53 protein-coding genes and 2 tRNA genes (1 of these 55 cut by a window edge) are annotated in these 55,864 nt (G+C 65.5%); 25 read left to right on the top strand and 30 right to left on the bottom strand.

What is annotated here, in order from left to right:
- On the bottom strand, positions 1 to 1,936 hold the 5' portion of the coding sequence (locus tag BLU29_RS16425) for an NADP-dependent isocitrate dehydrogenase (protein ID WP_091060219.1). It extends 308 nt beyond the left edge of the window; 1,936 of the gene's 2,244 nt are visible here — the first part of the coding sequence; the start codon lies at positions 1,934 to 1,936; the stop codon falls past the left edge of the window.
- Between the two features lie 392 nt (positions 1,937 to 2,328).
- Positions 2,329 to 2,841, bottom strand: a complete 513-nt coding sequence (locus BLU29_RS16420; protein ID WP_091060218.1) for a hypothetical protein — start codon at positions 2,839 to 2,841, stop codon at positions 2,329 to 2,331.
- A gap of 563 nt (positions 2,842 to 3,404) precedes the next feature.
- Between BLU29_RS16420 and BLU29_RS16415 the strand changes: the two genes are divergently transcribed.
- Positions 3,405 to 3,587, top strand: coding sequence for a CPXCG motif-containing cysteine-rich protein (locus tag BLU29_RS16415; protein ID WP_091060215.1), 183 nt, complete (start codon positions 3,405 to 3,407; stop codon positions 3,585 to 3,587).
- A 73-nt stretch (positions 3,588 to 3,660) separates the two neighbouring features.
- Here the strand turns inward: BLU29_RS16415 and BLU29_RS16410 are convergent, their stop codons facing one another.
- The 10 genes from BLU29_RS16410 to trpC form a co-directional block, all read right to left on the bottom strand.
- Positions 3,661 to 4,458, bottom strand: coding sequence for a phthiotriol/phenolphthiotriol dimycocerosates methyltransferase (locus BLU29_RS16410; protein WP_091060212.1), 798 nt, complete (start codon positions 4,456 to 4,458; stop codon positions 3,661 to 3,663).
- A gap of 189 nt (positions 4,459 to 4,647) precedes the next feature.
- A complete protein-coding gene (locus BLU29_RS16405) occupies positions 4,648 to 5,097 on the bottom strand; it encodes a GatB/YqeY domain-containing protein (protein WP_091060209.1) in 450 nt (149 codons plus the stop codon).
- A gap of 85 nt (positions 5,098 to 5,182) precedes the next feature.
- Entirely contained in the window at positions 5,183 to 5,659 is a 477-nt protein-coding gene (locus BLU29_RS16400; RefSeq protein ID WP_091060207.1) for a GreA/GreB family elongation factor, read from the bottom strand.
- Positions 5,660 to 5,697: 38 nt separating this feature from the next.
- Complete coding sequence (locus BLU29_RS16395; protein WP_091060204.1) at positions 5,698 to 6,765, bottom strand: isoaspartyl peptidase/L-asparaginase; 1,068 nt, start codon at positions 6,763 to 6,765, stop codon at positions 5,698 to 5,700.
- 77 nt (positions 6,766 to 6,842) lie between these two features.
- Positions 6,843 to 8,936 carry a S9 family peptidase gene (locus BLU29_RS16390; RefSeq protein ID WP_091060201.1) on the bottom strand — a complete coding sequence of 698 codons (2,094 nt, stop codon included), beginning with the start codon at positions 8,934 to 8,936 and terminating at the stop codon, positions 6,843 to 6,845.
- Between the two features lie 17 nt (positions 8,937 to 8,953).
- The gene (locus BLU29_RS16385; RefSeq protein ID WP_091060198.1) at positions 8,954 to 9,442 is read right to left on the bottom strand and encodes a Uma2 family endonuclease; all 489 of its coding nucleotides are present in this window, start codon (positions 9,440 to 9,442) and stop codon (positions 8,954 to 8,956) included.
- 10 nt (positions 9,443 to 9,452) lie between these two features.
- Entirely contained in the window at positions 9,453 to 10,118 is a 666-nt protein-coding gene (locus tag BLU29_RS16380; protein ID WP_091060196.1) for a hypothetical protein, read from the bottom strand.
- A 45-nt stretch (positions 10,119 to 10,163) separates the two neighbouring features.
- Positions 10,164 to 11,039, bottom strand: coding sequence for a 16S rRNA (adenine(1518)-N(6)/adenine(1519)-N(6))-dimethyltransferase RsmA (gene rsmA / locus BLU29_RS16375; protein WP_091060193.1), 876 nt, complete (start codon positions 11,037 to 11,039; stop codon positions 10,164 to 10,166).
- A gap of 4 nt (positions 11,040 to 11,043) precedes the next feature.
- Entirely contained in the window at positions 11,044 to 11,394 is a 351-nt protein-coding gene (locus BLU29_RS16370) for a hypothetical protein (protein ID WP_091060190.1), read from the bottom strand.
- Complete coding sequence (gene trpC / locus BLU29_RS16365; protein ID WP_091060176.1) at positions 11,387 to 12,187, bottom strand: indole-3-glycerol phosphate synthase TrpC; 801 nt, start codon at positions 12,185 to 12,187, stop codon at positions 11,387 to 11,389. Before trpC ends, BLU29_RS16370 begins: the two co-directional genes overlap by 8 nt.
- Positions 12,188 to 12,287: 100 nt before the next feature.
- Between trpC and BLU29_RS16360 the strand changes: the two genes are divergently transcribed.
- The 3 genes from BLU29_RS16360 (at position 12,288) to BLU29_RS16350 (ending at position 14,591) form a co-directional block, all read left to right on the top strand.
- Complete coding sequence (locus BLU29_RS16360) at positions 12,288 to 12,968, top strand: MazG family protein (protein WP_091060173.1); 681 nt, start codon at positions 12,288 to 12,290, stop codon at positions 12,966 to 12,968.
- 28 nt (positions 12,969 to 12,996) lie between these two features.
- Positions 12,997 to 13,947, top strand: coding sequence for a tyrosine recombinase XerC (locus BLU29_RS16355; protein WP_091061229.1), 951 nt, complete (start codon positions 12,997 to 12,999; stop codon positions 13,945 to 13,947).
- Between the two features lie 89 nt (positions 13,948 to 14,036).
- On the top strand, positions 14,037 to 14,591 hold the full coding sequence (locus BLU29_RS16350; RefSeq protein ID WP_091060171.1) for a GxxExxY protein: 555 nt from the start codon (positions 14,037 to 14,039) through the stop codon (positions 14,589 to 14,591).
- 30 nt (positions 14,592 to 14,621) lie between these two features.
- On the opposite strand, the gene BLU29_RS16345 is transcribed toward BLU29_RS16350, so the two are convergent.
- The 5 genes from BLU29_RS16345 to BLU29_RS16325 all read right to left on the bottom strand — a co-directional run bounded on the left by BLU29_RS16345 (position 14,622) and on the right by BLU29_RS16325 (position 22,246).
- Positions 14,622 to 16,826: a hypothetical protein gene (locus tag BLU29_RS16345; protein ID WP_157693943.1), complete on the bottom strand. Its 2,205-nt coding sequence runs from the start codon at positions 16,824 to 16,826 to the stop codon at positions 14,622 to 14,624.
- A 158-nt stretch (positions 16,827 to 16,984) separates the two neighbouring features.
- Entirely contained in the window at positions 16,985 to 18,712 is a 1,728-nt protein-coding gene (locus BLU29_RS16340) for a SpoIVB peptidase S55 domain-containing protein (protein ID WP_157693942.1), read from the bottom strand.
- A 103-nt stretch (positions 18,713 to 18,815) separates the two neighbouring features.
- Positions 18,816 to 20,093, bottom strand: a complete 1,278-nt coding sequence (gene hemL, locus BLU29_RS16335) for a glutamate-1-semialdehyde 2,1-aminomutase (RefSeq protein ID WP_091060164.1) — start codon at positions 20,091 to 20,093, stop codon at positions 18,816 to 18,818.
- A gap of 35 nt (positions 20,094 to 20,128) precedes the next feature.
- The gene (locus tag BLU29_RS16330) at positions 20,129 to 20,512 is read right to left on the bottom strand and encodes a GxxExxY protein (protein WP_091060163.1); all 384 of its coding nucleotides are present in this window, start codon (positions 20,510 to 20,512) and stop codon (positions 20,129 to 20,131) included.
- Between the two features lie 48 nt (positions 20,513 to 20,560).
- Positions 20,561 to 22,246, bottom strand: a complete 1,686-nt coding sequence (locus BLU29_RS16325; protein WP_091060160.1) for an NAD+ synthase — start codon at positions 22,244 to 22,246, stop codon at positions 20,561 to 20,563.
- A 179-nt stretch (positions 22,247 to 22,425) separates the two neighbouring features.
- On the opposite strand from BLU29_RS16325, the gene BLU29_RS16320 reads away from it, so the two are divergent.
- Genes BLU29_RS16320 through BLU29_RS16310 form a run of 3 tightly spaced genes read left to right on the top strand, consistent with a single transcriptional unit; the run spans position 22,426 to position 24,894 of the window.
- Positions 22,426 to 23,013: a nucleoside triphosphate pyrophosphatase gene (locus tag BLU29_RS16320; protein ID WP_091061226.1), complete on the top strand. Its 588-nt coding sequence runs from the start codon at positions 22,426 to 22,428 to the stop codon at positions 23,011 to 23,013.
- Positions 23,014 to 23,023: 10 nt separating this feature from the next.
- A complete protein-coding gene (locus BLU29_RS16315; RefSeq protein WP_091060159.1) occupies positions 23,024 to 24,139 on the top strand; it encodes a hypothetical protein in 1,116 nt (371 codons plus the stop codon).
- Positions 24,136 to 24,894, top strand: coding sequence for a pseudouridine synthase (locus BLU29_RS16310; protein WP_231962257.1), 759 nt, complete (start codon positions 24,136 to 24,138; stop codon positions 24,892 to 24,894). The genes BLU29_RS16315 and BLU29_RS16310 overlap by 4 nt, the downstream gene beginning before the upstream one ends.
- Positions 24,895 to 25,019: 125 nt before the next feature.
- On the opposite strand, the gene BLU29_RS16305 is transcribed toward BLU29_RS16310, so the two are convergent.
- Positions 25,020 to 25,946 (bottom strand): hypothetical protein, encoded by a 927-nt coding sequence (locus BLU29_RS16305; RefSeq protein ID WP_091060156.1) that lies wholly within the window; start codon positions 25,944 to 25,946, stop codon positions 25,020 to 25,022.
- A 33-nt stretch (positions 25,947 to 25,979) separates the two neighbouring features.
- On the bottom strand, positions 25,980 to 28,553 hold the full coding sequence (mutS, locus tag BLU29_RS16300; protein ID WP_091060152.1) for a DNA mismatch repair protein MutS: 2,574 nt from the start codon (positions 28,551 to 28,553) through the stop codon (positions 25,980 to 25,982).
- Between the two features lie 169 nt (positions 28,554 to 28,722).
- On the opposite strand from mutS, the gene BLU29_RS16295 reads away from it, so the two are divergent.
- A complete protein-coding gene (locus BLU29_RS16295) occupies positions 28,723 to 29,442 on the top strand; it encodes an alpha/beta fold hydrolase (protein ID WP_091060151.1) in 720 nt (239 codons plus the stop codon).
- A gap of 101 nt (positions 29,443 to 29,543) precedes the next feature.
- On the opposite strand, the gene BLU29_RS16290 is transcribed toward BLU29_RS16295, so the two are convergent.
- The 3 genes from BLU29_RS16290 to tmk all read right to left on the bottom strand — a co-directional run bounded on the left by BLU29_RS16290 (position 29,544) and on the right by tmk (position 32,837).
- A complete protein-coding gene (locus tag BLU29_RS16290; RefSeq protein WP_091060148.1) occupies positions 29,544 to 30,932 on the bottom strand; it encodes an MATE family efflux transporter in 1,389 nt (462 codons plus the stop codon).
- A gap of 141 nt (positions 30,933 to 31,073) precedes the next feature.
- Positions 31,074 to 32,057 carry a DNA polymerase III subunit delta' gene (locus tag BLU29_RS16285; RefSeq protein ID WP_091060145.1) on the bottom strand — a complete coding sequence of 328 codons (984 nt, stop codon included), beginning with the start codon at positions 32,055 to 32,057 and terminating at the stop codon, positions 31,074 to 31,076.
- Positions 32,058 to 32,189: 132 nt separating this feature from the next.
- Positions 32,190 to 32,837: a dTMP kinase gene (gene tmk / locus BLU29_RS16280; protein WP_091061222.1), complete on the bottom strand. Its 648-nt coding sequence runs from the start codon at positions 32,835 to 32,837 to the stop codon at positions 32,190 to 32,192.
- A 139-nt stretch (positions 32,838 to 32,976) separates the two neighbouring features.
- Here tmk and BLU29_RS16275 point away from each other — a divergent pair, with 139 nt between their 5' ends.
- From BLU29_RS16275 to BLU29_RS16260, 4 genes are all read left to right on the top strand, one after another.
- Positions 32,977 to 33,678, top strand: coding sequence for a MotA/TolQ/ExbB proton channel family protein (locus BLU29_RS16275; RefSeq protein ID WP_091060142.1), 702 nt, complete (start codon positions 32,977 to 32,979; stop codon positions 33,676 to 33,678).
- A gap of 8 nt (positions 33,679 to 33,686) precedes the next feature.
- Complete coding sequence (locus tag BLU29_RS16270; RefSeq protein ID WP_091060139.1) at positions 33,687 to 34,106, top strand: biopolymer transporter ExbD; 420 nt, start codon at positions 33,687 to 33,689, stop codon at positions 34,104 to 34,106.
- A 4-nt stretch (positions 34,107 to 34,110) separates the two neighbouring features.
- Positions 34,111 to 34,935 carry a TonB family protein gene (locus BLU29_RS16265; protein WP_091060137.1) on the top strand — a complete coding sequence of 275 codons (825 nt, stop codon included), beginning with the start codon at positions 34,111 to 34,113 and terminating at the stop codon, positions 34,933 to 34,935.
- Between the two features lie 58 nt (positions 34,936 to 34,993).
- Positions 34,994 to 35,069: transfer RNA gene (locus tag BLU29_RS16260), tRNA-Ala, on the top strand.
- A 36-nt stretch (positions 35,070 to 35,105) separates the two neighbouring features.
- On the opposite strand, the gene BLU29_RS16255 is transcribed toward BLU29_RS16260, so the two are convergent.
- Positions 35,106 to 35,840, bottom strand: coding sequence for a site-2 protease family protein (locus tag BLU29_RS16255; RefSeq protein ID WP_172830287.1), 735 nt, complete (start codon positions 35,838 to 35,840; stop codon positions 35,106 to 35,108).
- Positions 35,841 to 35,954: 114 nt separating this feature from the next.
- On the opposite strand from BLU29_RS16255, the gene BLU29_RS16250 reads away from it, so the two are divergent.
- Positions 35,955 to 37,349, top strand: a complete 1,395-nt coding sequence (locus tag BLU29_RS16250) for a sigma-54 dependent transcriptional regulator (protein ID WP_091060131.1) — start codon at positions 35,955 to 35,957, stop codon at positions 37,347 to 37,349.
- A gap of 113 nt (positions 37,350 to 37,462) precedes the next feature.
- On the opposite strand, the gene galE is transcribed toward BLU29_RS16250, so the two are convergent.
- Entirely contained in the window at positions 37,463 to 38,455 is a 993-nt protein-coding gene (gene galE / locus BLU29_RS16245) for a UDP-glucose 4-epimerase GalE (RefSeq protein ID WP_091060129.1), read from the bottom strand.
- A 67-nt stretch (positions 38,456 to 38,522) separates the two neighbouring features.
- On the opposite strand from galE, the gene BLU29_RS16240 reads away from it, so the two are divergent.
- The 8 genes from BLU29_RS16240 (at position 38,523) to BLU29_RS16205 (ending at position 46,544) form a co-directional block, all read left to right on the top strand.
- Complete coding sequence (locus tag BLU29_RS16240; protein ID WP_091060127.1) at positions 38,523 to 39,761, top strand: beta-ketoacyl-[acyl-carrier-protein] synthase family protein; 1,239 nt, start codon at positions 38,523 to 38,525, stop codon at positions 39,759 to 39,761.
- Positions 39,762 to 39,776: 15 nt separating this feature from the next.
- Complete coding sequence (locus BLU29_RS16235; protein ID WP_091060124.1) at positions 39,777 to 40,031, top strand: phosphopantetheine-binding protein; 255 nt, start codon at positions 39,777 to 39,779, stop codon at positions 40,029 to 40,031.
- Between the two features lie 184 nt (positions 40,032 to 40,215).
- Entirely contained in the window at positions 40,216 to 41,661 is a 1,446-nt protein-coding gene (locus BLU29_RS16230; protein WP_091060122.1) for an NAD(P)/FAD-dependent oxidoreductase, read from the top strand.
- Between the two features lie 134 nt (positions 41,662 to 41,795).
- Positions 41,796 to 43,247 carry an FAD-dependent oxidoreductase gene (locus BLU29_RS16225; RefSeq protein ID WP_091060119.1) on the top strand — a complete coding sequence of 484 codons (1,452 nt, stop codon included), beginning with the start codon at positions 41,796 to 41,798 and terminating at the stop codon, positions 43,245 to 43,247.
- 53 nt (positions 43,248 to 43,300) lie between these two features.
- A complete protein-coding gene (locus BLU29_RS16220) occupies positions 43,301 to 43,747 on the top strand; it encodes a 3-hydroxyacyl-ACP dehydratase FabZ family protein (protein ID WP_091060117.1) in 447 nt (148 codons plus the stop codon).
- Complete coding sequence (locus tag BLU29_RS16215) at positions 43,744 to 44,583, top strand: SDR family oxidoreductase (protein WP_091060115.1); 840 nt, start codon at positions 43,744 to 43,746, stop codon at positions 44,581 to 44,583. The genes BLU29_RS16220 and BLU29_RS16215 overlap by 4 nt, the downstream gene beginning before the upstream one ends.
- 52 nt (positions 44,584 to 44,635) lie before the next feature.
- Entirely contained in the window at positions 44,636 to 45,670 is a 1,035-nt protein-coding gene (locus BLU29_RS16210; RefSeq protein ID WP_091060112.1) for a 3-oxoacyl-ACP synthase III, read from the top strand.
- A 1-nt stretch (position 45,671) separates the two neighbouring features.
- On the top strand, positions 45,672 to 46,544 hold the full coding sequence (locus BLU29_RS16205; RefSeq protein WP_091060111.1) for an alpha/beta fold hydrolase: 873 nt from the start codon (positions 45,672 to 45,674) through the stop codon (positions 46,542 to 46,544).
- 88 nt (positions 46,545 to 46,632) lie between these two features.
- Here the strand turns inward: BLU29_RS16205 and lepB are convergent, their stop codons facing one another.
- From lepB to BLU29_RS16185, 4 genes are all read right to left on the bottom strand, one after another.
- Complete coding sequence (lepB, locus tag BLU29_RS16200; RefSeq protein WP_091060108.1) at positions 46,633 to 47,994, bottom strand: signal peptidase I; 1,362 nt, start codon at positions 47,992 to 47,994, stop codon at positions 46,633 to 46,635.
- Positions 47,995 to 48,009: 15 nt separating this feature from the next.
- The gene (gene lepA / locus BLU29_RS16195; RefSeq protein WP_091060105.1) at positions 48,010 to 49,809 is read right to left on the bottom strand and encodes a translation elongation factor 4; all 1,800 of its coding nucleotides are present in this window, start codon (positions 49,807 to 49,809) and stop codon (positions 48,010 to 48,012) included.
- Position 49,810: 1 nt separating this feature from the next.
- The gene (gene fabD, locus BLU29_RS16190) at positions 49,811 to 50,716 is read right to left on the bottom strand and encodes an ACP S-malonyltransferase (RefSeq protein ID WP_091060103.1); all 906 of its coding nucleotides are present in this window, start codon (positions 50,714 to 50,716) and stop codon (positions 49,811 to 49,813) included.
- Between the two features lie 105 nt (positions 50,717 to 50,821).
- Complete coding sequence (locus tag BLU29_RS16185; RefSeq protein ID WP_091060100.1) at positions 50,822 to 51,919, bottom strand: PilT/PilU family type 4a pilus ATPase; 1,098 nt, start codon at positions 51,917 to 51,919, stop codon at positions 50,822 to 50,824.
- Between the two features lie 78 nt (positions 51,920 to 51,997).
- On the opposite strand from BLU29_RS16185, the gene dapA reads away from it, so the two are divergent.
- From dapA to ruvA, 3 genes are read left to right on the top strand one after another with little or no spacing between them, the layout of a single operon-like run.
- Positions 51,998 to 52,891, top strand: coding sequence for a 4-hydroxy-tetrahydrodipicolinate synthase (gene dapA, locus BLU29_RS16180; RefSeq protein WP_091060097.1), 894 nt, complete (start codon positions 51,998 to 52,000; stop codon positions 52,889 to 52,891).
- 4 nt (positions 52,892 to 52,895) lie between these two features.
- Positions 52,896 to 53,627 carry a 4-hydroxy-tetrahydrodipicolinate reductase gene (dapB, locus tag BLU29_RS16175; RefSeq protein ID WP_091060094.1) on the top strand — a complete coding sequence of 244 codons (732 nt, stop codon included), beginning with the start codon at positions 52,896 to 52,898 and terminating at the stop codon, positions 53,625 to 53,627.
- The gene (gene ruvA, locus BLU29_RS16170) at positions 53,624 to 54,226 is read left to right on the top strand and encodes a Holliday junction branch migration protein RuvA (protein ID WP_091060092.1); all 603 of its coding nucleotides are present in this window, start codon (positions 53,624 to 53,626) and stop codon (positions 54,224 to 54,226) included. The genes dapB and ruvA overlap by 4 nt, the downstream gene beginning before the upstream one ends.
- Positions 54,227 to 54,292: 66 nt before the next feature.
- Here ruvA and BLU29_RS16165 read toward each other — a convergent pair whose 3' ends face one another.
- On the bottom strand, positions 54,293 to 54,994 hold the full coding sequence (locus BLU29_RS16165; protein WP_091060090.1) for a hypothetical protein: 702 nt from the start codon (positions 54,992 to 54,994) through the stop codon (positions 54,293 to 54,295).
- Positions 54,991 to 55,596 (bottom strand): sigma-70 family RNA polymerase sigma factor, encoded by a 606-nt coding sequence (locus BLU29_RS16160; RefSeq protein WP_091060087.1) that lies wholly within the window; start codon positions 55,594 to 55,596, stop codon positions 54,991 to 54,993. The genes BLU29_RS16165 and BLU29_RS16160 overlap by 4 nt, the downstream gene beginning before the upstream one ends.
- A 192-nt stretch (positions 55,597 to 55,788) precedes the next feature.
- Between BLU29_RS16160 and BLU29_RS16155 the strand changes: the two genes are divergently transcribed.
- Positions 55,789 to 55,863: transfer RNA gene (locus BLU29_RS16155), tRNA-Lys, on the top strand.
- Position 55,864: the final 1 nt, after the last annotated feature.

Raw genomic sequence — 55,864 nt, 5'->3', positions numbered from 1 at the left:
TGCCGTTGGCTTGGTCGAGGGTGTCGGCGAGCACTTTGGCCTGGGCGTGCTTCTGCGTGATGGCGAGGTGCTCGAAGCTGGCGGCCAGGGCGAAGAACTCGCCGAGGCTGTCCCAGCGGAGGTAGTTTTCCTGCAGGAACTGCTCGACGTGCTTCGGGGCCGAGCCGCCGGCGCCGGTCTCGAACAGGCCGCCGCCGTTCATCAGCGGGACGATCGAGAGCATCTTGGCGCTGGTGCCGACCTCGAGGATCGGGAAGAGGTCGGTGAGGTAGTCGCGGAGGACGTTGCCCGTGACCGAAATCGTGTCCTGGCCGGCCTTAAGGCGCTCGAGGGTCGCGAGGCACGCCGCGGCGGGGGCGAGGATCTTAATGTCGAGGCCCTTCGTATCGTGTTGCGCGAGGTAGGTCTTCACCTTGGCGATGATCTGGGCGTCGTGGGCGCGCTTCTCGTCGAGCCAGAAGATGGCCGGCGTGTTGCTGAGGCGGGCGCGGTTGACGGCGAGTTTCACCCAGTCCTGCACCGGGGCGTCCTTCGTCTGACAGGCGCGCCAGATGTCGCCCTCGTCCACGAGGTGCTCAAAGAGGACCTTGCCGGTGTCGTCGGTAACGCGAACGATGCCCTTGCCGGGGATCTTGAAGGTCTTGTTGTGCGAGCCGTATTCCTCGGCGGCCTGGGCCATGAGACCGACGTTGGGGACGGAGCCCATGGTCTTCGGATCGAAGGCGCCGTGCTTTTTGCAGAAGTCGATCGTGGTGGCGTAAACGCCGGCGTAACTGCTGTCGGGGATGACGCAGAGGGTGTCCTGGCCCTTGCCCTGGGCGTTCCACATCTGACCGGAGGTTCGGATCATCGCGGGCATCGAGGCGTCGACGATGACGTCGCTCGGGACGTGGAGGTTGGTGATGCCCTTGTCGGAGTTGACCATGGCGACGCCCGGGCGGGCGGCGAACACGGCGGCGATGTCGGCCTCGATCGCGGCCTTCTCGGCGGCGGGCAGGGTCTGGATCTTCTCGACGAGATCGCCGAAACCGTTGTTCAGGTCGACGCCGAGCCGGGCGAGGGTGGCGGTGTGCTTCGTGAAGAGATCCTTGAAGAACACGCGGACGCAGAGGCCGAACATGATCGGGTCGGAGACCTTCATCATGGTGGCCTTGAGGTGGAGCGAGAAGAGGACGCCGTCCTTCTTGGCCTTGGCGATCTGCTGGGCGAAGAAGGCCCCGAGGGCGTTCCGGTTCATGAACGTGGCGTCGAGGATCTCGCCGGCCTTCAACGGGGTCTTTTCCTTCAGGACGACCACGGGACTGATAGTCCCGTCTCCAGCGGGGGCCGGGACGAACTCGATTTTGACGGTGGTCGCGGCCGCTACGGTGACGGACTTCTCGTTCGAGAAGAAATCGTCGTGACCCATGGTGCCGACGGAGGTCTTGGAGTCGGGGGACCACTTGCCCATGGAGTGCGGGTGGGCGCGGGCGTAGTCCTTGACGGCCTTCGGGGCGCGGCGGTCGGAGTTGCCCTCGCGGAGGACCGGGTTGACGGCGGAACCCATGACTTTCGCGTAGCGGGCCTTGGCGTCCTTCTCGGCCTCGGTCTTCGGGACCTCGGGGAAGTCGGGGAGCTTGTAGCCGTGGGCCTGGAGCTCGGCGATGGCCTCCTTCAGCTGCGGGACGGAGGCGGAGATGTTGGGCAGCTTGATGATGTTGGCCTCGGGCTTGAGGGTCAGGGCGCCCAGCTCGGCGAGGGCGTCGGGCACGCGTTGTTCCGCCGGCAGGAGGTCGGAGAAGGCGGCCAGGATGCGGGCGGCGACGGAGATGTCGCGCGTCTCAATGTTGATGCCCGCGTGCTTGGTGAAGGCCTGCACGATCGGCAGGAGGGAGTAGGTGGCGAGCGCGGGGGCCTCGTCGGTCTTCGTGTAGATGATGGTCGGGTTCGTGGACATGAGCGGAGAGCAGGGAGCGCGGAGCTGGGAGTTAAAGAGCCAAAGACCTAACGACAGACGCTGGTGCCGGTCAAAGGCAATGTGGACCGGGCCGGACGTTTCAGCCGGCCTAATCAGCCGCTAAAGCCAGATGGGGATCTGAGAGAAGCAGGCAGTCACCACTACGGAGTATTTTCAAACCCAACAAATACCCGTTTCCTGTCATTCTGAACGAAGTGAAGAATCCATGCGTTCGCTCGCGATATGGCCTTCGTTGCCGTGGATCCTTCGCTTTGCTCAGGATGACAAACCGGGTTTGAAAACACTCCCTAATCCACGCTAACGGCACACTAATTAATCAGATGCCCTGGAGTGAGTGAGGCATTAGTGACAATTAGTGGTGAACCATAATCCTATTTCTTCGGTTTATCGTCGAGGATCTCGTCGGAGGGTTGGACGAGCTTGTCGTTGTGGGCCGCCTCGACCTGTTTGGCCTTCTGGACCATCTTGCCGTAGTTGCTGGCGGGTTTCTGGTCGAGGGAGAGCGCGGGCGGGGGAGTGGCCTTGGCGGCGGTCGCTGGAGCCGGAGTGGCCGCCACGGCGGCCGCCGGTGCAGGTTTGTCCACCACTGCCACCGCCGGGGTCGCTTCCGGCAGCGGGGTATCGGGATTAAAATCGGTATCGGCCAGCGGCACCTTGCCCTGGGCGGCGTGGAACTTGACGAGGAGCAGGTCACCCTCGCGCGCCAGCACCTCGAGCTTGGTGCCCTTGACGAGCGCGATGGAGCCGCTGCCCACGGTGATCGAGGATTTTTTGGCGGTGATGAACGTGGTGAGGACAGGCGTCGGGGTTGCTTTGTCGGCCGCGCAGACAGCGACGGCAAGGGCACAGACGGCGCCGAGAACGGGAAGCAGGCGGAATTTCATGGGGTGGGAGGGTTGGCGGGCAGTTCAGCGCAAGCGGGCGGCGGAGGCAACCGCCGTCTGGCGCCACGCTTCCTTTGACGCGGGCTTTACCGGTCCAAGCCTGTAGGGTCGGCGCTTGTCGCCGGACCGAGTCTTGGGCCCGGAAGGTCCGCCGGCGAGCGGCGACCCTACATTCGATCCCGCTTCATGCCTTGCCTCGCGCGGCGCTTTGCATCCGAATCTTACGGTCAGCAGGATTTGGCCCGGCCTGACCGCCCCGGGCCCGTTGGATTGACCCGCTTCACTCACCCCCAACCCCATGCTCGGCAGCCTGCACCTCTTATCGCCGTCGCCTACCTGGCGGCGGTCGTCTGGCACTACTCCTTCAGGTATATGATGCCTCGAGCGACACACCCCGCCCTGCCGGGCACCCCTCTCGAGGGGGGACCCAAACCAACGCCGGCGATAATCCCCTCCGGAGAGGGGCCTGTCGGCCATAGGCCCGGCGACGGGGTGGGTCGGAACCTGACGGAGTAGGGCTAGCAACCCAAACCGGTCCAGAGGCCCGGTTCCACCCCAGTCAAATGCACGATTCCCTCAACATCGAATGCCCGCACTGCGGCGAGACGTTCTCGCTCGCGCTGGACACCAGCGAGGGTAGTGCGGAATTTACGGTGGACTGCGAGGTCTGCTGCCGACCGATGACGGTCAGCGTGCGCATCAGCGACGACGGCGAGCTCGAGGGTGTGGACGTGACGGAGGAGTGAGACCGCCAATTGTAGGGTCGTCGCTTGCGACGACCTCGTCCTCACAGCCCAAGGTCGCCGGCAAGCGGCGACCCTACATTTTCTGAAAACAATAGGAGCGATAGGACAGACGGTCCTCCTTCAGTGCATTGTAGATGCGCGAGCCCCGGATACCGGCGAAGTCGCGGCCGAGCGACTGCATGAACACCGGCAGGTGACGCACGAGCAGCTTCTGGGAGCGCTCGGAGTTGCGATCCATGCCCCGCAGCACTTCGGCGTTGATGGTGCGCGAGTGCCGTAGCTTGAGCGGCGCGGCGGCGAGCGCCTGTTCCCAGTCGGCGAGCCCTTCGCCAAAGCGGAAGTCGGCGTAGAGGAAATGACCGCCGGGTTTCAGCACCCGGGCGACCTCGCCGAGGAAGCGCGGGAAATCAGGATAACAGTGCGAGGCCTCGACATTGATGACGGCGTCGAAGCTCGCCGACGGGAAGGGCAGGTTCTCGGCGTCGCCTTGCACGAATTCCAGTCCGGCGACCGGATGGCGCTGCCAGCAGAACTTGATGCCCGTGGGATTCAGATCGAGGCCGGTGTAACGAACCGGCTGCAGCGTGCGTGTGAGCCACGACGCGCCGCCGCCGTGGCCGCAGCTCACTTCCAAGACATGTTTGCCGCGCAGTTCGGTTTGCGTGGCAACGTGATGGTAGAGTTGGATGCAGGCGCGGTTTGGTTCGTCAGCGGTATCGAGCGGCAACCCGACGGGCGGCTCGGCCTCGAATGCGTAATTGAGGAACAGCACCTCCTCGCCGCGCAGCCGGCGTGTGAGGAACGGATACCACAGCTTCCAGATCGTCTTCCGCAAAAACCCTACCGAGAAAAGCGGGTCGATGAAAGCCATCTACAGAGGACGGAAGGCAGAAGACGGAGGACAGACCCGATCACCGTGTTTGTCATTCTGAGCGCAGCGAAGAATCCATGCATTCGCTGGTGGTGTGACATACGCAGTCGTGGATCCTTCGCTACGCTCAGGATGACAGGCCATGAATGCCCTATCCATGTTCACCGGTGATATCCGTGGTTAAAAACCTCAGGAGAGCTTCGCCTGGATGAGTTTACTCACGGCGCCGAAGTCGATGAGCGCGGCCTCGGGCCGCTGCTTGAGGGCGCCGATGACCTTGCCCATCTCCTTCTTCGAGGTGGCGCCGGTGGCGGCGATGACCTCGGCGACGAGCGCCTCGAGCTTGGCGGGGTCGAGGCCCTTGGGCAGATATTTCTCCAGGATGGCAATCTCCGCGCTGTTGGCGGCGACGAGATCGGCCCGGCCGCCCTTCTCGAACTCGGTGCGGGCGTCGGTGAGGTTCTTCACGGCCTTGCGGAAGGTGGCGACGACGAGCGCCTCGTCGATCGGCTTGCTGCTGTCCATCGCGGCGCGCTGGATGGCGGCGTCCATGGTGCGGAGCGCGGTGGCGGTGGCCGTATCGCGGGCCTTCATGGCGGTGATGATGTCGGCGCGGAGAGTTTCGTAGGTAGTCGGCATAAGTATGGGAAAACACAAAGCAGCTAAGCAGCAAAGTGCAATCACACAGCCCACCACCTCTTGGCTGCTTTGCTTCTTGGTGTTTTCAGGCAACAGAACTTACGCGGAACTCGCTGCGTTTGCCGCCGAGGTCCAGCTGCAGGGTGTCGCCCTGCTTGCGGCCCATGAGCTGGCGGCCGAGCGGCGACTGCGGGGTGATGACCAGCACGGGGTCGCCGCCGACGTCGACCTCCGTGCCGCCGGCGCGGGGGCCGATGAAATAGTGGCTCCGGCCGCGACCCTCGAGCCGCACCAGGGCGCCGAGGCTGATGAGTTCGCCGGCCGCGAAGTCCCGGACGGGCAGCGCGGAGAACTGGGCGACCGCCTGCGCCGCCTCCTCGGCGGCCTTGGACTGGCCGTGGGCCAGGTAGGAGGCCTCGAGTCCGCGGGTGTCGTATTTGTCCTCGGCCTTGTTCTCCTCGTCGGTGGCCTCGGCATGGGTGGCGAGCGCGGCGGAGGTGATCGCTTCCAACTCGGCGGCGAGCTTGGCATTGATGCGGGCCAGGAGGTCGCGCTTGTTCATGGGGTGAGGCCCACGGGGGATTGGTCGGGGAGCATGGCTCAGTTTTTCGCCTCGTCGCCGTAGATGGCAATGACTGCGGGCCGGTCGGAGAACCGGAAGGCGCGATACATGCCGGGGGAATTGAACTCCATCGCGATGTCGCCCTGCGCGTCGAGGGCGATGACGCCGCCGTCGCCGCCGAGCTGCGCGACCTTGGCGATCGTCGCGGCCGCGGCCGCACGCAGCGGCGTGCCGCGGTATTCCATCTGGGCGGCAATGTCGCGGGCAACCCCGACGCGGATGAAGAACTCACCCCAACCGGTGGCGCTCACCGCGCAGGTGGCGTTGTTGGCGTAGGTGCCCGCGCCGATGATCGGGGCGTCGCCGACGCGACCGTATTTCTTGTTGGTCATGCCCCCGGTGGAGGTGCCGGCCGCGAGATTGCCAGCCCGGTCCAAGGCCACACAGCCCACGGTGCCCCAGCGGAGCGTGCGGGTGAAATAGTCCACGGGCGCCGCCGGCAGCGCGGCGGTTTTCTTGCCGGCCTTTTCCTTCTCCTGTTCCTGGGCTTTCTTCAGCTGTTCGCGGCGCCAGTCGGTCTGGAAATACGCGTTCGGCACCAGCTGGTAGCCGAGCGACTGGGCGAACTTCTCCGCCCCGTCGCCGACCAGCATGACGTGCTCGGACTTCAGCATGACGTCGCGCGCGAGGTTGATGGGGTTCTTGATGTGGTGCAGGGCGGCCACGGCGCCGGCGGCTTGCGTGCGGCCGTCCATCACCGAAGCGTCGAGCTCGCAGATGCCGTCGGCGTTGAACACGGCGCCCTTGCCGGCGTTGAAGAGCGGGTTGTCCTCCATGAGGTTGATGGCGGCGGTGACCGCCTCGAGCGCGCTGCCGCCCTGGTCGAGGACGGCGTAGCCGGCCTGCAACGCCTGGTTGAGGGCTGTGCGGTATTCGGCCTCGCGCTCCGGGCTCATGGCGGCGCGCTCGATGACGCCGGCGCCGCCGTGGATGACGAGGCCGTAGCGCTTGCCGGCGGGCACCGAGGTGGCGAGGCTCAGGGCGAAACAGGGCACGGCGGCCAGAGCGGCGGAGAACACAAAGAAGCGAAGAAGCAAAGGTTTCATGGGGTGAAGGCGTGTCATCCTGAACAGAGTGAAGGATCCATGGATTCTTCGCTGCGCTCAGAATTACAGCAGCGGGGTTATTTGCTCATACCGAGGGCTTGCAAGAAGAACGCATAGTTCCGCGCGACATCGTTGAGGGCGTCGTATCGGCCGGCGGCGCCGCCGTGGCCGGCACCCATGGTCGCGTGGAGCAGCGTGGCGTTGTGGCCGGTGTCGAGCGTGCGGAGCTTGGCGAGGTATTTCGTGCCCTCCCAATACGGCACCTGGCTGTCGTTGTAGGACACATTGACGAGCAGGTTGGGGTAGGCGGCCTTCTTCAGGTTGTCGTAGGGACTGTAGGCGCGCATCCAGAAATACTGCTCCTTGATGTTCGGGTTGCCCCACTCGATATATTCCTCGGTGGTGAGCGGCAGGGTGGCGTCGAGCATGGTGTTGAGCACGTCCACGAACGGCACCTGCACGATGGCGGCGGCGAAGAGGTCGGGCCGCTGGTTGAGCACGGCGCCCATCAGCAGGCCGCCGGCGCTGCCGCCGGAGGTGACCAGCTGCTTCGGCGTGGTCCAGTGCCGGTCCACCAGCCACTGGGCGCAGTCCACGAAATCGTTGAACGTGTTCATCTTCTTCTCCATGCGGCCGGCTTCGCGCCATTCCTCGCCGAGCTCGCCGCCGCCGCGGATGTGGGCGATGACGTAGATCACGCCGCGATCGAGCAGGCTGACACGGCTGGAGCTGAACGACACCGGCAGGCTGATCCCGTAGGAGCCGTAACCGTAGAGCCAGAGCGGCTGGGGCTTGGTGCGGTCAAGATCGGCCCGGTAGACGATGGACAGCGGCACCTTCGTGCCGTCACGGGCCACGGCCCAGAGGCGCTCGGACTTGTAGTTCTTCGGGGCGAAGCCGCCGAGCACCTCGGTCTGTTTGATGAGCGTGCGCGCGCCGGTCGTGAGGTTGGCGGCGTATACGGTCGGCGGCCGGGCGAGCGACTGGTAGTTGAAACGATATTCGGTGGTGTCGAACTCCCAGTTCCGGTCGCCCCCGACCTCGTAGGCCGCGTCGGGCATCTCCAGACGCTTCGACCGGCCGGTGGCGAAGTCGTAGACGCGCAAGTGCGGCAGGCCGTTCTCCCGTTCGGTGACCACCATGTGGCCGGCGAACATGTCGAACTCCTCGACCTTGATGGCGGGATTGTGCGGGATGATGTCGGCCAGCTGGGCGGGGGCCGTGTCGGGCGCGGCGGCGACCTTGTAGTTCTTGGCGCCGTCGCGGTTGGTGACGTAGTAGAATTTCCCGGCCCGGTGCTCGGCGAAGTATTTCACGTTCTCGGTGCGGCCGAGCAGGCTCTTGAGCTCCGTGCCGGTGCTGACGGCCGGCAGGGCGAAGACCTCGGTGGTGAGCTTGCTCTCGGAGAGGCAGAAGATGAACTGGTTGTCGCGCGACTTCTGCACGTCGAGATTGAAGAGCTCGTCCTTGTCCTCGTAGAGCAGCTCGTGCTTCCCGGTGCTGAGGGTCCAGCGGTGGAGCTTGTCCGAGCGCTTGCTGTCGTTCTCGGTCACGTAATAGAGCACGTCGTGGCCGGCGCCCCACTCGAGGCTGGCGACCTTGCCGATCGCCTGCGGGATGAGCGCCTTCGTGGCGAGGTCCATGACGAAGACCTCGTATTGGCGGTAGCCGGTCCAGTCGACGGCGTAGGCGAGACGTGTGCCGTCGTCGCTCACGTGGTATTGCCCGACGGAGATGTAGGTGTTCGTGCCGATCATCTTGTTCAGGTCGAGGAGGATCTCCTCGGCCGCGCCGGCCGCCAAGCCCTTGCGGCAATAGATCGGATACTGCCGGTCCTTCTCGGTGCGGGTGTAATAGGCGTAACCGCGGAAAGGCACCGGGGCGGAGCTGTCGTCTTCCTTGATGCGGCCGACCATCTCCTTGTAGAGCGCCGCGCGGAGTTCCTTGGCCGGGGCGAGCACGGCCTCGGTGTAGGCGTTCTCCTGCTCGAGGTAGTTCACCACCTCCGGCTGGCCCTTCTCGCGCAGCCAGAAGTAGTCGTCGATGCGCTTGTCCTCGTGGACGGTGACGTCCTTGGGCTTTTTCGCCGCGACGGGCGGCTTGGGATTGACCAGGTCAAAGGCCGGGACGGACACGGTGAGGGCGCACATGAGGACGAGGAGGCGGAGCATGGGGGGATGGATGAAGTTCAGAGCCTAGCGAAGAGTTCGTCCATACTGCAACCAAGTCCGGGCAGCTCCGGATCGGTGAGCGGATGGTGGTGGGCGAGGATATCCTCGAGCGTGAAGCCGTATTCCCCGAGGCCGTAGACCTCCACGTTCAGGTAGCGCGGATCGACCATCCAGAGCCGCGGCAGGCGGAGATCCGACCAGAGCTGCTTCTTCACGAAGGTGTCGAGGTGGTGGTCGCCGGGCAGCAGCACCTCGGCTACAAGGTAGAGACGGGCGGAGCCCGCCAGCTCCGGCGCGGTGCGGACCACGGTGAGGTCGGGCCGCAGGACGCAGTCGTCGGCCAGCTGCAGGCTGGCGCGCGGCGGCAGGAGCTGCAGGGCGGCGTTTGGCCCCAGGGCCGTGGCCACGAGCGCGTGCAACCGGTTGACGAGGGTTTCGTGGGCGAGGGGCGGCGGACGCCGGCTGACCATCTCGCCCTGGATGACCTCCTCGTAAGCTTCGCTCATGCGCGGACGCTCAGGGATTGTGCGGCTTGGGGCCGGGGAAGACCAGGCGGCCGACGAGTTCCGTGAGCCGGCCCGTCAGCTGGGCGTTTTCCTTCTCGGGGGTCGCCTGATAGGTGCTGCGCTGGGTGGCCCGCTCGGCGAGCTCGGTGCTCAGCACAAAGACGTGCCCGTTGCGCACGAAAAGCAGCGTGCCGCGCTTGGCGGTGACCTTGTTCGCCGGGGGGCCGAGGGCGCTGTCCTTGGGCTCGAAATACGAACCGCCTGGCAGAAGGGCATAGGTGACCAGGGCTCCTTCCATCAGCTCCGGGATGAACCGGGCGCTCTCGATCGTGGAACCGGGAAACCGCCGCGCAAAGTCCGCGAGCACGAAATCCGTGAAGAAATACAGCAGGTAGTCGCGCCGGCCCCGCGTCTCGAACTCCCAGCGCTGCAGGGCATCCTGGGGAAAACAGGCGATGCTGATGTGCGTGTTGTAGCTGTCGGTGAAGGTGACAACGTTCTCCGTGTCGGTGATCGTGCCGCCCAGCTCGCGCAACACCGGCAGGGGCACCTTGAACTCGCCCGTGGCCGACACGTAGGTGTCGCCCTCCAGCCTGCCCGCCAGCTCCACGTTCTGGGCGGAGACGGCCGCGGGCACCAGGGCGCCGGCGGTGAGAAGCAGGAACTGGCGGAACATGGCGGTGAAAGCTAGCGGACGGAGATGATTTTTCAAGCCACCCCGTCAGACCGTCAGTTCCCGCCACTGTGCCACGGGAATCTGCTCCGGCCGGGTGGCGGCGCTGAGGCCGGCCGCCGCCAGCTTCGCCAGCCACGCCGCGCCACCGTCGGGCAGCTTGCCGCGCAACAGGCCGCCGATTTGTTTCCGGCGCTGCTGGAAGCAGGCGCGGATGACGGCCTTGGTGGCCGCGGGGAAGGTGAACGGCGCCGGCAGGCGCGTGAGGTGGAGCAGGTAGGACTCGATGTCCGGCTGCGGATAAAAGCACGAGCCGTCCACCTTGTGGCCGGGCGCGACGGCATAGGCGGCCTGCAGGAAGATGGAGATGGCGCCGAAAGTCTTGGAACCCGGCCGGGCGACGTAGCGCTGCGCCGCCTCCTGCTGGAGCATGAGCACCATGCGGTCCGGCAGCGGGCCGGAGAGCACGCCATCGAGCCAGGGCGTGGCGATGGCGTAGGGCAGGTTGGCCACGATCTTGAAGGGACGGGCTGATGGAGGGGCGGCGACCTCGCCGCCCACGTCTCGCGGGCGGGGTCGCCCGCGCTCCAAAGGATCAAGCCCCGCCAGCGGGTGCTCGACGGCGTCGCCCTCCATCAGGTGGAGGCGCGGGTTGGTCGCGGCGAGGGTGGCGGCGAGATGCTTGTGCAGGTTGTAGTCGCGCTCGATCGCCCAGACCTCCGCGCCGGCCTCGAGCAGGGCGTTGGTCAGCGTGCCGAGGCCCGGCCCGATCTCGACGACCGTGTCGCCCGGCGCGACGCCGCCGAGCTCGAGGGATTTGCGGACGATGTTGCCGTCGACGAGGAAATTCTGCCCGAGGAAGCGCTTCGGCTCGTGGCCGAGCTGGGCGAGCAGCTCGCGCGTGCTTTTTGGCGTCAGCGGCATGCGGCTATTTCTTGTCGTCCCACTCCAGATGGAACTTGTGGAGCGAGCGGTGGATCACCGGCGCAAAGATGATGGCTGTCGTGCCGAGCAGCGCGACGCCGCAGTAGATGGCATAGCAGCCGGCGAACAGCTTGGCCGCGTCGGTGTGCAGGGGCGAAATCGGCCCCATACCGGACAGGATCATGGCGGCGTCGAGGAAGGCGTCGATCCAACCCAGGCCGGCGATGAAATGGTAACCCAGCAGGCCGATGCTGAGCGAAAGGAGAATGAGCGCACCGCCGACCGCGATACTCCAGCCCAGCCGCAGGACGAATTCGCGCCGGGGCAGGAGCTGGTCCTTGCGGTGCTCAAACATGGCGGTGAAACTCCCGGATCACGGCGGCCGGGTCGGCGGCCCGCATCAGCGACTCGCCGACCAGCACGGCATGCGCGCCGGCGGCCTTGGCCCGGGCGGCATCGGCCCCGGTGGCGATGCCGCTCTCGCTGACAGCCACGACGTCCTTCGGGAAAAGGGGAATGAGGCGCTCGGACAGGCCGAGGTCGGTCTGGAAGATCGCGAGGTCGCGGTTGTTCACGCCGATGATCTTCGCCCCGTGGCGGACGGCGCGCGCCAGCTCGTCCTCGGTGTGGATCTCAAAGAGCGCGTCGAGCCCGGCGGCGGTGGCGGCCGAGTGCAGCGCCTCGATTTCCTCGTCGGTCAGCGCCCGGACGATGAGCAGGATGGCGCTGGCGCCGGCCAGGCGGGCCTGCAGCACCTGGACGGGGTGGACCATGAAGTCCTTGCGCAGGCAGGGAATGGCCGGACCCTGCGCGGCGAAATCCCCCGTGACTTCCTGCAGGTCCTCCAGGCGGCCGCCGAAATACTTTTCGTCGGTGAGGATGGACAGGGCGCCGGCGCCCGCGGCGCGGTAACGGTGCGCCTGCTCGAGCGCGGAGGCATTTTCCTTGATGACGCCGGCGGAAGGGGACCGGCGCTTGATCTCGGCAATGACCGCCAGGCGGCCGTCGGGCCGGCGGAGCGCCGCCCGGAAGGACGGCGGCCTGGCCAGGTCGCGGTCCAGCGCCGCCAGTTCGTCCGGGAACACGGGCCGCAGCAACGGGGCGATCTCCCGCCGCTTGTGGGCCATGATTTCGGTCAGCTTGTCCATCAGAAGGGCACCACGAAACACACGAAACACACGAAAAGGAAACTGAAAATACCCGGCTTTTTTGGTGTATTTGATGGGTTTCGTGGTTACTCCAAGATGAATGAGTGCGATTGACGAACTCCGCCGGACCATGGCCCGGCTCCGCGCCCCCGACGGCTGCCCGTGGGACCGTGAGCAAACCCACCAGACGCTGGCCCGCTGCCTGATCGACGAGTGCAGCGAGCTGCTCGACACCATCGACCGGAACGACCTCCCGCACATGCGCGAGGAACTCGGCGACGTGCTGATCCAGGTGGTGTTCCATGCCCAGCTCGCGGCGGAACGCGGGGACTTCGACTTCGACGACGTCGCGCGCGAGATCAATGAGAAGCTCATCCGCCGCCACCCGCACGTCTTCGGCGACGGCCGCGCCGACAACTCCGCGCAGGTCATCGAGGTGTGGGAAAAGGTGAAGGCCACCGAAAAGGCGGCCGCCGGCAAGACGGAGTCGGCCGTCTTCAAAAAACTGCCGCCGCGCCTTCCGGCGCTGATGTTCGCCGAGGAAGTGGCCAAGCGGATCGAGAAACAGTCGCTGCCAGCCGACGGGATCGTGGACGGCGCCGGCGTGGCCCGGCTGGCGGCCGGCCTCACGGAGGCCGCGGCCGGGCGGCAGCTTTACGAACTGGCGGCGGCCTGCCGCCAGCGCGGCCTCGACCCCGAGTCCGCCCTGCGCAAGGAATGTGACCGCGTGATGGGAGGAATCGAAGCGAGGGTAGGGGCGGTTGCCCCCAACCGCCCATGAAGGGCCATTGAGGGCAATGGCCCCGACCATGAAACCAAAGGCAGAAAAGACGCCAGACGCGTTGCCCGCGGACATCGCCGGCGCGTGGCTCCAGCCTTTCCTCGACCACCTCCGGAAGGAGCGGCGCTACTCCGTCTACACGGCGCGCAACTACGGGCAGGCCTTCGTTGATTTCTTTCACTGGCTCCAGCGCAGCCAGCGCGGGGAAGGCGGCTTTGACGTGCTGACCGCGCGCGACGTGCGCGACTTTGTCATCGAGGCCCAGCGCCGCTACGACCGCCGCACGCTGCACAACCATGTGTCCGGCCTGCGCGCGTTCTACCGCTACTGGATGCAACGCGGCCGGCTGGAGCGCAACCCCTTCGCCGGCGCGCCGCTGCCGAAGCTGCAAAAAAACCTGCCAAAGTTCCTGACCGAGGCGCAGGCGGCCGCGCTGCTGGACGGGCCGGCGCTGCTCCTGAAGAACAAGTCGCTCCCGGCGCACGACGCCTGGCGCGACCGGCTCGTGCTCGAGCTGCTTTACGGCGGCGGGCTGCGCGTGAGCGAGGTGGTGGCGCTGAACTATGGCGCCGTCGACTTCGGCGCCGGCAGCGCCCGCGTGCTGGGCAAGGGCCGCAAGGAGCGCATCTGCCCGCTCGGCGCCACGGCGATGAAGGTGCTCGCAAAATTCCGCGCCGAGTTCGCGCACGGCACCGGGCCGGCCGATCCGGTCGTCGTGGCGGCCCCCGGCCGGCGGATGACCGTGCGCGCCGTGCAGCTGCTGGTGAAGAAATACCTGGCGCTCGCCGACCTGCCGATGGATCTCTCGCCGCACAAGCTGCGTCACTCCTTCGCCACGCACCTGCTCAATTCCGGCGCCGATCTGCGCACCGTGCAGGAGCTGCTCGGCCACGCGAACCTGACGACCACGCAGATCTATACCCACACCAGCGTCGCGCGGCTGAAGGAGATCTATGCCAAGGCGCACCCCCGGGCGTGAAGCAGGGGAGAACACAAAGCAGCTAAGGAGCAAAGGCGTGGACAGCCATTACTGCATTGGCATTCTGCTGACGACGGGCCGCCACCACCATGAATCGAAAACTGGATATCACGCCAGACGTGGAAGAAGCCGCCCGCAAGTCGGTCGACGCACTATTCCACCTTCATAATGAAATGGGACCGGGTTTGTTGGAAAGTGTCTATGCCTCCTGCTTGGAGGAAGAATTCAAGCATCGCGGCATCCGGCATGCCCGCGAGGCAGCCATCCCATTGAATTACAGGTCACGTCGACTGGATGTCGGTTTTCGGGCCGACTTCATCGTCGCTGACAAGGTTCTACTCGAGCTAAAGGCGGTTGATGCCCTGCTGCCAGTGCACCAAGCGCAGACCATCACCTATCTCAAACTCACCGGATTGCAGCTCGGATTGCTCGTCAACTTGAACGTGTCGCTGATCAAGGACGGCATCCGCCGGTTGTTTAGGGAGTGTTTTCAAACCCGGTTTGTCATCCTGAGCGGAGCGAAGGATCCACGGCAACGAAGGCCATATCGCGAGCGAACGCATGGATTCTTCACTTTGTTCAGAATGACAGGAAACGGGTATTTGTTGGGTTTGAAAACACTCCCTAATCCCGCACTGACTTAGCTGCTTTGCTACTTTGTGTGAGACTGCTTCCTACTTCAGCGGCACGCGGATGGAGGCGGCGTTGCCGGGGCGGTCGTAGACGGTGATCTCCACGGAGGTCGCACCGGCGGCCACTGCCTCGGGTATTTCCGCCACGAAGGTTTCCTCGCGGCCGTCGAGTATGCCGTCGGCCGGATGAACCACCGTCTCATGGTCGCCGTTGTTCAGCACGAACTCGGCGCCCTCGAGCAGAGACAGTGCGTCGCGACCCGTGATGGAAATCTTCAGCAGGCCGTTCGCGCGTGTGATGATCGGGGCGCTGAGGACGGGAGGGGTGCGGTCGACCAGCAGGTTGTCGGTCTCGAAGGTGTAGCTCAGGCGCTGGGCGGCGGGGCGGGGCGCCTGTTCGCTGACGGTGAGCCGCGTGAGGTAGAGGCCCTCGGCCAGGCCGCCGGTCTCGAACTGGACGTAGCTGTCGGTGGTGTTCACCGCGAGGTCGGTCCAGGTGTCGGCGTTCTCCGGCCGGATCGAGAAAGTCTGGGTGAGATTGTCCCCGTCGGGATCGGTGACGGCCCAGTAGACGATCTGTGTGCCGGGCGAGGGCACCACCTGGCTGCCCAGGAGCGCATCCCTCCGCTTCTCATTATCGTCCCGGTCCCCGCGGGGACCGGGGGACAACAGCTGGCCGAGCGTGGCGCTCGCGCTGGCCGGCCGGTCGCCGGCGGGAATCAGACCGAGGTTGGGCGGCAGGATCCGGAAGTCGGTCAGCAGCGGGCGCCGGTTCTGGGGCAGGTGATACAGCGTGGCCTTGTCGAGCTGGAAGTCGGTGGGGGCGCCGGTGACCTGCAGCCGGAACTTCACGTAGCGGCCGCGCAGGCCCTCCGCGGCAAAGGCCCCGTCGTGCGCCTTGAGTTCGGTCCAGGGCGTCCAGCCCTCCAGCTCGTCGCTGCCGAAATTGGTCCGCACCTCGACCTTGAGCGCCACGGGCTCCACGCCGCGCAACCGCGCGAAACGGAAGGCGCCGAGGTCGGCGGCCACGCCGAGATCGAGCCGCTTGGTCTCCAGCTCACGCACCGGGGCGGCGGCGAAGGACAGCAGGGCGAGGCCGGGGGCGTTGTTACGCAGCAGCAGGAAGCGGCCGTCGCCCAGCGGCGCCAGGTCGTTGAGCTGGCTCGAGGCGCTGCCGGCGAACGTGAGCGCGCGCCGCGAGACCGGGTCGTAGCCGAAGGCGTCGCCGAGCTCGCCAGCGGTGAGCAGCAGCCAGCCGTTGTGGCGCGCGAGACGGTAGAGCGCGATGTTGGGCTTGGTCATGACAGTCTCGGGGAATCCGTCGGTGGGGAAGAGGACGATGCTGGAGCGACCGGTGAAGCCGGGCTTCTCCTCGACGACGGCGACGGGCGGCTTGTCCTTCGTCTCCGCACCCTTCGGATCGACCGGGACCGGGCGGTTGAGCCGGCTGGCCGTCTCGGTGGTGAAGACGAGCGCCGCATAGAAGCCGCCCTCGTCGAGCGGCAGCAGGTCGACCACCTCGGCGTCGCGGTTCTCCTGCAGGATGAGCGGCGGGCCGCCCGCGGTGCCAAAGGAATAGATGTTACCCTTCGGCGAGGACCCGGCGATGATGCGGCCGTCGGCGAGGCGCGCCAGCTTGCGCACGTTGCGGTCGCGGATCTCACCGAAGAGCGTGACGCCCTTGTCGGCGAGCAGCTTGTCGTCACCGGCCTTGCCCTCGATGAGCCCCGCCGCCGCGAGCTTCTTCAGGTCGAGGCGATAGATTTTGCCGGGGTTGCCGGTGGCCGCGAGCACGGTGCCGTCGGGCAAAGGCAGGAAGTCGAACACCGAGTCGGCGGGCAGCGGCACACGCGCCGTGGCCTTGTCGTCCTTGAAGAGGTAGAGCGCGGCGGTCGGCGAGGTGCCGATGAGCAGGCTGCCGTCGGGCCGGGGCAGCAGGGCCAGGGCGTTGGTCTCGGGGACGTCGGCGACCTCGCGGGCGGTGTAGGAGCCGTCCTTGGCGTTGAAGCTGACCTCCTGCACCTTGCCGGCGGGGCCGGTGCCGACGAGGAACTTGTTCGCCGCCACCGGTTTCATCACCCAGAGGATTTCACCGAGCTTCGGACCGGCGAGGTCGGTGAAGACCGGCCCCGGCAGCACGCGCCCATCGGAGCGCGTGGCCAGGCCCTTGAGGTTGCGGCTGGCGACGTCGCGCCCGAAATCAATCTCGAGCTGCTTGGTCAGCGGGTCGGCGGAGAGATTGGCCACAAAAAGCGCAAAAAACGCAAAAAAGGGAAGGGAGGAACGGCGATGATGCATGCGAGATTATTTATGTGTCATCCTGAGCGCAGCGAAGGATCCAGCGATTGGCGCACTGAACTGGATTCTTCGCTGCGCTCAGAATGACATGAGGGGATGAGCGTGAATCAGTCAGTGACGGTCAGCGGGCGGCGCACCATGATGTTGAACAGCCGGCCGGGCAGCACGCGTTGCTCCCACAACGGGGTGAACGCGTCGCGGCGCTGGAAGCGCGCCTCGTCGGCGCTGCGGGCGATGCGCTCGAGCGAGCCGGGCAGGTCCGGCGTGGTCGTGCGCTGGTCGGTCGTCAGCCGGGTCTTCTCGATCACGGCGAGGTAGAGGCCGTCGGTCTCGCGGAAATCGCGCAGGGCGGAGATGTATTCCTCGAAGTTCCGCAGCTGCGCGATCGGCACGGAGTGGGCGCGGCCGGTCAGCTCGTCCAGCGCGGGGCCGGTGGTGAGGATGACCTCGAGCTCCTTGCCGGCCCAGGCGCGCGGGATGTCGAGGTGCACGACCTCGCTCTCGGCGTCGTGCTGGAAGGCGCGCCAGCCCACGGTGAGGTCCACCCGGTCGCCGGGTCCCGCCGCATTGCGCGACACGAGCATCTGCTCGATCGAGCCCGCCGGCACCTCGGCCGTGTCCTCGACGCTGAAGCGGATGTGCTCGGGGAAGACGCGCTCGTAGGGGTTGAAGAGCCAGAGCGAGAGGTTGCCGACGAATTCATTGAGGCCCTGCCGGAAGCCCTGCGGACCGGGATAAAGCTGGCTCAGCACGACGGGCGCCGTGCCGGGGAAGTCCACGGTGGTCGTCACCTTGAAGCCGCGGGAAAAGCCGGACTCGTTCGAACCCATGACGGCCTGGGCCAACCCGGTGGCGGCGATGGCCGGCAGCAACTGCTCGTGGCGCACGACCTCGAAGTGCAGCGCCTTGCGGCTGCTGCGGGTGGGGAAGACGACGTCCACCGCCACCATGGGAGCCTTGCGGCCCAGTTCGCCGTAGATGCCCGAAAGGCGGTCCTGGCTGAAGGAGCCGATGACGCCGCCGGTGTTGGAGATTTTGACGGAGTTCAGCGTGCTCGGGAGGATCGTGACGACCTCGGCCGACGCCATCGGGAGCTCGGTGGCGCCGAGCGAGAGCATCGGGTGGCCGAAGGCGAGGATCCGGTTGCCGTCGACGTGCGACACCGTGCCGGTGCCGGCGAGGCTGATGTCACCGGTGGCCAGTGCGACCGCGATGACGTCGCCGGGATGGAGCGCGGCGGGGGCCGGGGGGGCCGCGTCGGCGGTGCCAATGTTGCCGCCGAGGGCGGTGACGTTGAGGCCGAGCGCCGAAAATTGCGGCTCGAGCATGGCCGCGACCTCGGGCGCGAGCCCGCCGAGCGAGAAGGCCGGTGTCATCGGGGTGAACGACGCGGCGAAATCACCGGCGCCGCGCGTGCCCTGGCGTTCGCCCTTGACCGGGATCGGAGTGGGCGCGAGGCCGTCCTTGCCCGGCGGCAGCGCGCTGACTTCGAGCATGTCGCTGATCGGCGTGAAGCCGGCATAGCGCACCGTCTCGAAGCGCTGGATCTGGTAGGAGAGCACGCCGGCGACCTTGCCGTCGATGTAGAGCGGGCTGCCGCTCATGCCCGCGACGGCGCCCATGTCCTGCACCCGCGGGTCGGTCAGTTCGCACAGGATCATGCTTTTCCCGGGACCGAGGGCGTTTTGGAGGATGCCCGTCACCTGCACGGCGAACGACTCGGGGGCGCTGCCCTTGAAGACGGTCCAGACCTCGCCCTTCATGCCCGGCCGCAGCTCGCTGAGCGGGAGCACCGGGGCGTCCGCCGGCTGGGCGGAAAGTGTCGGGGAAAACACGAAGAAGCAAAGAAGCGAAGCCAGCAAAATCCAGGAACTGGCTTGGCTGCTTGGCTGCTTTGGGTTCATGCGCATCGAGACGACGGCCCGACCGGCCGGTTTCTTAGAGGGACTTAATTGCCTTCGTGATGATTTCGCAAGCCCGGTCAACGGCCGCGCCCTCGTGGGCGGTGCTCAGAAACCACGACTCGTAGGCGCTCGGCGGCAGGTAGACGCCGTCGGCGAGGCAGGCGTGAAAGAATTTGCCAAAGAGCTTCGCGTCGGAGGCGAGCGCGGTGGGCAGGTCGCGCACCGGCGTCGGCGTGAAGAACAGGCTGAACATCGAACCCGCCTGCGGGGCTTGGAGAGGAATGCCCTTGGCCTTGGCGGCAGCGAGGGCGGCGGCGCAGACCTGCCGGCCGAGGGCGTCGAGCTTGGCATAGGGTTTGAGTTCGTCGAGGAGCTGCAGCGCGGCGATGCCCGCGGCCAGGGCGAGCGGGTTGCCGCTGAGCGTGCCGGCCTGATAGACCGGGCCGAGCGGCGCGAGCAGGTCCATGATGTCCGCCCGGCCGCCGAACGCACCGACGGGCAGGCCGCCGCCGATGATTTTGCCCAGGCAGGTGAGGTCGGGGACGATCCGCTCGATTTCCTGCACGCCGCCGCGGGCGAGGCGGAAGCCGGTCATGACCTCGTCGAAGATGAGCACGGCGCCGTTGGCGGTGCAGGCCTTGCGGACGGCCTGCAGGTAGCCGGCGTCGGGCTTGATGAAGCCGACGTTGCCAATGTAGGGCTCGAGGATGACGCAGGCGATCTGGCCCGGATTGGCGGCGAAGCCCGCGTTGAGTGCCGCGACATCGTTGTAGGACAGGACGACGGTCTCCCGGGCGAACGCCGCCGGCACACCGGCGCTGTCGGGATTCCCGTGCGTGAGTGCGCCCGAGCCGGCCGCGACGAGCAGCGAGTCGCTGTGCCCGTGGTAGCAGCCGGCGAACTTGATGATCTTGTCGCGCTTCGTGAAGCCGCGCGCCAGCCGGATGGCCGACATCGTCGCCTCGGTGCCGCTGTTGCACATGCGGACCTTCTGGATCGACGGGAAGAACTTCACGATCAGCTCGGCCATCTGCACCTCGTATGGATTCGGTGTGCCGAAGGATGTGCCGTTCTCGAGCGCGGCGGCGATGGCGGCCTTGATGCGCGGGTGGTTGTGGCCGTGGATGGCCGGGCCCCAGGTGCAGACGAAGTCGATCAGCTCCTTGCCGTCGGCCGTCGTGAGCGTCGCGCCCTTGGCCGACCGGGTGAAGAACGGCGCACCACCGACCGAGCGAAACGCCCGGACGGGCGAGTTCACACCACCGGGGATGAGTTGCTGGGCACGGGCGAAGAGAGATTCAGAGGAAGACATTTTTAACCACTAATGCACACTAATGGGCCACTAATTCAGAGAACAAAACGCTTCCATTCGAGTTTAGGGAATGAACCGAAATTCACGAGATAGCCTACGCGTTTCCCGGTCGCGCGAAGATAGTTGATGAGCTGCGCTTCGTGTTCGGAAAGCAGGGCTTTGACGGCTTTCAACTCCACCACGATTTCCCCAATGACAATGAAATCGGCTTCGTATTGTTTCTTCAGAAGCTGACCTTTGTAGAACAGGGACAGCTTGGGCTTTGAAACGTGTGGGATGGCGCGGTGGACTAATTCGAGTTCAAGGCTCTCGTGATAAACCTCTTCAAGGAAGCCATGTCCCATCTCATTGTAGACATCGAAAACAGCAGCCATGAAATCATAGCCCTCCTGCTGGTACAGCCCGGTCACTGTGGTCATAGATCGTCTCCATTAGTGGCCCATTAGTGTGGATTAGTGGTGACCAGATCAGCTGACATATTTCTGCACGATCGGGATGCGGCGGCCGACGCCGAAGGCGAGGGGGGTGATCTTCAGGCCGGGGGCGGCCTGCTTGCGCTTGTATTCATTGAGGTCGACCTTGCGGACGATGTCGTTGACGACGGCCGAGTCGAAGCCCTGCGCGACGAGATCGGCGCGGGACAGGCCTTCCTCGACGTAGCCCTTGAGGATGGCGTCGAGCATCGCGTAGGGCGGCAGGCTGTCCTGGTCGGTCTGGTCGGGCCGCAACTCGGCGCTCGGCGCCTTGTCGATGCTGGAGACGGGAATGATCTCCTTGTTCCGGTTGATCCAGCGGGACAGGGCGTAAACCTGCATCTTGAAGACATCGCTGATGACCGCGAGCCCGCCGCACATGTCGCCGTAGAGCGTGCAGTAGCCGACGGCCAGTTCGCTCTTGTTGCCCGTGGTGAGGAGCAGCGCGCCGAACTTGTTGGAGATCGCCATGAGCAGCAGGCCGCGGGCGCGGGCCTGGATGTTCTCCTCGGCGATGTCACGCGGCCGGCCGGCGAAGATCGGGGCGAGCGTTTTCTCGGCGGCACCGACCGTGTCGGCGATGGAGATGGTGTGGAACTCGATGCCGAGGTTCGCTGCGAGGATGCGGGCGTCGTCCTTCGAGTGCTGGCTGGAGATGACCGACGGCAGGCTGACGCCGATGACGTTCTTCGGGCCGAGCGCCTCGGCGGCAATGACGGCGGTCAGCGCTGAGTCGATGCCGCCGGAGAGGCCGAGCAGGGCCTTCTTGAAGCCGGTCTTCTGGGCGTAGTCGCGGACGCCCAGCACGAGGGCATCGTAGATGTCGGCGAGATCTTCCTGTTCGAAGGTCGGGTGACGGTAGGGCGAATCCTCCGGATGAGCCGCGGTCGCGGAACGGCTCGTCGGGACGACTCGCCCTACCTCCACGACCTGCAGTTGCTCGCGGAAGGCCGCGAGGCCGCCGATGACGTTGCCCTGGGCATCGCAGACCACGCTGCGGCCGTCGAAGAGCAGCTCGTCATTGCCGCCGACGGCGTTGACGTAGGCGACCGGGCAGCCGAGCTGGCGGGCGGTGTCGGCCACGAGCTTGTGGCGGACGTCGCCCTTGCCGTAATTCCACGGGCTGGCGGAGAGATTGACCATCAGGTCACACCGCTGGCCGGCGAGTTGGCGGACGGGCTCGACGCCGTTGTAGAGGCGGCGGGTCGAGATCATGGCGTGCGTCCAGATGTCCTCGCAGATGGTGATGCCGAGGCGGAGGCCGCCGAATTCCACGACGATGGGCGCGGCGGCCGGCTCGAAATAACGGTCCTCGTCGAAGACATCGTAGGTCGGCAGCAGGCACTTGCGGGCGGTGGCGGTGACCTTGCCCTGGTGGCAGAAGGCGGCGGAGTTGAACGCCGAGCGGCCCGCGCCGGTCATGTTGGCCTCGGTGTAGCCGATGAGGGCCGGCACGGTGCCGATCTGGGTGGCGAGTTCGCGGGTGGCCTTTTCGACATCGGCCACGAAGCGCTTCTTGAACAGGAGGTCGCGCGGCGGGTAGCCCGAAACCACCAGCTCCGGGTAGATCACCAGCTCCGCGTCTTGGGCCACCAGCGTGCGGTAAGCCTCAAGGATGCGGCGGGAGTTGCCGGCGAGGTCGCCGACGATGGTGTTGATCTGGGCCAGGCCGATGCGCATGGGAGGGCTAACTTGAGGGCAAAGTGCTGGACTGCAACCTCAAGCCGTGGATTTGTAGGGCGGGATCACCGCATCCCGCCTCGAACGGGATATCATTTTCGAACGAAGGCGGGATGCGGTGATCCCGCCCTACAGAATCCGCTAGCGCTCGGCCAGAAATCACACCTACTGTGCCGGTCGTGCCATCCGCCGCGCCATCCCGCCTGATCCTTGCCTCCGCTTCGCCGCGGCGGAAGGAGCTGCTCGCGTCGCTCGGCGTGGCTTTTGAGGTCGTGCCGGCCGAGGTCACCGAACACGAGGCGCCGGACGCCGACCCGCGCGAGATGGTGCGGCACAACGCCGCGCTCAAGGCCGACTGGGTCGCGGCGCGGCACCCCGACGCCACCGTCATCGGGGCCGACACGACCGTTTTCATCGACCGGACGGTGCTCAACAAGCCCCGCGACCCGGCCGAGGCGCGGGCCATGCTCCGGCTGCTCCGCGGCCGGACGCACACCGTATTCACCGGACTGGCGATCCGCCGCCAGCGCGACGGCCTGCGGCTCGACCAGGGCGTGGCCAGCGAGGTGACGTTCAAGGCCTTTGACGACGCCACGCTCGAGCTCTACCTCAGCCGGGTGCACACCCTCGACAAGGCCGGCGGCTATGCCATCCAGGAGCAAGGCGACCTCATTGTGGCCGGTTTTACGGGGTCGCTGACAAATATTGTGGGTTTGCCGCTAGAAGAAATGAAACAACTTTTGACTAGGGCGGGTCAGACGCGTTGATTTCAACCCAGTGACGACCCAGCTCGCCCAGCTCAGCCCGCGTCCCGACGCCCCCGAAAAGGACCGCGCGGACTACTCCATTGCCATCGGCCTCGCCGCCACGCTGCTGTTCCACCTGCTGCTCGTGTGGGTGGCCCCGGAGTTCGACTTCATGAAGTTCTCCGGCGTGCACGGCGGCATCTCCGTCACCAGCGCGAACAAGGGCAAGACCTTCGACTTCCAGCTCGCCCCGGACGCCTTCCCCAAGCCCAAGGAGCGCGACCCCGCCCAGTTCGTCGAGACCAACTCGGCCGCGCCGGAGAACACGCCGGACAAGACCAACAACTTCAGCAACCGCAACCAGCAGTCCGCCCAGGAGGTCGCCGCCAAGGAACTCGACCCGGAGCACCGCCCGACCACGAAGGGCGACGACAAGTTCAAGGACAGCTCCGCGATCGTTTCCGGCGACATGGCGCCGCCCCAGCTCGCGCCGGCCCCGACCCCGGAGGTTACGAAGGACGAGGCGCAGGCACGCACCGAGCAAAAGGCCCGCCTGGAGCAGGTGCCGCTCGAGGGCTTCGACAAGACCGAGGGCAAGTCCGAGGACGGCATCGCCACCAACATCGCCAAAAGCAAGTCGCTCACGACCAACGCCGATCAGCTGGCGGAGGGAGCCAAGGATGCCAAGGATCCCACCGGCGGACTCGTCGCGGTCACCCAGTCCGCGAAACAGCAGCCGAAGGAGCGTCCGCGCCTGTCGTCGGTCTCGCTGAACCGCCAGTCGCCAATTGCCAATCACATCGCCGGGGTGGCCAACATGGGCATCATCGGCATGGACGCCCGCTGGAGCGAATACGGCGAGTATCTGAACGAACTCATCGAGATCGTGCAGGCCCAATGGTATAGCATTCTCCGCGAGAGCCGGGTCTCCCCGCCGCGCGGCTCGCACGTGATCGTCACCTTCCGCATCAACTCCAAGGGCGAGACCGAGATCACGAAGGTCGAGGATGCCGACGCCGGCAAGCAGGGCGTCTTCTCCTGCCAGAACGCCATCACCTATCCGCAGCCCTACCGCAAGTGGTCCGACGCGATGATCGCCGTGCTCGGCGACTCCCAGGAACTGACCTTCAGTTTCTACTATCAGTGAGCGCGCTGCCGGGAGACTTCTGGGACACCCTGCCGCTGGGCGAGGGCGTGACGCCGCTCACCCGCGACGCCAACGGCCTGGCCGCGTTCAACAAGCCCGCCGGCCTCCTGTCGCACCCTAACGACTCGCAGGACGAGGGCCGGGCGCTGCTGACGTGCCGCTACGACAAGGAGGCCCAGCGCTTCATCTGGAAGACGGCCGACGGGGCCGAGCGCTGGCTGTGGCTGCTCAACCGCCTCGATTCCGCCACGTCCGGCGTGATCCTCACCGCCGCCAGCGAGAAACTGGCGCTGGCCGTGCGCGAGCACTACGCGAAGAAGCAGGTCCACAAGGTCTACTCGGCCCTCGTCTTCGGCCATCCGCACAAGAACTTCGAGCACTGGCACGATCAGCTCGCGGTGAAGAAGAAGGGCGGCCGGATCCGCACGGCGACGATCGGCAACGTGCCGGCGCAAACCAGCTTCCAGCTCATCAAGCACACGCAGAAGGCGTTCTCGACCTCGCTGGTGAAGCTCGAACCCCGCACCGGCCGCAGCCACCAGCTGCGCGTGCAGTGCGCCAAGCGCCAGCTGCCGATCATCGGCGACCAGACCTACGGCGACTTCGCGCTGAACCGCGCCTTCGCCAAGGCCAACAAGACCAAGCGCCTTTTCCTGCACTCGCTCGAGACGAGCTTCACCTACGAGTTCGCCGGCCAGAGCCACCCCTTCAAGGCCGCCGCGCCGCTGCCACGCGAGTTCATGGCGGGGTATTGAGGGCGGGGGAACGGAACGGCCCGCAGGGACTGGGCCCATAGCGGCATGGAGGGCTCGCGTCTCTGCGAGCCTTTTTTCTACAGCAAACCCAGCTGCGAGTCGTCGGCCGGGTATTGCAGCGCGCCTCAGGTGCGCAACGGGAGCGGCACCGCGCCTGCCGCCGGCGCCGGACCGTGCGGATGGTGGCCCTTGAGCGCGAAGTGCCGCGTCATCACTGCATCGAGCGTATGAGCAACCAGGAGGATGACCGCGTTTGTGGCCCAGAAGCTGACGGGGGGGCGTTCGTATTCCGGATCGAGCAGTGCCAGCAGCGGGAAAATCACGAACCCGAGCCAGAGGAAGGTCGCGCCGGCCAGCTGCATGACGGCACGCCACCGGTGACCGAGATACCAGTCGCCGACCCCGGGGAAAATGAAGGAGAGGAGCGCGGCCTTGTTCGGCTGCTTGAATCCGCCGCGGCAGGCCGGGCACGCGGGCGGATGCGCCGGCACCATCGTGTAGCAGTGCGGGCAAAGGTGTTCGAGGCCCTGCACGCGCTCGAACGGGGCGTTGGTTCCCTTCACGATGCCGGCCAGAAAGTCCGCGAGGAATTTCCGGTCGGCCTTCGGCACCTGCTGGAAGTCGAGGGTCTGCTTGTTGAGCAGCTTCACGCGGCACACGCCGCTCCAGGTGGACGCCACGCTGGCGATGGCCGTGTAGGGGATCTGCGAGACGAGCCTCTCCGCCCGGTGCCGGCTGCTGATGGCCAGCAGCAGGACGCGGTCGGTGGTGAAGACCAGCGCGCGCAGGTTCAGCAGATGCGCCACCCAGCCGACGAAGAAGTGTTCGCCAACGCTCACGGTCGTGCCGGGTGTCATGAAGAACACGCGCTCATCCGGCCGCAGGATCTGCCGTAGCTTGGCATCGATGCCCTTGAGCAGCTTGAAGCGGTTCTTCGAGCGCTGGCGGGCGAAAAATCCGTCGGCCTTGAAGAGCATCGCATAATCGTAAGGGGCCGGATCGATCGGCCCCGACAGGAGGTCCTCGAACTTTTTTGCCGTCTCGACATTCATGGGGGTGGGGGTGTCGCGCGACAGCCCGTCGCGCTAAAGCAAGTTAAGCTGCGAGTCGTCCGCCGGCGCAACCGTGATCTTTTTCTTCGGCCGGGCCTGGGGCGAGGGGAGCGTGACGCTCACGTCCTCGGACTCCAGTTGCGTGAGAATGGTCTTGGCGCGATCGATGACGCTCAGCGGCAGGCCGGCGAGACGCGCGACCTGGATGCCGTAGCTGCGGTCGGCGGCGCCCTCGACGACGCGGCGGACGAACACGATGTCGTCGTTCCACTCCTTCACCGCGACGGAATAGTTCTTCAGCCGCGGCAGATGCTTGGCGAGCTGGGTCAACTCCTGGTAGTGCGTGGCAAAGAGGGTGCGCGGTCCGCGCTCGGCGGAACGGTGCAGGTGCTCGACCACGGCCCAGGCGATGCTCAGGCCGTCATAGGTCGAGGTGCCGCGGCCGATTTCGTCGAGGATGATGAGCGAGCGGTCGGTCGTGTTGTTGAGGATGTTGGCCGTCTCGTTCATCTCGACCATGAAGGTCGAATTGCCGCGGGCCAGGTCGTCGCTCGCGCCGACGCGGGAGAAGATGCGATCCACGAGGCCGAGGCGGCAGGCCTTGGCCGGCACCCAGCAACCGATCTGCGCCAGCAGCGCGATGAGCGCGACCTGCCGGATGTAGGTGGACTTGCCGGCCATGTTGGGGCCGGTGATAAGCAGGATCTGGGCGTCGTCCGCGGAGAGCGCCGTGTCGTTCGGCACGAAGGTGTAGCTGCCTGCGAGACCAAGACGCTCCTGCTTCATCATCTGCTCGACGACCGGATGGCGGCCGTCGGTGATGCTGAGAAGCTCGCCCTCGTCGAGCTGCGGACGGCAATAATCCCATTCGCGGGCCAGCACGGCCCAGCCGGCGAGCACGTCAAGTTCGGCGAGCGCATCGGCCGTGCGCGAGAGGGTCATGGATTCATCAAGGACGGCTGCAACCAGCTCGTTGAAGAGTTCGAGTTCCCGGGCGAGTGACTTTTCCTCGGCGGAGAAGATCTCCTTCTCCTTCAGCTTGAGCGCCTCGGTCACGTAGCGCTCGCCGCTCACCGTGGTCTGCTTGCGGATGTAGTCGGCGGGCACATTGGCGAGATTGGCCTTCGTGACCTCGATGTAGTAACCGAAGACAGAGGTGTAGCGGACCTTGAGGCTCTTGATGCCGGTGCGTTCCTGCTCGGCCCGCTCGAGCTCGGCGAGCCACGACTTGTTGTCGGTCGTGAGGCTGCGCAGGCGGTCGAGTTCGGCGTCGTAACCGGCGCGGATGTAGTTGCCGTCGGCCAGGTCGTTCGGGAGTTCGTCGGCGAGTCCGCCGGCGAGCAGCTCGCGGAGCTTGGGCAGGTCGGTGAGCCGGGCGCGGACCTTGGACGTCTCGCCGCCGTGGGTGCCGACCAGGTGCGCGTCGAGCAGATCGAGGCAGGCCATGATGGCCGGGATCTGCGCGAGGGTGTCTTTCACGCCGCCGAGTTCGCGCGGATTGCGGAGGCGGTTCTGGAGACGGCCGAGGATGCGCGGGATGTCGCGGACCTTGTTGAGCAGCTCGCGCAGCCCGGCGAGGTCGCTCGGCTGGGCGATGAGTTCGCCGACGACGGTCTGGCGGCGGACGATCTCCGGCAGGTCGAGGGTGGGGGCGGCGAGCCAGCGTTCCAGCAGGCGCGAGCCGGCGGCCGTCGTGCTCCGGTCGATGGCGCCGAGCAGCGAGGCGTCACGGGTGCCGCGGGTGGACGAGAAGATCTCGAGATTGCGCAGGGTCGCCGGATCGAGGAGCAGCGTGCGCGTGCTGCGATATTCCTGCAGCGAGCGGAGGTTCTGGGGCTTCGCGCAGAGATTCTCGGTGGCGTAGTAGACCACGGCGCCGGCCGCCCCGAGCGCCGGGTGGCCGTTGGCAAGACCGAAGCCCTGCAGGTTGAGCACGCCGAGGGCGTCCATCACGGTCTTCGCTCCGCCGGTGACCTCGAAATGGTAGCCCGGCAGCTCGGAGCAAAGGCGCGGCGCGCAGAATTGGTGCAGCGCATGGACCGCGTGTTGCTCGTGCGGGGCTGCCTGCCAGCGGCCGAGATCACCTTCGATCAGCACGAGCTCGGCCGGGTCGAGCGCAGTGAGGACCGGCAGCAGGTTCTCCGGGTGGGCGTCGGTCGCAATGCGGAACTCGCCGGTGGACAGATCGAGCCACGCCGCGTGGAGGCCGGCCTTGTCGAGCGACAGCGCACAGAGGTAGTGGTTCTTGGCCGCGTCGAGCTGGTTGGCCGAGAGGGTGGTGCCGGGCGAGAGGATGCGGGTGAGCTGGCGCTTCACGAGCTTGCCCGACTGGGCCGGCTCGGCCTGATCGCAGATGGCGACCTTCTTGCCGGCGGCGAGGAGCTTGGTGACGTAATTGTCGGCGGCGTGATGGGGGATGCCCGCCATCGGGGTCTCCTGGCGCTTGGTCAGGGTGATACCCAGCAGCCGGGCGCCGATCTCGGCGTCCTCGAAGAACATCTCGTAGAAATCGCCGAGGCGGAAGAGCAGGAGCGTGTTCGCCGGGAGGCCGCGCTTGACCTCGAAATACTGCTGCATCATCGGCGTGAGCTTCTCTGCGGCTGACATAATTAATTAACCACAGAGTCACAGAGGGCACAGAGGTTTGGGAAGCCAAAAGCAGCAGGCTGCCTGTCGTCAGGTGATATTTGATTTGTCTCGGGTGTTTTCTCCGTGTCTCCGTGTCTCTGTGGTTCAATTGCATCATACCGACTTGGGCGGGGCGGGCCTTCCGCCCATGATCGTGCTGCACGGCCTGCTCGGCTCGTCCCGCAACTGGCTGAGCACGGGACGGGACCTGGCCCGGCACTTCCACGTGTTCGCCCTCGACGCCCGCAACCATGGCAAGTCGCCCCATGCCGCGGAGATGAGCTACGACGTGATGGTCGACGACCTGATCGGCTGGATGGACGCCCAGGGCCTGGCCAAGGCGGTGATCACCGGGCACAGCATGGGCGGCAAGACGGCGATGCTGCTGGCCTGCCGTCACCCTGAGCGGGTGGAGCGGCTGATCGTGGTGGATATCGCCCCGAAGGACTATTACTGGGTGGCGCACCGCGGGGAGTTCCTGGCGATGACCGAGCTGGACCTCGGCAGCCTGCAGTCGCGGCAGGAGGCGGAGCTGCGCTTCGAGGCCCGGGTGGACAACCTCGGCATGAGGAAATTCCTCGCGACCAACCTGGTGCAGGAGGAGGGCCGCTGGCGCTGGCAGGTCAACGTGCCCGTGCTGGCCGCGGCACTGCCGGTGATGGAGAAGAACAGCCTGCAGCCGAACGATCGCTTCACCGGGCCGACACTCTTTATCCTCGGCGGCCGCTCACGCTATTCGGAACCCCGCGACCACGACCTGATCCGCCGGCACTTTCCCGCCGCCAAGATCGAGGTGATCGCCGACTCCGGGCACAACCCGCACATGGACAAGCGCGAGGAGTTCGTGCGGCTGGTGCTCGGCGCCTAATTTTGATTGTAGGAGCCTGTTCACAGGCGATTGAGATTCTCTCCGCGAGCAATCGTCCTGCATCGCTTGTAAACAAGCTCCTACATGCCGAACACGTTCGCCTAGGCCTCGGGGATTAGCGGCAGCGTCCGGGCCGAGACCTGGTCGCGGCTGCGGTGCGCGTATTTCAGCCAGTCCCGGCGCTTCCACCGCCGATACATGATCAGCCCGCGCAGCCATTCCTCAAACATCATGGCGCCCCAGATTCCCGGCAGGCCCCAGCCGAGTTTGAGGCCGAAAAGCCAGCAGAGCGGCACGCTCAGCAGCCATTGGGAACACGCGGCGATCTGCACCGGGAAGCGCGCGTCGCCCGTCGCCCGGAGCGCGTTGATGCCGACGATGTTGAAGACCCGGCCCGGTTCGTAGAGGACGGACATCCGCAGCAGCAGCACGCCACCGGCTATGATCGTGGCGTCGTGGGAAAACAGGCCAAGCAGTGGGGTGGCAAAAACCGCCACCAGCAGGATGCCACCGGTCGAGATGAGCAGGCCGGTGCGGATGCTCTTCAGGACCTGCCGGTAGGCCTCGTCGAAATCGCCGGCGCCGATGAGGCGGCCGATCAGGATCTCCGTGCCAAGACCCAGCGCGATGCTGAACAAGATGACGAGACGCTGGACGTTCTGGGTGTAGGTCATGGTGGCCAGGCTTTCGCCGCCAAGCCGGGCCGCAAAGCTGGTGATGACCATGAGCGAGACCCAGTAGCTCATGTGCTCGCCGGCCGCCGGCAGGCCGATGTGCAGGATGCGTTTGATGCGGGCCAGCTGCAGGTGGAAGAAGTCACCGGCGCGCAGCATGAGCTTGAGCCGGCGGTCGAGCAGCACCCAGAAAATGATGCTGGCGACCACGCGGCTCGCCACGCTGGCCAGCGCCACGCCGGTCACGCCCATGCGCGGCGCGCCGAACAACCCGAAGAGCAGCACGCAGCTCAGCGCGATATTGAGGACGTTCTGGATGACGGTCACCACCATGGCGTCGCGCGTGTGGCCGTGGGCACGCAGGGCGGCGCCGATGGCGGTGTTCATGGCCTCCATGAAGAGCGTGCCGCCCATGAGCGTGAGGAAAGGCTGCGCGTAGGGCATGAGGTCCTCGGGCAGCTGCATGAGCCGCAGGAGCGGGGCGGCGAACAGGAAGGCCACGAGACTGGCGGCCAGGCCGATCCAAGTGTTCACCGCGATCGCGGTCGTCACGATCTTTTCCGCACCGGCGCGGTCGTTGGCCCCGACGTGGTGCGTGATCACGACGCTCGCGCCGATGCCGATGAAGTTGAAGCAGATCAGGGCCAGCACCACGAGCTGGTTGGCGATGCCGAGCGCCGCCACGGCGCCGTCGGACACATGGCTGACCATGAAGGTGTCCACCGTGCCGATCAGGATGCGCAGCGTCTGCTCGATGAAGATCGGCCACGCGATCGCGAGCAACGTCGGCTTGGAAGCGGTGGCGGCGGTTTTCATCGGGTGGAACGAACCACACACAGCCAACGCCGTGCCGAGTAAAGCGGAATTACGGGCGCTCTTGGTTGCGAATGTAGGGCCGGCGCTTGTCGCCGTGCCGTGCTGTGCGGTCCGCCGGCAAGCGGCGACCCTACAATAAGGTCAGCGCTTCGCCCACAGTCGCAGCGACGAGAGCAGGAAGTTCTCCAGCGCGGCGGCCTCGTTGAGGTTCAGACGGAGCAGGCCGATATCATGCTCCAGCTGGCCGACCGCGGCCACGAGCGAGCGACGGGCGGACTCGTCGCCTTCGAGCAGGCGCTTCTGGGCGAAATCGCGGGTGGCGTGCTCGAGCTCGGCGAAAAGCTTCAGGCGGATGCCGTTGGCGATGCCGGTCTCGATGGCGGCCTGTTCGTCGTCGTCAATGTCATCCGGCAGTTTCTCCTTCTGCTGCTTCCAGGCCTGGTCGGTGGCGGCGGCGAGGACGGCGTTGAAGCGGGTGATGAGACCGTAGACGCCCATCAGCTGATCGGCCACGGCGCGCTTTTCGACGACCCCGGCGGTCAGCAGTTGCAGCCAGCCGGCGTAGTCGGCCAGCGCGGACTTCCACTGCGCGCGGGTCGGCTCGTCGGCGCCGGCGAGGGTCTCGCTGCCGGCGTCGGTGAAGCGGAAGTGCAGGCAGCGGCTGCGGATGGTCGGCAGCAGCGAGTAGGGGCGGGTCGTGAGCAGCAGGATCGTCGTGCTGGCGGACGGCTCCTCGAGGGTCTTGAGGAAGATGTTGGCCGCGGCGGTGTTCATCCGGTCGGCCTCATAGACGACGGCGACCTTGCGGTGCGAGACCTGCGGCGACACCTGGATCGAGCCGATGAGGTCGCGGGTGACCTCGGCCGAGATCTGGCGCATCTTGCCGGCCGGGCGGAGCGCGAAGAAGTCCGGGTGCTGCTTCGGCGGGAAATGCTGGGCCTGGTGCCGCGGGTCGTTGAGCAGGCGGTCGGCGATGGCGTGGGCGACGGTCGCGAGCGTGGCGAGGTTTTCGCCGTGCAGCAGCAGGCTGTGGGCGAGTCGCGAGCGCTCGATGGCCCGCTCGATGACCGCGACGGCGGGGGTGCCGGCAAGGGCGGCGGGCCAGGGCGTGATCGTGGCAGACATCGAGGACAGAAAACAGAAGTCAGAAACCTAACCAATCAAAATGTCATTCTGAATGTAGCGAAGAATCCAGAACCATGCACGCAGCGGCCGTGCCGCTGGATTCTTCGCCAGGCTCAGAATGACAATGCAAGATCACCCGAAGCGTTTCTGGACCTCGGCCCAGATCTTCTTGTCGATGGCGTCGGGCGACAGCGTGCCGTCGACGACGATCACGCGTTCCGGCCATTCTTTGGCGAGCAGAAGGTAGCCCTCACGGACCTTGGTGTAGAAGGCGATGTTCTCGCGCTCCATGCGGTCGGGCAGGCCGGAGGCGCGCCGGCGGATGCGCGCCAGGCTGACCTCGGTCGGCACATCGATGACGATGGTCAGATGCGGCATGACCTCGCCGACGGCGAAGCGATTGATCGCGCTGACCGGACCGGAAGCGAGGTTGCGGGCGATGCCCTGGTAGACGGTCGAGGAGTCGAGGTAGCGGTCGCTCAGGACCACGGCGCCGCGCTTCAGGGCGGGGGCGATGACCTCGCGGACGACCTGGGCCCGGGCAGCGGTGAAGAGCAGGAGCTCGGTCTCGGGGCACATCTCGTCGCCCTTGGAATTGTGGACGATGATGCTCCGGATCTGCTCGCCGATCTCGGTGCCGCCCGGCTCGCGGGTGGCGACGACCTCCCGGCCGGCCTGCTGGAGGTGCTCGGCGAGGCGGGTGATCTGGGTGGACTTGCCGCTCCCCTCGGAACCCTCGAAGGAGATGAGCTGGCCGGCGGATTTGGGCTTGGTGGGCATAAGCAGGGGAGACAGCTCCCACGAAAAAAGGTTGGCGGCGGCGCGCAACCAGATTCAGCCGCGCGGGCCGGGAGATTGCCGCCGAAAGGCGAGAATTCCCATTGATTGGCCGCGGCAAACGCGCCAACACTTCAACCACATGCCCAGCCTTCTTTTTCCGCCGCTCCTCGCCTCGCTCAACATCTGGCAGGTCTTCCTCATCACCGACCACGTCGGTCAGGTCGTCATCGGCCTGCTGGCGATCTTCAGCATCTTCGCCTGGGCGCTGATGATGGGCAAATATTCCGAGCTGAAGAAGCTCCGGCAGCTGAACTTCGCCTTCGAGCGGAAGCTCGCGGAGGAGCGCCACATCCTCGACCTGCCCGAGAACCTCAAGAACCGCCGCGACATCCCGTATGCCGACCTGCTGGCCGACGCGCTCGAGGCCTACTGGCGAGCCGCCGCCATCGGCAAGGAGAAGGGCGACGACACGCCGCGCAGCCGCCTGGAGCACGCGGAGAACGCCATCCAGCGCGCGCTGGCCCGCCAGTCGCTGCGCTACGAGGCCAGCATGATCATCCTCGCCTCGCTCGTCTCGGGCGCACCGTTCATGGGCCTGTTCGGCACCGTGTGGGGCATCATGGAGGCGTTCGGCGCGATCGCCGAGCAGGGCTCGGCCACGCTCGCCACGCTCGCCCCCGGCGTGTCCGCCGCGCTGCTCACCACCATCTCCGGCCTCGTGGTCGCGATCCCGTCGGTCTTCGGCTACAACATCCTGCTCGGAAACGTGAAGACCATGATCACCGAGCTCGAGAACTACGCGAGCACGCTCGCCGACCGCATCGAGCTCGAGGCCAAGTAACCCCCGCCATGGCCAAGATCTTCCGCCGTCAACGCCAGCTGCACCCGGTTGCGGAGCTGAACGTGACCAACATGGTCGACCTCGGCTTCACCCTGCTGATCATCTTCATGATCACGACGCCGCTCATCCAGCAGGAGCAGACCATCCCGCTGAACCTGCCCGGCGAAAGCAAGAAACCCCAGGTTCCGCCCGAGTCGGAATTCCAGACCGTTTCCATCGACCAATCCGGCAAGCTCTACGTCGGCAGCAAGCCCGTGAGCTTCGCCGAGCTGTCCCGGACCCTGACGGAGTTCGCCGCCCGCTCGAAGCCGCCCATCATCCGCATCCGCGCGGACATGTCCCTGCAATACCAGCAGGTCGTCCGCGTCATGGACGAGCTCACCAAGCGCGGCCTGACCCGGATCTCCCTCGACACGGAATCCAAGTGATACGATGCGGCCGAATTCCTCCAGTGCGTTCCTCACGTCGCTGATCCTCCACGGTTTCGTGGCCGCGCTGATCTTCTGCACGACGATCTACATGGCGCACTCGGAGAAAGTGCCCGTGATCTTCGAGCTGGTGCAGGGGCCGGGCGCGGACCCGACCGCGCTGGCCGCCCCCGCCGCGGGCAACACGGCGATGAAGGTGAACGTGCCCAAGGTCGAGCTGCCGCCGGACAAGGTAGAGCCCCAGGTGCAGGAGAGTCCCAGCGTGCCCGAGACCGCGCCACCCAAGGCCGAGACGGCACCGCCCAAAGCGGTGACATCATCACCCAAGGTCAAATCGGACACCAGCATCGCCAAGCAGATGAACCAGAGCGCGAGGATGTCCTACAAGGACTACCTCAAGAAACACCCGACCCCGAAGCCGTCCATCGCCACCACCGCGCGCGCGGCCAACGTGCCAAAGGTGGACGTGCAGGGCATTCTCGGCGGCGCGAAGATCGGCTCGACGGCCAGCACGCGCGGCAGCAATGGCAAGGCGCTGACCCGCGAGGAGGCGGACGAGCTCAGCACCTACATCTCGTTTCTCATCCAGGAACTGAAGCGCGCCCACGAGCCGCCAAGCGGCGTGAGCGACCAGCTGGAAACCAAGGTGACCTTCGACATCACCGCCAGCGGGGCCATCCTCAACCCCCGCATCACCAAGACTTCCGGCAACCGGGAATTCGACGATTCGGTGCTCGATGCCTTCCGCCGCATGCGCTCGATCGGGCCGACACCGAACCACCGGCCGGACACCTGGACGGTCACTTTCAAGATGAAGGACGAGGCATAAAAAGTCCTTGCGTTCCCCGGCCAAAACTTACTTTTAGGCCCTTCTTTAGTTCAGTTACGGGCTCTTAGCTCAGTTGGTAGAGCGCCTCAATGGCATTGAGGAGGTCAGCGGTTCGAACCCGCTAGGGTCCACCACTTTGAAAGCCGTCCACCCGTGGACGGCTTTCGCTTTTAGTTCGGCCCGTGCAGGATGAGTGGCGGCTCGTCCGTCGCGGGCGGCACCGTCACCGCCTCCCGGGCCATTTCCCGCCAATAGGCTTCCTCCTGCTCGCGACGCAGGGCGGCCTGGTATTCGGCGTTGCCGGCAACCAGGATGAAGGTGAACAGGACGGCGAGCATGTAGTTCTCCAGGTAAAGATTCCTGAGGATCAAGCCGATGGCCAGCACGCGCCCGACCATCACCGCCCACCAGGTCGCCTGCAGGTAGGGGAGCCGGCTGGCCAGCAGGGCGCGGAAGATCCGGCCTCCGTCCATGGGGAACACCGGCAGCAGGTTGAAGAGCCCCATCAGGCCATTCCAATAGAGCAGCATTTGCCACAATCCGCGGATCGAGTCCTCATAGACCGGATGAAAGGGGAATCCCGGCGGCAAGCCCACGAAGGGCAACAGCACAAGGACGATCGCAAAATTGACCAGCGGCCCGGCGATCGTGATGAGAAACTCCGCGGACGGCTGGCGGGGGATGCGCTCGAACTCCGCCATGCCGCCGATCGGCATGAGCAGGATGCGCGGCACCCGGATGCCGTAACGCCGGGCCGTCAGCGAATGGCCCAGTTCGTGCAGCACCACGCAGATGAAAAAAACCACGACCATTATGACGCTGATCAGCATGCCGGTCCAGCCGCCGTCATCCTGCCAGCCCTCCAGGCCGGCGTAGAGCAGCAGCAGCACGAAGCTCGCGTGCACCGCGAGTTGGATCCCGAAGACCCGAAACAAGTTAATTGACCACCCTAGCATGGCCGGTAAGTAGAACCAGCTTTGCGCAAAGCGCTAATCATTTTGACCATTCCCACCTAAGTCATGTCCGAGGCCGCCCCAGTTCCGCATATCCTTGTCGTCGACGACGACACGGAGGTGCGCTATTCGCTCAACCGGGTGCTTTCGTCGCGGCATTACAAGGTGCAGGAAGCGCCGAGCGGGGAGGAGGGCGTGGCGGCCGTGAAGAAGCAGCCACCCGACGTCGTCCTGCTCGACAACCGCATGACCGGCATGACCGGTCTGGAAACACTTCAGCACATCCGCGCAGCCAACCCGAAGCAGCTGGTCATCCTGATGACGGCCTACGGCACGGCGCAGACCGCCATCGAGGCGATGAAATTCGGGGCCTTCGACTACGTGGTGAAACCCTTCGATCCCCCGAAGCTGCTCGCGCTCGTCGAGAGCGCGCTGCGCACCCAGGCCGACATCCGCTCCGCGGGCGGCGTGGTGCCGGTCATCAATTCCGAGGACCACAAGGAGGGCATCGTCGGCACCTCGGACCCGATGCAGCAGGTCTTCAAGATCATCGGCCAGGTTGCGGCCAGCGACGTGACCGTGATGATCACGGGCGAGAGCGGCACCGGCAAGGAGCTCATCGCCCGCAGCATCCACCGGCACAGCCATCGCGGCGGCCGGCCCTTCGTCGCGGTCAACTGCTCGGCCATTCCCGAGAACCTGATCGAGAGCGAGCTGTTCGGCCACGAGCGCGGCGCCTTCACCGGTGCGACGGCGCAGCGGCTCGGCAAGTTCGAGGTCTGCGACGGCGGCACCATCTTCCTCGACGAGATCGGCGACATGACGCCGGCCACCCAGACGAAGATCCTCCGCGTGCTGCAGGAGGGCGAGATCCAGCGCGTCGGCAGCTCGGAGACGCTCAAGGTCAACGTGCGCGTCATCGCGGCGACCAACAAGGACCTCGAGGCGCTGGTGAAGGACAAGGAATTCCGCGAGGACCTGTATTACCGGCTCAACGTCGTGCGGCTGCGCCTGCCGCCGCTGCGCGAACGGGTGGAGGACGTGCCGCAGATCGTGGACTATTTCATCCAGAGCATGGCCAAGGCGAAAAAGACGAAGGCCCGCAAGGTCTCGCCCGAGGCGCTGGCCATCCTGTGCCGCCACAACTGGCCCGGCAATGTGCGCGAGCTGGAGAACATGATCTACCGCAGCGCCGTGATTGCGCAGAGCGACACGATCCTGCCGAAGGACCTGCCGGACGAGGTGCGCGGGGCCGCCGCCGGCGAGCCGCCGGGGCTCGAGGCGCTGTTCGACCAGCTTTACCGCCAGCTCAAGGTGACGCATCCCGCCGACATGCTGGCGGCGGTGAAAACCGCGCTGGAGACACGCGATGCCGCCGGCAGCAAGCCGCCGATGGAAATTCCCGCGGCGCCGGCCGCGCCCGCCGCCAAGGCGAAGAAGCCGGCGGCGAAGAAGAAGTAGTAGTGGAGGGCCCGCCTCCCTGCGGGCCGCGTCTGGTGCAGGGTCGGCGCTTGCGCCGACCTTGGGATATCGTGAACGAGGTCGGCGCAAGCGCCGACCCTACGGCAAACCTGCTACCGATCCCCGTAGCCGCCCGGCTTGGCCTTATGCCAGCGCCAGGCGGTCTCCACGATGGAGCCGATCGTCATGAACTTGGGCTTCCAGCCGAGGTCGGCCTGCGCCTTGGCGGAATTGGCGTAGAGCGCCGGCGGATCGCCCTCGCGGCGCGGGCTGTATTTCACGGGCACCTTGAGGCCGGTGACCTTCTCGACGGCCTTGATGACCTCAAGCACCGAGGTCGGCTGGCCCGTGCCGAGATTGTAGAAAAGCGCGGTGCCGGGTTGGGCGAGACGGTCGAAGGCCGCGATGTGCGCGCGGCTCAGGTCGTCGACGTGCACGTAATCGCGCAGGCAGGTGCCATCGGGGGTGGGGTAGTCGGTGCCGAAGACCTCCAGCGCCGGGCGCTTGCCCTGGGCGGCCCAGATGGCCAGCGGGATAAGGTGCGTCTCGGGGTCATGGTCCTCGCCAATGCTGCCGTCCTCGGCGGCGCCGGCGGCGTTGAAGTAGCGGAAGGTGGCGAAGCTCAGGCCCTGGCCGTGGGCGAGCGCCTTGAGCGCATTCTCCACGTCGAGCTTGGTCTGGCCGTAGGGATTGATCGGCGCCTGCGGCATGTCCTCGGTCAACGGCAGCTTCGCCGGCACGCCGAAGGTCGCGCAGGTGGAGGAGAAGACGAACTTCATCACCCCGTGCCGCATCATCGTCTCGAGCAACGCGTAGGTGGCGGAACAGTTGTTGATGTAATACTTCATCGGCGCCTTGACCGACTCGCCGACGTAGCAGAAGGCCGCGAAGTGCATCACCAGGTCGAATTTCTCCGCGGCGAAGATCCGGTCGAGCGCGACGGTGTCGCCGAGATTCGCCTCGAGGAACCTGACGTTCGCCGGCACGGCGGAGCGGTGGCCGTAGGCGAGGTTGTCGAGGACCACGGGCTCGTGGCCCGCGGCGGTAAGCTGGCGGACGCAATGACTTCCGATGTATCCGGCTCCGCCGGCGACGAGCACTTTCATGGGGCAGACTTCTATTGCTTTTCGATTTCCCATGGCTAGGTAAATCGGCTCCTTTCGAGAAACACGCATGAAGCAAAGCCGCATTGTCATCACCGGCGTCGGGCTCACCGCCCCGAACGGCAACTCGCTGGCCGAGTTCCGGAAAAACCTGCTGAACGGCGTGTCCGGCATCACCACCGTCGACGTCCGCTTCATGGGCCGCCACCCGGCGGGCATGTGCACCTTCGACCCGCTGAAATACCAGAAAAAGAAGGACGTCCGCATCGGCACGCGGGCCGGCGGCATCAGCATCTATTGCGCCCGGGAGGCGCTGGCCGACGCCGGCGTGAACCTCGAGGCCCGCGACCGCAGCCGCGTCGGCATCTACCTCGGCATCACCGAGCACGGCAACGTCGAGACCGAGAACGAGGTCTACAACATCTCGCAGTTCAAATACGACACGAAGTTCTGGACGCACCACCACAACCCGCGGACCGTGGCCAACAACCCGGCGGGCGAGGTGTCGCTCAACCTCGGCATCACCGGCCCGGCCTACACCATCGGCGCCGCCTGCGCCGCCGGCAACATGGGCCTGATCCACGCCGCGCAGATGCTGCGGCTCGGCGAGATCGACTTCGCCCTCGGCGGCGGCGTCAGCGAGAGTCCGCAGACCTTCGGCATCTTCGCCGGTTTCAAGAGCCAGAACGCCCTCGCGGCGCACGCCGACCCGACCAAGGCCAGCCGGCCGTTCGACAAGGCCCGCAACGGCATCGTGATCTCGGAGGGCGGCTGCATCTACACGCTGGAGCGGCTGGAAGACGCCCAGGCCCGCGGCGCCAGGATCTACGGCGAGATCGCCGGCTACCATGTCAATTCTGACGCCACCGACTATGTGCTGCCCAACCCGGAGCGCCAGGCCGAGTGCGTCCGCAAGGCCATCGCCCACGCCGGCATGACCATCGAGGACATCGACCTGGTGAACACGCACGCCACCTCGACCCCCCAGGGCGACATCCAGGAGTGCCAGGCCATCGCCGAGGTTTTCAAGGGCCGGAGCACCCCGCCGCATATCAACAACACCAAGAGTTTCATCGGCCACGCCATGGGGGCCGCCGGGGCGCTCGAACTGGCCGGCAACCTGCCCAGCTTCGACGACCTTGTCGTGCATCCGACCATCAACATCGACGAACTGGATCCCCAGTGTGATATTCCCGGTCTGGTTATCAATCAACCGGTTAAGGCAAAACGCATGGACGTGATCCTGAACAATTCCTTCGGCATGCTCGGGATAAATTCCACATTGATTATCAAGCGATTCGCCGCCTAACTCTGCCCACACATCATGACGAAAGACGACTGCAAGAAGCTGGTTATCGACATCATCTCCGATATCGCCCCGGACGAGGACCTCACGGCCATCAAGCCGGAGATCAAGCTGCGCGACCAGCTGCAGCTGGATTCGATGGACTTCCTCGACATCGTCATGGAACTCCGCAAGCGCCACGGCATCGAGGTGCCCGAGGCCGACTATTCGCACCTCGCCTCGCTGGAGAGCTGCGCGGAATACCTGACCCCGAAGTTCGCCACCAAGGCCTGAGCTTGGGCTTCGCCTGATTTTGTAGGGCGGGATCACTGATCCCGCCTTTTTTTATTCCCGATTTTAGACACGGAGTGCACGGAGAAAGAAAAGAGTTCACCGAGCAAGGCATGGCCGGTATTTCTCGGTGGCCTCTTGCTTCGTCTCAGTGTCCTCTGTGTCCCAACTGTCTCAAAAATAGCGCATGAAGGACTCCCACTACGACGTTGCCATCATCGGCGCCGGCATGTCCGGACTCGCCGCGGGCATACGGCTGGCCCATTTCGGCCGGAAAGTCTGCATCTTCGAGCGCCATAACGCGCCCGGCGGCCTGAACAGCTTCTACAGCCTCGGTGGCCGCAAATATGACGTCGGCCTCCACGCCATGACCAACTACGTGGCGCCCGGCGTGAAGGGCACGCCGCTCGGCAAGCTGCTGCGCCAGCTCCGCATCGAGCGCGAGGAATTCGCGCTCTGCCCGCAGAAGCAATCGAGGGTCTCGTTCGGTCCGCGCGGCGAGACGACGCTGAAGTTCACCAACGACTTCGCGGTGCTCGACGCCGAGGTCGCCGCCAAGTTTCCGGTCCAGGCCGACGGGTGGCGCCGGCTGGTCGGGCTCGTGAAGACCTACGACGATGTTTCGCTCGACGCCCAGCCGCTGTCGGCGCGCGAGGTGGTCGGCCGCCACATCACCGACCCGTTGCTGACCGACATGATCTTCTGCCCGGTGATGTATTACGGCAGCGCCCAGGAGCGGGACATGGAGTTCGGCCAGTTCGTCATCATGTTCAAGGCGCTCTACCTCGAGGGCTTCGCCCGGCCGCTGGAGGGCGTGCGCGTCATCATCCGCGTGCTGCTCGACAAGTTCCGCTCGGCCGGCGGCGAGCGCCGGATGAAATGCGGCGTGCAACGGATCATCGAGGAGCAGGGCCGGGCGGCCCGGCTGCTGCTCGACGACGGCACGGAGATTACCGCCGGCCATGTCATCTCCTCCATCGGCTACCCGGAAACGATGGCCCTATGTAGGTCGGGCTTAACGCTCGACCCGTCGGGGATAAACCCCGACCTACAGAACGTCGGCCAACTCTCGTTCATCGAGACCATCAGCGTGTTCAACCGCCAGCCGGCGGAGTGGGGATGGGGCGACGACACGATCATCTTCTTCAACGACTCCGCCCGCTTCGAGTATGCGCAGGCAAAGGAGCAAGTCGACATCCGCAGCGGCGTCATCTGCCTGCCCAACAATTTCGATTTCGCCGGCGCGCAGCTGCCCGAGGGCCTCTTCCGCGTCACTTGCCTGGCCAATTACGACCGCTGGGCGCACCTGCCGGAGGAGCAGTATCAGGCCGACAAAAAACGCTGGTTCGCCGCGGCCGTGACCAGCGCGCGGCGCTTCCTGCCGGCGGTGAGCGATGACGTACTGGCCAAAGCGCAGCTCACAACCGACATGTTCACGCCCCGCACGATCCGGAAGTTCACCGGCCATCTGAACGGCGCGATTTACGGCGCCCCGCACAAAATCCGCAACGGGCGGACCCACTTGCAGAACCTCTACCTGTGCGGCACCGACCAGGGCTTCCTGGGCATCGTCGGCGCCATGTTGAGCGGGATTTCGATGGCCAATTACCACGTGCTGCAGGCCAAAGGGTAGGGCGGCGAGTCCCTTCGCCGCCGTAGGTGGAACCTGCGCTCCGCGCAGGTTAAGCCCACGCGGAGCGTGGGCTCCACCCATCCACAATTCCGCGTTGCGCTTTCCCGGGCGCCAAACTTGATTGGGCGGCTCGCATGGCTTACGACTGGCTCAAAGGAATCGAAGACCACTACGACATCGTGGTGATTGGCAGCGGCTTGGGCGGCCTGACCGGCGCCAATGTCCTGGCCAAATGCGGCCACAAGGTGCTGCTGCTGGAGCACCATTACCAGCTCGGCGGCCTCGCCACCTGGTTCACACGGAAGGGCGGCCATATCTTCGACATTTCCCTGCACGGTTTCCCGATCGGGATGATCAAATCCATCCGCAAATACTGGAGCCAGGACATCGCCAACTCCATCGTCCAGCTGAAGGGCGTGCGGTTCATCAATCCGCAGTTCTCGATCGACACGACCTTCGACCGCGAGGACTTCACGCGCCAGCTGGTCGATAAATTCAAGGTCCCGGCCGAGACCGTCGAACGCTTCTTCACCGACCTCCGGGCGATGAACTTCTACGACAACAGCCAGGAAACGACCGGCCAGATGTTCGCCCGCTATTTCCCGGGGCGGGATGACGTGCAGCGCCTGCTGATGGAGCCGATCGCCTACGCCAACGGCTCCACGCTGGACGACCCGGCGATCACGTTCGGCATCGTGTTCTCGAACTTCATGAGCAAGGGCGTCTACACCTTCCAGGGCGGCTCCGACGTGCTGATCAAGAAGATGGGCGCCGAGCTCAAGGCCAGCGGCGTGGAGGTGCGCAAGCACGTCGTCGTCGAGAAGATCCTCACCGAGGAGCGCGACGGCCGGAAGCAGGTCACCGGGGTCGTCGCCAACGGCCGCACCATCCGCTGCGACATCGTCCTGTCCAATTCCAACATCAAGAACACCGTGCTGCGGCTCGCGGGCGCGGAGAGCTTCCCGCCCGAGTTCGTGGCGCAGACCAAGGCCGTCCGCGTCAACAGCAGCTCCTGCCAGGTCTACCTCGGCATCCGGAAAGGCGAGACCCTCCCACACATCGGCGACCTGGTGTTCACCTCGGAGGAACCGGTCTTCTCGAGCGAGAAGCTGGTCGACCTGCACACGACCAGCCGGACGTTCTCGATGTATTACCCGGACACGCGCCCGGGCTCGGACCGCTACACCGTCGTCGTCTCGATCAATGCGAAGTATGACGACTGGAACAACCTGACACCGGAACAGTATGTCGTGGAGAAACAGCGCCTGATCGACGAGTCGATCGCCGCGCTGGAAAAATACATTCCCGACGTGCGCGGCAAGATCGAGTGGAAGGAGGCCGCGACCCCGCGCACGATCGAGCGCTACACGCGCCACTGGGCCGGCACGTCGTTCGGCACGAAATTCGAGGGCCTGAAGGTCTCGATGGATCTGCCGGCGCAGCTGCCCGGGCTCTACCACGCCGGTTCGGTCGGCATCATCATGTCGGGCTGGTTGGGCACCATCAATTACGGCGTCATCGTCGCCAACCAGATCGACAAAGCCCTCGCCGCCCGGAAACGCGCCGCCGTGGGCGCCACCGCCTGAGCCATGGAGACCACCCTTTATCCCTGTGCCCTCTGCATCCTGCTGAATCTTCCATGACCGAAGTCGAAAAACTCATCCCGCACCGCCCGCCGTTCCTGTTCGTGGACGAAATCGTCTCGCACGACGGCGAGGTGCTGGTGGCCAAACGCACCTGGCGGGCCGACGAGTATTTCTACCAAGGACACTATCCCGGCGCGCCCATCACGCCCGGCGTGCTGCTGTGCGAGGCGGTGTTCCAGACCGGTGCACTGCTCATGGCCAAGCTCCTGAACGCCCCGGGCGGGCAGGGCGGGGTGCCACTCCTCACCAAGGTGAGCGACGTCCGCTTCCGCCTGCCGGTCTATCCCGGCGACACCGTCACCATCGAGGTGCGGCGCAAGGAGACGATGGGCGATTTCCATTTCATGGCCGGCAGCATGAAGAATGGCGACAAACGCGTGATGAACGTCGATTTCTCCGTCGCGTGGAAGAAACCCGACGGCCAGGTTACCACTGCATGAGCGACTTCCTCCAGGTTTCGGGCAAGACCTTCCTCGTGATGGGCGTCGCCAACAAGAAGAGCGTAGCCTGGTTCATCGCCAAGTCGCTGGAGGAGCAGGGCGCCCGCGTCGTCTGCAGCGTCCGCTCCGAGGCCCGGAAGAAATCGCTCGAGACGCTGCTGGCCGGCAAGCCCATCTTTATCTGCGACGTCGAGCAAGAGGGCGCCTGCGAGAAGCTGGCGGCCGAGGTCGCCGCGGCGGGCTTCGCACCGCTGCAAGGCGTCGTGCACTCGATCGCCTTCGCCAACTACAGCGAGGGCTTCAAGCCATTTCACGGCACGAAGCGGAAGGATTTCCTGCAGGCCACGGCCATCTCGGCCTTCTCGCTGGTCGAGCTCGCCAACGCCCTGAAGCCGCACCTGGCGCGCAACGCGTCGGTCGTGACCATCGGCATCTCGTCGCTCCAGGTTACGCCGGACAACTACGGCTACATGGGGCCGATCAAGGCCGCGCTGGAGTCGAGCAGCCGCTTCCTGGCCAAGTCGTTCAGCGCCGACAGCGACGTGCGCTTCAACGTGATCGGGGCGGGACCGCTCAAGACCAGCGCGTCGGCCGGCATCCCGGGCTACCTCGAGAGCTACCTTTACGCCGAGAAGCTGACCTTCCGGAAGCGCAATCTCGACACTCAGGAGGTGGCCAACGCCACGCTGTTCCTGCTCAGCGAGCGGAGCAGCGGCCTGAACGGCACGACGCTGGTCGTCGACGCCGGGCTGGGTTCCAATTTCTTCGACAAGGACATCATCCGGCTGGCGATGAGACCGGAAACGCCAAAGGCCAAAGCCCAAACGCCAAAATGAAGTCCGTCGGAAGCAGTTTGGCGTTTGGTCATTGGCCTTTGGAATTTTGCGAATGAAATTCGCCCATGTTTGCATTGAGTCCCTGGCCACGGTGCTGCCGGAGGAGACCTGGACCTCGGCCTCGATCGAGGAACGCCTGCGGCCGCTGTATGAGCGCCTGAAACTGCCGGCCGGGCGCCTCGAGCTCATGACGGGCATCCGGGAGCGCCGCCAGTGGCCGGCGGGCACGAAGCCGTCCGACGCCAGCGCCAAGGCCGGCAAAGCGGTCCTGCAGCGCTCGGGTCTGAAGGCGGAGCAGGTGGAAGTGTTCATCCATTGTGCCGTGTCGCGCGACATGCTCGAGCCGGCGACGGCGTCGTTCGCGCACCACAAGATCGGGTTGGGCGCCTCCTGCCAGATTTTCGACCTGTTGAACGCCTGTCTCGGTTTTCTCAACGGCCTCGTGACGCTCGGGGCGATGATCGACTCCGGCCAGATCAAGTGCGGCATGGTCGTGGCGGGCGAGAACGGCCGGCCGCTGGTGGAACAGACCGTGCAGCACCTGCTGACGGCGCCGCTGAACCGGAACGAGATCAAGCCGTTCTTCGCCAACCTGACCATCGGATCGGGGGCCGTGGCCGCGATCGTGTGCCACGAGGACCTGCTGCCGGCCGGCCCCAAGCACCGGTTGCTGGCCGGGGCGTATCTGTCGGCCACCCAGCACAGCGAGCTCTGTCAGGGCGATACGTCCGGCCAGGGTCTGCAGATGGAGACGGATTCCGAGCAACTGCTGGTCGCCGGTGTCGAGGTCGCCCGCGAGACCTGGCAGAAATTCGAGCAGGAGACGGGCTGGAATCGCGCGACGCCGGACCATTTCATCTGCCACCAGGTGGGCAGCACGCACCGCCGGAAGCTCTACGAAACCGTAGGGCTGGACCTGGCGAAGGACTTCTCGACCTTTGAAACCCTCGGCAACACCGGGTCGGCCGCGCTGCCGACCGCCTTGGCGTTGGCGGTGGACCGGGGCGTGGTCAAACCGGGCCACAAGGCCGCGCTGCTGGGCATCGGCAGCGGCATCAACAGCCTGATGCTGGCCGTGGAGTGGTGAGATGAGCAGCCCACTGCCAGACTGGCTGCGCACCCTGTATCCGTTCGAACCGAAGCGGTTTGATACCGGTCGCGGGATGATGAACTACCTGGACGAGGGGTCGGGCGACGAGGCCGTTGTGATGGTCCATGGCAACCCGACCTGGTCGTTTTATTACCGGAACCTGGTGCTGGGGCTGCGCGGGAAGATCCGCTGCATCGTGCCGGACCATCTGGGCTGCGGGCTGTCGGACAAACCGCCGGGCTTCGATTATACGCTGGCCGAGCACATCAAGAACCTGCGAGAGCTGCTCGACAGCCTGAACCTGCGGAAAATCCATCTCATCGTGCACGATTGGGGCGGGCCGATCGGGCTGGGCACGGCGCTGGCCAGGCCGGAGCAGCTCGATCGGGTGGTCATCCTCAATACGGCCGCTTTTGCCGATACGGTGGTGCCGTGGCGCATCCAGTTGTGCCGGGCGCCGGTGATCGGCGAGTGGCTGGTGCGCGGTTTTAACGGCTTTGCTTGGCCGGCGACCTGGATGTCCGTGACACAGCCGCTGGCCCCGGACGTGAAGCGCGGCTTCCTTTATCCCTACGACAACTGGGCCAACCGGATCGCCACGCACCGGTTCGTAGTGGATATCCCGTCGGGCAAGGGCAGCGCCAGCGACCGGGCCTTGGCCGGGGTGGAATCAAAGCTGGGCCTGCTGCGCGACCACCCGGTCCGGATTCTGTGGGGTGGCCAGGACTTTTGCTTCAACCGGCACTACTACAACCGGTGGCGGGTACTGCTGCCGGGGGCGAATGCCGACTATCTAGAGGAAGCGGGGCACTATGTGCTCGAGGATGCGGGGCAGGAATGCCTGCGGGAGATTGATGCGTTTCTAACGTGACTTAAGTGACTGCATTCCAGCGTAGATATATTATAGACATAATATATATTGTGCGGATAATAAACCTAAGAACTTAAGTTCGCCCGCCTCAACGAGCCGGGCCCCAGCGGCTGGTCAGCGGGAAATAGATGAACAACGGCCGCCCCACGACTTCCTTGTCCGGGACGAAGCCCCAGAAGCGACTGTCGAGGCTGTTGGGCGAATTATCCCCCAGCGCAAAATAGGAATGCGCCGGCACGGTAACCTTGCCGCCGAGCGGCAACATCCCGTCGCTGGCCTGCACGCCGTCGCCCAGCACCGGACCTGCGGTGTTATTTCTGTAGCCGGGATACAAGCCCTCCCGGCGCGCGTTCTTGCCAAATGCGTCGGAGCCCTCGATCGGCTTGCCGTTGCGATACAGCACCGGCTCCTTGATTTCGATCGTATCACCAGGTGTGCCCACCAGCCGCTTCACGTAATACTGGCTCACGCCACCTGTGGCAGTCTGTATGACTGGGCTCTTGATGTTGCCCGTCCGGAACACAAACCCCGAGCCAACTCCCGGCGCGATGAAATTATAGGTGAACCGGTCCACAAACAGCAAATCGCCGGTCAGGACGTCGAATGACATGATCGGATCGCCCTTGCGGACCATCTTGCCCGTAGGGACCCAGTAAACACGCGTCTCGCCACTGCGCGCGCCGAGGGTCACCTGCATGGTCGAGGACTCAAGCTGCCGCGCGCCGCGCGCGGCTTCGAACGCGCGATAGATTCCGGTGCGATCACCGCCAAAAAACGTCCTGCCCATCACATCCTCGAAGCCGAAGTCCGTTGATTGGGCCCAATCCGCCGGCGCGGTCACGCGCACCGGTTGCCCACCGACCGCGAGCGTATATTCGCGCATCAAGGCGGGAAACACCCACATCGTGCGCCCCGGTTTCTCGGTATACGCGGCTATGCCGTTGCCGAAGACCGGGATCATGACTTCCCCGTCCGCCGGCGCCGTCAGCGTGTAATTGCTCGCCCCCAGCGTCGCGAGCCGCGCCGCCTTGCCCAGCACCCCGGGCTGTTCGCCGGGTTTGAAGACCTCGGAGGTCATGCCGTAGTAGCTCGGCCACATCGAATTCGTCGGGATCTTGAACGGCTGGATGAAATACGCCCGCAGGCCGAGGATGACGATGGCCGCGACCAGGAAAAACTCGACGTTCTCCACCAGCGACGACTGGGGGTAGATCTTGCCGCCCGTGTCCCGCAACACCCCTTCCAGAGCCTCGACCGCCAGCTTGAGCTTGCTGACGTCGGCCTTCTCCTTGAGCCGCAGCTTCACCGCCGTGGTCGCGCCCACCAGCCGCTGGTTCTGGACGTCGGTCAGCTGGTCGCGACGGAAGCTGTAGACCCGGTCCGCCACCTCCAGCCAGTTGGCGGCATTCTGCCGCATTTTCTTTTCCTGGGAGTAAAGGAAGCTGAACACGGGGAATGGTCGGGGTTAGCTGTTGGTTTTCAAAACCTGGATGAAGGCATCTGGTGGGATCGAAACCTTGCCGATAAGTTTCATCTTCTTTTTGCCCTCCTTCTGCTTGTCGAGCAACTTCCGTTTGCGGGAGATGTCGCCGCCATAGCACTTCGAGGTGACATCCTTGCGCATCTCGCGGACGTTGTCACGGGCGATGATCTTGCCGCCGATGGCCGCCTGGACGGCGATCTTGAACATCTGCGGGGGGATGATGTCGGCCAGCTTCTCGCAGAGCGCCCTGCCCTGCCCCTCGGCCTTGCTGCGGTGCACGATGCTGGCGAAGGCGTCCACGGGATCCTGGTTCACGAGGATGTCCATCCGCACGAGGTCCGAGGCGCGGTATTCGCCGAGTTCGTAGTCCATGGAGCCGTAACCGCGGGTGATGCTCTTCAGCCGGTCGTTGAAATCGACGAGGATCTCGTTCAGCGGCAGCGTGCAGGTCATCATGACCCGCGCCCCGTCCAGCGTGTCCGTCTGGTCGACGCTGCCCCGCTTCTCCATGATGAGGTTCATCATGTCGCCCAGGAACTCGTTCGGGATGTGGATGGCGGCCTTGATGGTGGGCTCGGAGATTTCATCGATGGTGCCCGGGTCCGGCAGGTTGATCGGGTTGTCCACCTCGATGACGTCGCCGTTGTGCTTCTTCACCTTGTAGACCACGCTCGGGTAGGTGGAGATGATCTCGACGTCGTATTCGCGGCGGATGCGCTCCTGGACGACCTCCATGTGCAGCAGACCGAGGAAACCGCAGCGGAAGCCGAAGCCGAGGGCGACGGAACTCTCCGAGGAATAAATCAGGGCGGAGTCGTTCAACCGCAGCTTGGCCAGCGCCACCTTCAGCTTCTCGTAATCGTCGGACTCGAGCGGATACAGGCCGCAATACACCATCGGCCGCACTTCCTTGTAGCCCGGCAGCATGTCCGCGGCCGGCTTGTTCGCGTGGGTGATGGTGTCGCCGATCTTGATGTCGTCGGTGCTCTTGATGCTGCTGATGATGTAGCCGACGTCGCCCGGACCGAGCTTGTCGATCTTCTCCATGCCGGGCCGGAACACACCCACTTCCTTCACCTCGGAGCGCTGGCCCGTGCTCATCAGCATCATCATCTCGCCGGCCTTGATGGTGCCGGAGAAGATGCGGCCGTAGGAAATGACGCCGCGGTAGGCGTCATATTTCGAGTCGAACACCAGGGCGCGCAGCGTCGGGTAATCCGTCCAGCGCGGCGGCGGGATGCGCGCCACCACGGCCTCGAGGATGTCCTGGATGCCGATGCCGGACTTGCCGCTGGCGAGGATGGCCTCCTCGGCGGGAATCGTGAGGATGTCCTCGAGCTGGCGCATGCAGAGCTCGAGGTTGGCGCTGGGCAGGTCGATCTTGTTGATGACCGGGATGATCTTGAGGCCCTGCTGCTCGGCCAGGTGGGCGTTGGCCACGGTCTGGGCCTCGACGCCCTGTGCCGCATCGATGAGCAGCAACGCGCCCTCGCACGCCGCGAGCGAGCGCGAGACCTCGTAGGCGAAGTCCACGTGGCCGGGCGTGTCCGTCAGGTGCAGCTTGTAGGTCTTCCCGTCCTTGGCCGGGTAATTCATGACCACCGGGTGCATCTTGATCGTGATGCCGCGTTCCTTCTCGAGATCCATCGAGTCGAGATGCTGGTCCGTCATGTTCCGCTTCGTGATCGTGCTCGTGTATTCGAGCAGGCGGTCGGACAGCGTCGTCTTCCCGTGGTCGACGTGCGCGATGATGCAGAAATTGCGTGTGAGCTTGGCGGGCATCTCAGGCGGCGGTGTCGGCGAACTCGGCGAATGACTTCACGACCCACGCCTTCTCGGTGCGCCGCGCCAGGCCGGCGAGCACGCCGCCCGGACCGCACTCCCAGAACTCCGTCGCGCCGGCCGCCGCGCAGGCCCGCATGCAGTCCTCCCACAGCACCGAGGACACGACCTGCCTGACCAGCGCCTCGCGGACCTGCGCGGGCTCGCTGACGGCCTGGCCGGTGGTATTGCTGAAGACCGTGAATTGGGGGCGATGGAAGTTCACGCCGGCCAGGAAGGCGGCAAACGCGGCGCGCGCCGGCTCCATCAGGCGGCTGTGGTAGGCGCCGGCGACGTTGAGGGCCATGACGCGCTTCAGACCCTTGTCCTTGGCCGCGGCGACCAGCGCGTCCACCCTGGCCTTCTCGCCCGAGACGATGATCTGGCCGGGAGCGTTGAAATTGGCGGCCTCGATGCCGAACTCGGCGCACAGCTCCGCGACCCGCGGGCGTTCCTCGCCGATGATGGCGGCCATGCCGCCGACGGACTTCTCGCACGCCAGCTGCATGAGCCGGCCGCGCTCGGCGACGACCTTGAGGCCGGTCGCAAAATCAAAAACCCCCGCAGCCGTCAGCGCCGTGACCTCGCCCAGGCTCAGGCCCATGGCGAATTTCACGGCCGGCAGCTTGCCCGCCTCCCGCAGTGCGGCCACCACGGCCAGCCCGTGCACGAAAAGCGCCGGCTGGCAGACCTTGGTCTGGGTCAGGTCCGCCTCCGGACCCTCGAAGCTGATCTTCCTCAAGTCCCAGCCCAACACCGTGTTGGCCTCGTCGTAGAGGGCCTTGGCCGCGGCGGAACCTTCATACAGAGACTTCCCCATGCCCACTTTTTGGGCACCTTGACCGGCGAAAATCAGAGCGAGTGACATAGATGAAAGGAGCGGTTAAACCGGCCCGCCGTCCAAAAACCAAGCCCTAAAATTTCCCGCGCCCCGGCCGCCCGGTTTCCGGGCGGCCCACGCAGCAAACTGGCGTCAGGTTTTGAAGAAGATACCCTTCAGATTCATCTCCAACGCCGGGGCGTTCGGGGAGAAGCGCAAGCCGTCGGCCTTGCTGATCTTGCCCTCCTTGATGAGCCGGTAGAGATCCTTGTTGAAGGATTTCGAACCTTGCTCGCTGGAAGACTCCAGGAGCTGCTGGATCTTGTCGTTATGGCCGTCGAGGATCAGGTTGCTCACCGTGGCGTCGGCCATGAGTATCTCGTGCGCGGCGAAGCGGCCGCCGCCCTCGAGCGCCGGGATGAGTTTCTGGCAGATAAAACCCCGGAGCGTGCCGGCGATCTGCCGGCGGGCCTGCTCGATCTGCTCCGGCGGGAAAAATTCGAACAGGCGGGTCAGCGATTGTTTCACGGTGGCGGCGTGCATGGTCGAGATGACCAAGTGGCCGGTCTCGGCCGCGGAAATGGCGGTCTCGAAGGTCTCCCGGTCGCGCATTTCGCCGATCAGGATGATGTCGGGGTTCTGGCGCAGCACCGACTTGATCGCCAGCTCGAAGCTCGGCACGTCGAGGCCGATTTCGCGCTGCTGGAACAGGGACTTCTCATCGCTGAAAGTGTATTCGATCGGGTCCTCGATGGTCACGATATGCTTGTCCATGTTCTGGTTGATCCAGTTGAGCATGGCGGCCATCGTCGAACTCTTGCCGGAGCCCGTGGCGCCGCAGACCAGCAGGATGCCGTCCTTGGCCTGCGCCATCTTGATGAACGTGTCCGGCTCGATTTTCAGGTCCTCGAAGGTGGGCGGACGGCTCTTGATGTGGCGGAGCACGATGCTCACCAGACCTCGCTGGTGGAAGGCATTGACGCGGAAACGCCCCACTTCGTCCGCCGCGTAGGCAAAGTCCACCTGCGCATCCTTCTCCCACTTGGGCTTGAAAACCCGCGGCACGTGCTCGTCGACCCAGGCCTGGGCGGTATCGCAGGTGATGGCGTCCATCTCGACCGCCCTGAGCTTGCCACCCATGCGCAGGTAACCCGGCTTTTCGGACTTGATCACGATGTCGCTGGCGCCGCTTTCCACGGCCAGTTTAAGCAGATCGTTGATAATTTCGGTATGAAGTGTCGTCGTGCTCATGGAATTTTATGCGTGAACCGGCTTTAAAGCTGTGCTTTCGATACAGCGTCTCTTTGCATCGTTCAAGGTAACTTTCCTATGAATCGTCTCCGCACCTTCACCGGCACCTACACCGCCCTCGTCACGCCCTTCCGGCGCGGCACCGTCGCCTATGACGAGTTGAAGAAACTGGTGGAGTTCCAGGTCAAGGCCGGCATCAGCGGCCTCGTGCCGGTCGGCACCACGGGCGAGTCACCCACGGTCACCCACGAGGAACACCTGGACATCATCCGGGCCACGATCGAGGCCGCCCGGGGCCGGGTGCCGGTCATCGCCGGCACGGGTTCCAATTCCACGCACGAGGCCATCGACCTGACCAGGGCGGCCGACGCCGCCGGCGCTGATGGCATGCTCCTCGTGGCGCCCTACTACAACCGCCCCACCCAGGAGGGCCTGTTCCAGCATTTCGCGCAGATTGCCGAGGCGACCGACAAGCCCATCATCCTCTACTCGATCCCGGGCCGCTGCGGCATCGAGATCAGCGTGCCGGTCATCGAGCGCCTCCGCGCCAGGTATCCCCACGTCGCCCACATCAAGGAGGCCGGCGGCAGCGTCGACCGCGTCGACCAGATCATCTCCGCGCTTGGCGACTCGGTCACCGTGCTCAGCGGCGACGACAGTCTCACCCTGCCCTTCATGGCGGTCGGCGCCCAAGGCGTGGTCAGCGTGGCGAGCAACCTTTACCCGAAGGAAGTCGGCAAGCTCGTCTCGCTCGCCCTGGCCCACGACTACCCGAAGGCCCGCGCGCTGCACCGCCGGCTCTACCCGGTGTTCAAGACGCTTTTCATCGAGTCGAATCCCTCGCCGGTGAAAACGGCGATGGTCGCGGCCGGCATCATCGGTTCCGAAGAGGTGCGGTCGCCGCTCTGCCCGATGGGCGCCGTCAACCGCAAGACCCTGCTCGCCTCGCTCGCTGCCTTCCGCCAGGGCTGACGCCATGCCGCTCCAGATCCTCCTCAATGGCGCCAAAGGCCGCATGGGCCGGACCATCGCCGGCCTCGCCGGTGAAATGGACGCTGCCATCCGCGCCACCACCGATGCCGGCGACGACCCGGCCGCGCACCTCGCCGGCTGCGACGTGATCATCGATTTCAGTTCTCACTCCGCGACCGGCCGGTTGCTCGAGCTCGCGGTGGCGAAGAAGAAGCCCATCGTCATCGGCACCACCGGCCATGGCGCCGCCGAGAAGAAAAAACTGCTCGCCCTGGCGGCCAAGGTGCCGTGCGTCTGGGCCGGCAATTTCTCCGTCGGCGTGAACCTCCTTTTCGCCCTCACCCGGCGCGCCGCCGCGGTGCTGGGCGCCGATTACGACGCCGAGGTCGTCGAGATGCACCATCGCTTCAAGAAGGACGCCCCGAGCGGCACCGCCGCCCGCCTCCTCGAGATCATCCTCGAGGAGCGCAAGCTGACCGCCGACGCATTGCGGCACGGCCGTTCCGGCATCACGGGTGAACGCCCGCCGACCGAGGTCGGCGTGCATGCGCTGCGCGGCGGCGACGTCGTGGGGGAACACACGGTTTTATTCGCCGCGCTCGGCGAACGCGTGGAGCTGATTCACAAGGCCAGCGACCGGGCCATCTTCGCCCGCGGCGCCGTGCGCGCCGCGCATTGGGTCGTGAAGCAGAAGCCCGGGGTCTACGACATGCAGGACGTGCTCGGCCTCAAATGATCACCAGCGTCTCTGGCACCCTCGTTGCGGCCACCCCGTTGACGGCGGTCGTGGAGGCCGGCGGCCTCGGTTACGAGCTCCACATCCCGGTCACCACGGCCGAGCGCCTGCCCGTGCCCGGCAAGCCGGTCAAGCTCCACACCCTGGCGGTCTACCGGGAGGATTCGGCGACCCTCTACGGCTTCTCTACCGAGGAGGAGCGCGACTTCTTCCGCCTGCTCGTCGAGAAGGTCACCGGCGTCGGCCCGAAGATGGCCCTCAGTGTCCTGAGCAAGCTCTCCCTCCCCACCCTCAAGGGCGCCATTGCCGCCGGCGACGTCGGCCTGCTGGCCAAATGCCCGGGCATCGGCAAGAAGACCGCCGAGCGGCTGGTCATCGAGCTGCGCGACAAGCTGAACCCCGCCGAGCTGGGTCACGTGGCACCGGCCAGGGGGGAAGGCACGCCGCCCGCGGCCGAGAACAAGATCCGCGATGCGGTGCTCGCTCTCACGGCGCTGGGCTACAAGGCCCCGGATGCGGACAAGGCCGTCCGGCAGGCCTGGGTTGCCCTGGGCGCCGCGGCCTCAACCGAGGCGCTGATCAAAAAAGCCCTGGGCTGAGCGGCAAGGTGGTGAGTCCCTGCACCGGCAGAAAGGCGCGGAACGGAGTCCGCGCCCTACCCATCCTCAGTGGCGGAACTCGAAGGCGGTGAACTCCGCCGGCTGCGCCGGCACCTGCTTGCTGCGGAAGGTCCGCGGGTTGTTCGCCGGGGAAAACGGGCGGGCCTCAAACACCCCGTCATCAAACAACGACGGCAGCCGACTGTTCTGGATCTCGCCGTTGGCGAAGGACCGTTGCTCTTCGCGGCGCAGCGCCGCGAGCATGGCCGCATAATCGGGTTCGACGTTCAGATTGCTGCGCAGGCTGGTGATGCCCGGCGCTGCGGGAGTGGCGGTGGGCACGGTCGGCGTCGCGACGACGGGCACCGCCGGGGCCACGGCCGCCACCTGGACGGCCGGCACCGACCCGGCCTTGACCGGCGTATCTGTGGCGGGCCGGGAGTTGGAATTGAAGCGGATCAGAACCACGGTGAGGCACGCCGCGGCCGTCAGGCCGCCGGCATAATGGATCCAGTTCGACCGCGAACGGGGTTTGAAATCGGTGAGGACCGCCCGGCCGGCCGGCAAACCGGGCTGCGGGCTGGCGGCGCTGGTGCGGAAGCTGTCATAGACCTGCTTGGTGGCGCTGTGCAGCTGGCAATACTGCCGGTAGACCGCGCGGCGGCGCGGGCTGGTCTGGATTTCCGCCTCAAGCTCGGCGGTTTCCGCAACGGTGATCTGCCGGTCGATATACAGGTTCACCAATTCAATGAAGCGTTGGTCTTTCATGGCTGAAATTCGTGGCCCAGTCTCTCGCGCAGGCTCTCGCGGGCGCGGGCGATGCGGCTTTTGACGGTGCCGACGCTGATGCCGAGGATCTCGGCGATCTCCTCGTAGGCGAGATTCTGGACATTGCGCAGGATCAGGATCTCCCGGTGTTTCTCGTTCAGCTCCTCCATGCACTCGGCGACGCGGTTGACGAACTCCTGCGTGACGGTCGCGTCCTCGGGTGTCTCCTGCTCGGCGGGGATGAGTTCGGCGAGCGTGGTGTCGTTTTCGCCGCTGACCGGGGCCTCGAAGGAGATGGATTTGTCGCGCTTGCGGCGCCACCAATACCAATACCGGTTGCGGGCCAGGTTGGTGGCGATCTGGTAGAGCCAGGTCGAAAAGGCCGAGTCGCCGCGGAAATTCACCAGCCCGCGGTGGGCGCGGATGAAGGCGTCCTGCGTGACTTCCTCGGCGTCCTGCTGGTTGCGCAGGAGCTGGTTGGTCATCGCATAGATGCGGTCCCAATATCGGGTGACCAGTTGGTCAAAGGCGGTGGCGTCGCCGCCTTTGAAGCGGTCGACCAGCAGGCGGTCCAAGGCTACTTCCTGGGCTTTGGCAGTCATAGGATCAGGCTCGTTCTGATCCGGAAATTTGAGGATTGTTCCCACGAAAGTCGCTAGTTGGTGGGCAGATTGCACCATCCCCGACCCGGCGGTCAATGCTCGCTTGGCCGGGACCGCCCGGGGCCCGCCGGTGCAATTAATCCTTGCCTTGCCGCCCAAGCGAAAAACTATCTGCGCCCTTGGGTTCTAGCTGGGGCGATAGCTCAATGGTAGAGCAGTTGCCTTTTAAGCAATTGGTTCTGGGTTCGAATCCCAGTCGCCCCACCAG

Origin of the sequence: Opitutus sp. GAS368, assembly GCF_900104925.1 — a bacterium.
GTDB lineage: Bacteria > Verrucomicrobiota > Verrucomicrobiia > Opitutales > Opitutaceae > Lacunisphaera.
This window is presented reverse-complemented; position numbering and strand designations above follow the sequence as displayed.

Coding starts and splice junctions, on each gene's coding strand:
- BLU29_RS16420 (WP_091060218.1), bottom strand. CDS start 2,841: ATGAAATTCCGCCTGCTTCCCGTTCTCGGCGCCGTCTGTGCCCTTGCC.
- BLU29_RS16415 (WP_091060215.1), top strand. CDS start 3,405: ATGCACGATTCCCTCAACATCGAATGCCCGCACTGCGGCGAGACGTTC.
- BLU29_RS16410 (WP_091060212.1), bottom strand. CDS start 4,458: ATGGCTTTCATCGACCCGCTTTTCTCGGTAGGGTTTTTGCGGAAGACG.
- BLU29_RS16405 (WP_091060209.1), bottom strand. CDS start 5,097: ATGCCGACTACCTACGAAACTCTCCGCGCCGACATCATCACCGCCATG.
- BLU29_RS16400 (WP_091060207.1), bottom strand. CDS start 5,659: ATGAACAAGCGCGACCTCCTGGCCCGCATCAATGCCAAGCTCGCCGCC.
- BLU29_RS16395 (WP_091060204.1), bottom strand. CDS start 6,765: ATGAAACCTTTGCTTCTTCGCTTCTTTGTGTTCTCCGCCGCTCTGGCC.
- BLU29_RS16390 (WP_091060201.1), bottom strand. CDS start 8,936: ATGCTCCGCCTCCTCGTCCTCATGTGCGCCCTCACCGTGTCCGTCCCG.
- BLU29_RS16385 (WP_091060198.1), bottom strand. CDS start 9,442: ATGAGCGAAGCTTACGAGGAGGTCATCCAGGGCGAGATGGTCAGCCGG.
- BLU29_RS16380 (WP_091060196.1), bottom strand. CDS start 10,118: ATGTTCCGCCAGTTCCTGCTTCTCACCGCCGGCGCCCTGGTGCCCGCG.
- rsmA (WP_091060193.1), bottom strand. CDS start 11,039: ATGCCGCTGACGCCAAAAAGCACGCGCGAGCTGCTCGCCCAGCTCGGC.
- BLU29_RS16370 (WP_091060190.1), bottom strand. CDS start 11,394: ATGTTTGAGCACCGCAAGGACCAGCTCCTGCCCCGGCGCGAATTCGTC.
- trpC (WP_091060176.1), bottom strand. CDS start 12,187: ATGGACAAGCTGACCGAAATCATGGCCCACAAGCGGCGGGAGATCGCC.
- BLU29_RS16360 (WP_091060173.1), top strand. CDS start 12,288: ATGAGTGCGATTGACGAACTCCGCCGGACCATGGCCCGGCTCCGCGCC.
- BLU29_RS16355 (WP_091061229.1), top strand. CDS start 12,997: ATGAAACCAAAGGCAGAAAAGACGCCAGACGCGTTGCCCGCGGACATC.
- BLU29_RS16350 (WP_091060171.1), top strand. CDS start 14,037: ATGAATCGAAAACTGGATATCACGCCAGACGTGGAAGAAGCCGCCCGC.
- hemL (WP_091060164.1), bottom strand. CDS start 20,093: ATGTCTTCCTCTGAATCTCTCTTCGCCCGTGCCCAGCAACTCATCCCC.
- BLU29_RS16330 (WP_091060163.1), bottom strand. CDS start 20,512: ATGACCACAGTGACCGGGCTGTACCAGCAGGAGGGCTATGATTTCATG.
- BLU29_RS16325 (WP_091060160.1), bottom strand. CDS start 22,246: ATGCGCATCGGCCTGGCCCAGATCAACACCATCGTCGGCGACCTCGCC.
- BLU29_RS16305 (WP_091060156.1), bottom strand. CDS start 25,946: ATGAATGTCGAGACGGCAAAAAAGTTCGAGGACCTCCTGTCGGGGCCG.
- mutS (WP_091060152.1), bottom strand. CDS start 28,553: ATGTCAGCCGCAGAGAAGCTCACGCCGATGATGCAGCAGTATTTCGAG.
- BLU29_RS16295 (WP_091060151.1), top strand. CDS start 28,723: ATGATCGTGCTGCACGGCCTGCTCGGCTCGTCCCGCAACTGGCTGAGC.
- BLU29_RS16290 (WP_091060148.1), bottom strand. CDS start 30,932: ATGAAAACCGCCGCCACCGCTTCCAAGCCGACGTTGCTCGCGATCGCG.
- BLU29_RS16285 (WP_091060145.1), bottom strand. CDS start 32,057: ATGTCTGCCACGATCACGCCCTGGCCCGCCGCCCTTGCCGGCACCCCC.
- tmk (WP_091061222.1), bottom strand. CDS start 32,837: ATGCCCACCAAGCCCAAATCCGCCGGCCAGCTCATCTCCTTCGAGGGT.
- BLU29_RS16275 (WP_091060142.1), top strand. CDS start 32,977: ATGCCCAGCCTTCTTTTTCCGCCGCTCCTCGCCTCGCTCAACATCTGG.
- BLU29_RS16270 (WP_091060139.1), top strand. CDS start 33,687: ATGGCCAAGATCTTCCGCCGTCAACGCCAGCTGCACCCGGTTGCGGAG.
- BLU29_RS16265 (WP_091060137.1), top strand. CDS start 34,111: ATGCGGCCGAATTCCTCCAGTGCGTTCCTCACGTCGCTGATCCTCCAC.
- BLU29_RS16250 (WP_091060131.1), top strand. CDS start 35,955: ATGTCCGAGGCCGCCCCAGTTCCGCATATCCTTGTCGTCGACGACGAC.
- galE (WP_091060129.1), bottom strand. CDS start 38,455: ATGAAAGTGCTCGTCGCCGGCGGAGCCGGATACATCGGAAGTCATTGC.
- BLU29_RS16240 (WP_091060127.1), top strand. CDS start 38,523: ATGAAGCAAAGCCGCATTGTCATCACCGGCGTCGGGCTCACCGCCCCG.
- BLU29_RS16235 (WP_091060124.1), top strand. CDS start 39,777: ATGACGAAAGACGACTGCAAGAAGCTGGTTATCGACATCATCTCCGAT.
- BLU29_RS16230 (WP_091060122.1), top strand. CDS start 40,216: ATGAAGGACTCCCACTACGACGTTGCCATCATCGGCGCCGGCATGTCC.
- BLU29_RS16225 (WP_091060119.1), top strand. CDS start 41,796: ATGGCTTACGACTGGCTCAAAGGAATCGAAGACCACTACGACATCGTG.
- BLU29_RS16220 (WP_091060117.1), top strand. CDS start 43,301: ATGACCGAAGTCGAAAAACTCATCCCGCACCGCCCGCCGTTCCTGTTC.
- BLU29_RS16215 (WP_091060115.1), top strand. CDS start 43,744: ATGAGCGACTTCCTCCAGGTTTCGGGCAAGACCTTCCTCGTGATGGGC.
- BLU29_RS16210 (WP_091060112.1), top strand. CDS start 44,636: ATGAAATTCGCCCATGTTTGCATTGAGTCCCTGGCCACGGTGCTGCCG.
- BLU29_RS16205 (WP_091060111.1), top strand. CDS start 45,672: ATGAGCAGCCCACTGCCAGACTGGCTGCGCACCCTGTATCCGTTCGAA.
- lepA (WP_091060105.1), bottom strand. CDS start 49,809: ATGCCCGCCAAGCTCACACGCAATTTCTGCATCATCGCGCACGTCGAC.
- fabD (WP_091060103.1), bottom strand. CDS start 50,716: ATGTCACTCGCTCTGATTTTCGCCGGTCAAGGTGCCCAAAAAGTGGGC.
- BLU29_RS16185 (WP_091060100.1), bottom strand. CDS start 51,919: ATGAGCACGACGACACTTCATACCGAAATTATCAACGATCTGCTTAAA.
- dapA (WP_091060097.1), top strand. CDS start 51,998: ATGAATCGTCTCCGCACCTTCACCGGCACCTACACCGCCCTCGTCACG.
- dapB (WP_091060094.1), top strand. CDS start 52,896: ATGCCGCTCCAGATCCTCCTCAATGGCGCCAAAGGCCGCATGGGCCGG.
- ruvA (WP_091060092.1), top strand. CDS start 53,624: ATGATCACCAGCGTCTCTGGCACCCTCGTTGCGGCCACCCCGTTGACG.
- BLU29_RS16165 (WP_091060090.1), bottom strand. CDS start 54,994: ATGAAAGACCAACGCTTCATTGAATTGGTGAACCTGTATATCGACCGG.
- BLU29_RS16160 (WP_091060087.1), bottom strand. CDS start 55,596: ATGACTGCCAAAGCCCAGGAAGTAGCCTTGGACCGCCTGCTGGTCGAC.